The sequence below is a fragment of the Arthrobacter sp. 10T425 genome (assembly GCF_056393985.1).
This window is the reverse complement of sequence record NZ_JBFTGZ010000006.1, coordinates 1-55,474: the sequence shown is the minus strand read 5'-3', so window position 1 is coordinate 55,474 and position 55,474 is coordinate 1. Positions and strand designations below refer to the sequence as shown.

Here is a 55,474-nt window from a genome sequence, read left to right as displayed (position 1 = left end):
CCGGTTCCGGTTCCGGTTCCGGTGGACATGCTGCCGGAGGATCCGGTGCCGGCTCCGGGGCTGCCGGATGGCGCCGGACCGGACGGGGTCGTGCCGGGTGAGGTGGTCAGCGACGTCGGCGCTTGTCCGGGCGCGGAGGGAGCGACGGCGGCGACGTCTGATCCGTTGACCGCCCGCGCGGACACGGCCGCGGTGGTGGCCGCCGGCGACGCACCATGACCAGACCCAAGTCCCTGGGCAGTCTGCGCCGCCGCTGCCGCGCCCGGTGCCGCGGCGGCGGCCGGAGGTGTGGCGCCGGCCTGCACCGGGACTGCCTGCGTTGGCCCGGCAGGTGCAGCAGCCTTAGGTGGGCCACTGAGCACCGGAACGGGACCTGTCGCAGGGGTGGTCCCCGCGGCGCCGGTGGCAGTCGAGGCCAGCGGCGCGGCCGCGACAGTAGCCTGCGCGGTGGCCACGGCGTCGACGGGCGCAGCCGTCGGGGCAGGATCGTTCCCATTGACCGGCCGGTTGACCGGTCCGCCGGCGGCGGCCTTAGGCCCGGCCAGCGGGACCGCGCCCGCCGTCTGCGAGGCCGCAGCGGCGTTCGGCTTACCGTCCGGCATGGTCCCAGCGGGGACTGCGGCCACAGTCTGGCGCCGCGTTGCGGGCAATCCCGGGGTCGCGACGGCCGGGGAATGCGCGGCGGCGGCCGACAACTCGTCGGGAAGGACCGCCGAGGCCGCGGACGCAGTGATGGCCGGTGCGGCAGTACGGGAACCATCGTTGCTGTCCGACGGCGGGGCTACCGCCTGCGCCGACTGTCCGGGCAGCGCAGCCTGACCAGCCTGACCACGTTGTGTATAGGAGACAAACTGGGCCGGCGGGAATTCGGCCGTGCCGTACTGGGCCGGCGGGAATTCGGCCGTGCCGTACTGGGCTGGAACGTGCGGGGCCGGAACGTACGGGGCCGGAACGTACGGGGCCGGCCCGGGGCTGGTGATACCGGACGAAGCAGCGTCGGTCCGCGGCGCGGTCCCGGAAGCAGCGTCGGTCCCCGGCGCGGTCCCGGAAGCAACGTCGGCCCCCGTCACAGTGTTCGCAGCGGTGCCGCTCAGCGAAGCGGGGTCCGTGGCGCCGTCGGGCTGCGGCAGTTCGGCCGCCGTGTCATCGGCCGCCGGTACAGCCTTAGCGGCGCCAGGCTCTGCCGCGGTGCCGTTGCCCGCTGCGCCCTGGACGTCGTTGAGGACTGCGTCGAAGGACGCGGCGGCTGTGTTTCCGTTTTCGCTGCCGGGCCGCGGGTCCGCGCCCTGCCGGGCCGCCCGGACGGTCGCCCCCAGCGCGGCCGCAAGCTCCGTCGATGCCGCCGCCTTCATTATGCAGCCCCTGCGGGAACGATGCGCCGGATGGAGGTCAGGTTGGACTGCTGCTCCCAGGCGTCGCGGATCTGGATGGTCTTGCCCGGCACGGGTGCGTCGATCGCCTTGCCGTTGCCCAGGTAGATGGAAATGTGGTTGCCGCCGAAGCTCACCAGGAGGTCTCCGGGTTTCGCTTCTGCGAGGGACGCCACCGGGGTGCCCTGGCGCATCTGGTCGCTCACCACACGGGGAAGCTCCACGCCGAGGTCCTTGAAGACCCGCTGGGTGAAGCCGGAGCAGTCCATGCCGGAGGCCGGATTGGTGCCGCCCCACACATAGGGAACACCGATGTACTTCTTCGCCACGGCCACCACGTCATTGCCCGTCGCGGCCCCACCGGTATGTACGGTTCCGGCTGCCTGGGCGCCGGTGAGCGCGGCCGTCCCGGCCGCCGCAGCGCTACCTGGTCCGAATGTGCCGCCAATGCCCAGTGACGTGCCCAGTGAGGAGCCCAGGCCCAGGCTGTCCGTGAGGGAGGCGGCATCCGTTGCGCCACTGCCGCCCAGTGCCGCGGCAAGTGCCTGGGTGAACGTGGCGGAGTCGCCGGTGCCGGTTGCCGACGCGAGCGAGGTAGCCGCAGCCTTGGCAGCGGCTGCGCTGGTTTCCGCGGCCGCAGGCCGGCTCAATTCCGCGATCATCGACTGGATGCCCTGCATCCGGCCGATCGCTTCAGTCATGCTCATGGCTTCACCTGCTGCTCATCGCGGTGCCAGAGCGTCGAGGCGATCTCATCGAGGGCCGACTGCTCGGCGCGCAGGTCCGCGGAGTTGACCTCGGCGTCGTGCCGGGCTTGCAGTTTTTCCAGCCCCACGGACCGCGTGCGGGCAGCGATGAACTCGGCCCGGGCGTTGGCTTCGTCGGCCTCGGCCAGGTGGGTGAGGTTTTGCAGGTCCGCGAGCATGCTGTGCGCGGATGACCGGGCGGCCGCCACGGCGCGCAGTGAGGCCGAGCTGGAGATGGGGTCATCCGTGGCGGCAAGTTCGCGGCGGGCGGCGGCTTCGCGGACCCGGACGGAGCTGGAACGTGAGCGGGCGCGCGCCAGCCCGGTTGCCGCCTGGTCCTGCTGGAGCTGGCGGAGGCGCAGGAGGCCGGCCAGTGAGAATTCGCGGTTCATGCTGCTGCTCCCAGGATCGAAGTGAGGTGGCCGAGCCGTTGCCAGGACTCGGGGTGGGCCGTGGATTCGTCCATCGGCTGCTGGAGGAAACCGCTGACGTCGTGCTCGTGGTTCAGCGCAGCGTCCACCAGCGGGTTGGTCCCGGCCTGGTAGGCGCCGACGTCGATCAGGTCCTGTGCCGCCTTGCGGGCCGCGAGGACCCGGCGGAGCGTTGCGGCGGCGTCGAGGTGTGGCCGGGAATTGACCTTGCTGGCCACCCGGGACACGGATCCGAGCACGTCCACGGACGGGAAGTGCCCGGTGACGGCGAGTTTGCGGTCCAGCACCACGTGGCCGTCCAGGATGGAGCGGGCGGCGTCGGCGATGGGCTCGTTATGGTCATCGCCGTCCACGAGCACGGTGTAGATGCCGGTAACGGAGCCGGTCTCGGCCGTGCCGGCGCGCTCCAACAGCCGGGCCAGGATGGAAAAGGTCGACGGCGGGTAGCCGCGGGTGGCAGGGGGCTCGCCGGCCGAGAGGCCAATCTCGCGCTGCGCCATGGCCACCCGGGTCAGGGAGTCCATCATGAGCACCACATCCTGGCCCTGGTCGCGGAAGGACTCGGCGATGCGGGTGGCGGTGAAGGCCGCGCGCATGCGCATCAGGGCGGGTTCGTCGGAGGTGGCGACCACCACCACGGAGCGCGCCAGGCCGGCGGCGCCGAGGTCGTCTTCGAGGAACTCGCGGACTTCGCGGCCGCGTTCGCCAACGAGGGCGATCACCGAGACTTCGGCGTCGGTTCCGCGGGCGATCATCGAGAGCAGGGAGGATTTGCCGACCCCGGAGCCGGCGAACAGGCCCATGCGCTGGCCCTTGCCGAGCGTGGTCATGGTGTCCAGGACGCGCACGCCGGTCTGCAGCGCGGTGTCGATGCGGGCGCGTTTCATGGCGTTCGGTGCCTCGTTGTCGATCGGCACGCGCGGCCCGCTGAGCAGCGGACCCTTGCCGTCGATCGGCCGTCCCAGGCCGTCAAGGACCCGGCCGAACAGGCCCCGCCCGGTGGGAACCAATACCGCGCTGCCTTTGGCGCGCACCGGGTCACCGGCAGCTACGCCGGCGAGCCGGCCCAGCGGCATGCAGCGCACGGAGCCGTCCAGCGCCGCGACGACTTCGGCGTCAAGGCCGGGGTTCCCGCCCACGGTCACGAGGTCACCAAGGGCGCAATCCAGACCCGACACTTCCAGGCCCAGCCCGATGACCGAGGTGACGACGCCGACCCGTTGCGGGGCGGCCGCGGCCAGCGCGGCGGCATAGTCGGCGCCCTTCGGCCGCCACTCGGCGATCATGCCTGGCCCCGGTAGGCGCCGGCACCGAATTCGGCCCGGCCGGATTCTCCCGGCACGGTGTCTCCCGGCACGGTGTCTGCCACCAGTGCATCTCCCAGCGGGCCCTCTGCCGACGCTGCCTCTCCCAGCAGCGCCATGCGGGCACGTCCCAGGGCGGTGCGGAGGCTGGCGTCGAACCAGCCCTGCTGGTATTCGACCTTCGCGTCGCCGCGGCCCAGGGAGGTGTCCGCGATGAGCGGCAGCCCGGCGGGCAGTTCCTGGCCTTCCCGGCTGAGGACGTCGATGTCCGCCGGGTGCAGCCGGATGGCCAGTACCGTGGCGGAGTCATTCCCGGAGAGGGCGCGGGCCAGGGCGGCCCGGGCGGTCCGGGTGCCTTCGGCCAGTTCGTAGCCGAGGATGGCCTCGGCCAGTTCCAGCGCCGTGCGGGCCAGGATTTCCTCGGCGTCCTGCAGCGCCTGCACGTTGCGGTGCGCAAAGTCTGTCCTGGCGACGGCGAGGGCGCGCACGGCACGGTCCAGGTCCTGCTGTCCGGCGGCCAGGGAGGCAGCCTGCTCGGCGGCCATCCGGTCCCGCCAGCGGCGCTGCTCTTTCGCTGCGGCGCGCACACCGGCGGCGTAGCCCGCGGCGTGGCCTTCGGTGTAGCCGGCCTGTTCGGCGGCCGGGCCGTTGGCCCGCAGTGACGGGAAGACGACGCGCGCCGGGGCGTTGGCCGCGCCGTTGTCAGTAGACATAGTCTTCTTCGTCCCCGCGCTGGATGGTGATCTGGCCTTCGGCCTCGAGCTCGCGGATGGACCGGACGACGGCGGCACGGGCCTCTTCGATCTGCGAGGCACGCAGGGGTCCCAGGGCGGCGATCTCGGATTCGAGGATTTCCAGGTTGCGCCCGGAGACGTTGGTGGTGATGGTTTCCAGGACCGGCTCGGAGGCACCCTTCATCGCCATCGCCAGGACGGCCGCGTCGAGTCCGCGCAGCACCAGCTGCACGTCGCGGCGTTCCAGCTTCACGATGTCGTCGAATGTCACCATCTGGGCCCGGATCTCCACCGCGAGGTCGGGATCGAGCAGGTCCAGGCCGTCCAGCACGGACCGTTCCGTGCCGGCGTCGGTCCGGTTGATGATCTCCAGCAGCGGCTGGATGCCGCCCACCACCTTCGAGGCCTGCTGGGACACGGCGGCGCCGCCGCGGAGTTTGAGGGTGTCGGCGACGATCCCGATCGCCTCGGGCGCGCCGGATCCCATGGTGGCGATGCTGAGCGCGACGTCGGCGCGCAGCGAGCCGGGCAGCCCGGACATCACGGCCGAGGCCTTGCGCGGGCTGAGGTGGGCGAGGACCAGGGCGATGGTCTGCGGCAGTTCGCCGTCGATCAGGGCCAGGATCTGCACGGGTTCGATGTCTTCGAGGAACTCGAAGGACTTGCCGGCCATATTGACGGTCAGGCGGTTCATGAGCCCGGCGGCCCGTTCCGAGCCGAAGGAGGCCTCCAGCAGGCCCTCGGCGAGTTCCCGGCCGCCCCGGGCCTGGCGCGTGGTTGTCATCGCGGCCTGGTGGAAGTCCTTCATGATCTGCTCGGTGACGTCAGAGTCCACCTTGCGGAGCTTGACGATCTCCCCGGCAATCTCCTCCGCCTCGGTGTCCGTGAGCTGGGCCATGACCTTGGCGGCGTTCTCGGGGCTCATCTGCATCAGGACGACGGCGGCGCGCTGGGTGCCGGTCAGGGGCGTATCGGTGGGTTTCATGCCGGTTGCCTGTCATCCATGAGGCTGCGCAGGTAATCGGCGGCCCGTTCCGGGTTGGCGGCGACCATGTTGTCGATTTCAAACCGGCGGCGCTCGGATTCCAGCTGTTCGGTGCTCGGGCCCGGAAGCGGGGGCAGGGCGGTGATCGGGATCGCCGACGTCGCCGGCGGAAGGGCCACCACAGGCGGGGCCACCGGCATGATCTCCAGGTCCAGGCGTTCGCCGAGGTCCACGGGCTCGCGCTTCTGGCGGCGCCGCAGGATGATCGTGACCACCAGGGCCAGGATCAGCAGGCCCAGCAGGATGCTGCCTGCGGTGACGAGGGTTCCGAAGAACGCGGCCTGCTTCTCGGCTTCGGCGTTGGCCTGGGCCTCGGCGAGCGCCTTGGCGGCGTCGTCGGCGGCTGCGGTGCTGAACGGCACAACCTCGACCGTGACAATATCGCCGCGCGCGGTGTCGGCCCCGGCTGCGGAGGTGACGAGGTTCTTCAGCGACGCCAGGTTCAGGCCGCCGGCGGCGGCCTGGCTGACGGCGACGGAAATGGTCTGCCGCTTGATGGCACCGGCCGGGATGGTCCGGTCCTCGGTGACCTTGTTGACCGCGTTGTTCTTGGTTTCGGTGGAGGAATCGAAGTTGCCGTTGCCGCTCGTGCCGCCGGGAACAGCGATGTTGTCCGGGCCGAGGACGCCCGCGGCGCCTCCCCCGGTTCCGGTGTATTTCTCGGTCTTGGACGATTCACTCAGCGGCAGGGCGCCCTCGGCATTGGAGAAAGTCTCGCTCTTCTGCTGCGCCGATTCGCCCGTCACGTCGGCGGCGACGGCGACCGTGGAGTTGCCCGGGCCCACCACGCGGTCCATGACCGCGCGGACGGCGTCCGAGGTGCGCTGCTGGTAGTCGCTGGCCTGCTTGGTGGACGATCCTGCGGTCCCGCCGCCGACGGTGGAGAGCACGTTTCCCTGCGAATCGACCACGGAGACGTTGGAGGGCTTGAGGTTTTCGATGGCGGCGGAGGTCAGGTGGACGATCGCCTGCACCTTGTCACCGGTCAGGGCGGCGCCGGCGTCGGTCTCGATGAACACTGAGGCGGTGGTGTCCGGGGCCTTGGACACAAACACTGTTTTCTCGGGGATGGCGAGCCGGACGGCGGCGGTCTTCACGCCGTCCATGGCGGAGATGGTGCTGGCAAGTTCGCCCTCGAGGGCGCGCTTGTACGTGACGGACTGCTGGAATTCCGAGGACGTCACGCCCATCTTGTCCAGCAGGGAGTAGCCGGTGGCGGCGGCAGTCGGCAGGCCCGCGGCCGCTGCCTTGAGGCGCTCGTCGTAGACCTTGTCCTGCGGGACCAGGATGGTGGATCCGCCGTCGCTGAGTTCGTACTGAACGTTGTCCTTGCGGAGCTGTTCGACGATGCCGTTGGCGTCGGTGGTCTGGAGGCCGGAGAACAGCGGGGTGAGCACCGGGCGGGTAAGCCAGGCGGACAGGGCAACAATGCCCACCACCAGCAGGGCAGCGCCGATCACGGCGATGGTGCGCTGGCCGGCGGTGAAGCTCTTCAGGCCCGCGCCGAAGCGCTGGAAGAAAGCGTTTATCTGCGGAGGCATCAGGCCTGCATCCTCATGATCTCGTTGAACGCGTCAACGCCCTTGTTGCGCATGGTGGCCATGAGCTCCAGCGTCACCTGCGCCCGGGTCGCGGCAAGCGTGGCGTTGTGGATGTCATCCAGGTTGCCGGTCACGGCGGACACAGCCAGCTGGTTCGACGTCGACTGCAGCTGCTGGAGGTTATCCACCGCGCCGGTGAGGGAAGTGGCGAAGGCGGAGCCGTCAGTGCCGGCCACGGGTGCCGCTCCGGCGCCCGTCACATAGTTTGTCGGCAGGACGCCCTGGACGGGGGCGATGGGGGCGACAGTCATTAGGAGCGTCCAATCTCAAGGGCGGCCATGTAGGTTTCGCGGGCGCGATCCACCACCTGCGCGTTGGCCTGGTAGCCGCGCTGGGCGATGATGAGCGCACCCATCTGTTCGGCCATGTCAATGTCCGGGTACTTCACGTTGCCGTTGGCGTCCGCCAGCGGGTGATCCGGCTGGTAGACGACCCTGCCCTCGGCGTTGCCGAGCTGGGTGCTCTTGACGTACACGCCCGAGCCCTGCCAGCCCTCCGCGGCCTCGACGTACCGGGCCTGGAAGGCGGGGCCGGACGTGGCGGAGGCGTTGTTCATGTTGGCGAGGTTGTCCGAGACGGCATCGAGCCACTTGCGGTGGACGGTGAGGGCGGAGCCGGCGATGCCGATCATGTCGAAAGTCATCAGCTGGTCCTCAGGGCGGAGCGCACGGCGGTGAACTCGGTGTTGACGGCGCGTGCGGCGAACTGGAAACGCAGCACGGTGTCGATGTTGGACAGGGTTTCGGTGTCCAGGTTGACGTTGTTGCCGTTCAGCTGCGTGGGCTCCAGGGACTCCGCCGTGGTTGCCCGGACGCGGCCGTTCCCGGACTGCACCGACGCTGCGAGGGCGTCCTCGAAGCTGACGCGCTTCGCGTGGTAATTCGGCGTGTTGACGTTCGCGATGTTGTTCGCGATGGTCCGCTGGCGCAGTGCCAGCCCGTCCATGGCGCTGGCCAAGGCGGCGGAAGTCACGGATTCGAGCACAGAGTCCTGCCTGGGAAAGGTGGGGGTGGCCGATCCGTGGCCGGTAATCGAGCGATCCGTGCTCTTATAGTGGTTATCGGCACTGGTCAGCGCCGCGTTAGGCGAAATCAAAAGACTATTTCAGATGTTTTGGAACCCGGGATTCCTAGCCGTTGACATCCAGGTACAGGGCTCCGGCGGACTCCCCCACGCCGGGCACCGACGATACCGCCTGCAGCTGCCGGGCGACTCCCAGCCGCGCCTCTTCCAGCCGGAGGGCAACGCGTTCCTGGGCGGCTGCCAGTGCGACGGCGCGACGCCGCGCGGTCGCCGGCAACGGCCCGTTCATCGATGGCGGAGACCAGCGCTTCTCCGGCCGGGGTTCCGCCACCGAACCCGCGGGAGCGGCGAGCGGGCCCAGCGGATCCTTCAGGGTCCGCTCGGCGGCCTGCACCGCCATTTCAAGCACATCCAGGACGGCCATCCAGGCAGCCAGGGTGGTGTCTTCAGGGATCTTGCCGGGAAGGGACGAATCGGCGTCGTTGGATCCGGTTCCCCCTGGGCCAATATCCAAGTAAGCCTGTTCAGCCAAAGCCGAGACTCCCGCCGCCTGTTCCGGGCCCGGTGTTCCAGGCCCCTGCTGCCGGGAAACCGGCTGGAGCTGCGGAGGGAAACGCCGCGGGGCTTGCGGGCGCTGGTACCGCGGCGGCGGCGGCCTCGTGCCAGGTTTGCCGCAGGGGCTCCAAGAGTTCGATTGCTTCCCGGGTCAGCGCCGCGTCCCGCTGGATGTTCGCGTTGGTCAGTGCGGTGGAGACGTAGTTGTAGACCCCCAGCAGCCCGTTGGCGCCGTCCCACGCGTCGACCTTGAGCGAGGAGGACAGCTCGGACACGATGGCCTGGGCGTGCAGCAGGTTTTCCGATGCGGTGGTCCAGTCGGCAGCGTGCTGCGCCGTTTCCGCCCGGCCCAGGTCCAGCAGGAGGCGGTCGTAGAGCATGGTGAGGAGGCGTGCCGGCGGAGCCGACAGGACCGAGTCGGCCAGGTACTGGTTCCGCTGGCCGGCATTGCCGTAGCCGCCGCCGAAGGAGGTCAGAGTCATGATGAAGAGCTTCCTGAAGAGAGTCCTGCGAGTTGGGAGGACAGCCAGGACGACTGCGCTTTCATGCCGCTGAGAGCAACCTCCAGCGCGGAGTAGGTCCGCTGCAGCGTGGTCCGACGCATTTCCAGGCGGTCATCCCAGTCGGCGATCTGGTCGGTGTAGTCCTTCGCGGTGGACTGCTGTCCCTTGATCTTGGTGCTGAGCAGCCCAGTGGAGGGATCGGAGGCCTGCTTGGCGGCGTCCGCCACGCGGCCCGCGATGGTGGCCACGGCCGCCATTGTTCCGGCCGGGTCCTTCGCCAGGGCGTCGCCGAATTTGGTGGCGTCGAATTCCATCGTCCCGGTCTTGGTCACGCTGATGCCAAGCTCAGACGGCGATTTTCCGTTCAAGGGCTGGGACGCAGCGGCCAGGATCGCGGCGTTGACGTTACGAACGGTGCTGTCTCCGGTGAACACGCCGCCTGAAGTGACCGGGTTGCCGGAGGCGTCGGTGCTGCTGACCACGGCGCTCTTGGTGGCGATCTGCGCCAGGACTCCGTTGACGGAGCTAACCAGGTCAGAGGCGGCCCTGCTGATCTGGGCGTCGTCACGGGCAACGGTGACGCGTGTGGGAGTGGCAGAGACCTCGGAGACGCTGATCGAGACTCCGCTCAGGACATCCGCGAAGGTGTTGGTGGCGGAGCTGAGCGTCGCCTCGGCAGCTGTTCCCGCCCACAGCTTGATCTGCGCGTCCTGCCCAGACTGAACTTTGGTCAGCCCGGCGGTGCCGTCCGGATCGGCGATGCTGAACCCGCCGGCGACGCCGGTCTTGGACGAGGCAAATTGCAGCCGGTACTCGCCGCCGCCCACTGAAACTTTCGATGCGACAATCCCGGCGCCGGAGAGGTTCACGGCGGAAACGACGTCGTCAAGAGATGAAGTGAGCGGGGTGACCGTGATGGCCTGGCCGCCTTCGCCGGTGACCGTCATAGTGGTGTAGGGCCACGCGGCGAGGTTCTTGCTCACGGAGACCTGGGTCTGGGCCAGCTGGGAGACGGTGAAATCAACCGCACCCGGTTTCGCTCCGGCACCGACCACGGTGGTGACCTTGGCGGAACTGCTCGAGGCCGAATACAGTTCCAGGCTTTTGGGGTCGGAGAGCTTGCCGGCCTTGGTTGCGAGGTCCGCGACGGCGGTATTGAGTCCCTGCAGGGCCGAGATGCGGGTTTGGACCGTTGCGGCCTTGTTCTTCATCAGGCTTTGTGGGATTGCTTCCACGGCCATGAGGGAATTGATCAGGGCTGTGGTGTCCAAACCGCTGGAAAGTCCGTCGATAGAAAGTCCCATGCCTGCAACTCCTTAGAACAATGGCTGGCTGAATCAGTAATGGCTGGTGGTACTGCACAGCGCCCGGGGAGAAGAATTCTCTCCCCGGGCGCCACGTGCAATCTGAACTACCTAGCGGAAGTCACCGGAGTGATCGCTTCCCGCTGTGCTTTAGCGCAGGAGCTGCAGTACACCCTGGTTGGACTGGTTTGCCTGGGCCAGCATTGCGGTGCCGGCCTGGGACAGGATGTTGTTGCGGGTGAACTTGACCATTTCCTCAGCCATGTCCGTGTCGCGGATACGGGAGTTGGAAGCCGTCAGGTTTTCCTTGGAGACGTTGATGGTCTGCACTGCGGATTCAAGGCGGTTCTGGGTCGCACCGAGTTCGGCGCGGGCCGTCGAAACGTACTTGATCTGGGTATCAATAGCAGTGATGGAAGCCTGGGCTGCGCTGGTTGAGGAGAAGTCAAGACCCGTCCCGCTGACCACGGTGGCGCCGCCGTTGAACACACCCGAGCCGGACGGATCGGTAAGGTCGATCGTGCCGCCGTCGTTGGACCGGATGATGATGCCGTCGCCGGTGCCGTTTGCGCTCTTCGAGACCGTTGCCGTGAAGCTGGAGTTGAAGTTCTTGTCCGCGTTGAGCTTGGAAACGAAGTCATCAGCCGTAGTGGCTGCGGCGGTGGTGGTAACGGCCACCGTCGTCGTAACGCCACCCTTGACCGACTCAAAGTTGTAGGTACCGGCGGCGAGTCCCTGGGGGGAGCCATCAGTAGCGCTGAACGCAGCAACCTTGAATGTGGTGGAACCTGACGCCGCCGAACCCAGAGCAGTGGCAACCGACCCAACGTTGGCAGAGGACAGGTTGACGTCGATGATGCTGTTGGCGTCCGAGTTGGCGCCGACCTGGAGCGACATCTTCGGCTTTGAGCCGTCCAGCAGCTGTGCACCGTTGAAGTTGGTGGAGCCGGCGATGCGGTCCAGTTCCTTTACGAGGCTGTCAGCTTCGGTCTTGATGGCGCCGCGGGATTCGGCGTTGTTGGTGTCGTTGGCTGCCTGGACGCCCAAGTCGCGCAGACGCTGCAGGATGGAGTGGGCCTGGTTCAGGCCGCCTTCTGCGGTCTGGACTGCGCCGATGCCGTCCTGTGCGTTGCGGGCGGCAACCGTGAGGCCACCGATCTGCGACTTCAGGCCCTCGGAGATAGCCAGGCCGGCCGCGTCGTCGCCGGCGCGGTTGATGCGCAGGCCGCTGGAAAGCTTCTCCAACGACTTGGACAGGTCGTTCTGGGTGTTGCTGAGGCTGCGGTAAGCGTTGTTCGCAGCCATGTTGGTGTTGATCTGCATTCCCATGATGTTTCCTCCATGATTGGGACGATGTGCGACGGCCCATCCGTGGGCCTTCAGAAGTAGTTATCGCCATTTGGCCAGCACACGTAAGGAAGATTCCAAAAAGAGTTTTCAGTTCAACGCCCCATCTGGTCCCGACTGTTATCAGCCTTATTGCCGCTAACGAATCCTGCGCCCCTGCCGATAGTTTCTACGAACCCTGCTGGAGGCCAAATCGTCCGCACGATGAAATCGACGCCCCGGCACCACCGCACCAGTCATTTGCACCATTCACACATGAGGGAGCCGTCCGGACCATGGCCATCCACGAACTTTCAGCCCTGCTGTGGCGGGAGCGTGAACTCCTGGACGTTCTCACCTTCAAGCTGGAGGAAGAGCAACTGCTGCTCACCGCCGGCAAATCCCGCTGGCTTCCCCACGGCACAAAGGAAGTCGAGCAGGTTCTGGAACACCTCTCCAAGGCGAGCCTCGCCCGCACCATCGAAGCCGCCGTCGTGGCCGAAACCTGGGGACTGCCCACTGACGCGTCCCTGGGTGAACTCGCCGCTGCCGCGCCGGAAGGCGCCTGGTCCGAAATCCTCACGGCCCATCTGACGGCCTTGACCCACCAGACGGCCCTGATCAAGGAACTGCGCGACTCGAACGAGCAGTACCTGCGCACCGCCGTCCGTTCCACCCAGGAATCCCTCGCGGATCTGCGGCCCACCGCTGCGGCCGGCACCTATGACGCCCAGGGCAAGACCGGGGAAACTGCAGCCTCGCGTATTTTCGACAAGCAATTCTAAGGAAGCGACCATGAGTACCTTCGGCGCGCTGAACACCGCCTACCGTGGCTTGACCGCCGCCCAGCAGGGCATGAACGTGGCCGGGCAGAACATTGCCAACGCCGCCACCGAGGGTTACACCCGGCAGCGCGTCCAGCAATCGTCAATCGTGGCTCCCGCGCAGGGCCTGTTCGGTTCGGGCCGTCCCGAAGCCGGGAATGGCGTCTCCGTGGACGGCATCGCACGCTTGGGCAGCAGCTTCCTTGATGGAAGCGTCCGCTCGACGGCGGCCCAGTCCGGCTACGCCAGCGCCCGGTCCTCGGCGCTCCAAGGGATCGAAGGCATCCTTCAGGAACCCGGCGAAAACGGCATCTCCACCGCGCTCCAGGGCTTCTGGTCGGCCTGGCAAGGCGCCGCCAACCACCCCAACGACTCCGCCGCCAAGGGACTGGTCCTGCAGGCCGGCAACGACCTCGCCACCAAGGTCTCCTCTTCCTACCGCTCCCTTGAGGGCCAGTGGAGCAGCGTCCGCGGCCAGGCCCAGGGCGCCGTGGACGCCGTCAATGCCGCCGCCACGCAGGTGGCCGCCTTCAACACCAGCATTCGCTCAACCCTCGCCGCGGGAGGATCGGCCAACGAGTTGATCGACGCGCGGGCCAAGCTCACCGAGACCATCTCCCGGCTAACGGGCGGCACCGTCAGGGAACAGGCTGACGGCACCGTGGATGTCCATGTCGGCGGAAACGCCCTCGTGATGGGCAGCTCCGTCCGGGCACTCGCCCTCTCCGGAAGCCAGACTGCGGACAAGCTCGGCACAGCCGTGCAGCTTGAGTGGGCGGACCGGCCGGGTGCGGCAATCGCCGTCGCCGATGGGGAAATCGCCGGCGCGTTGTCCGTCCTGGCTCCTGCCGCGAACGGCGGCGCCATCGATTCGGCCGCACAGTCGCTGAACAAGTTCGCCGGCGACCTGCGGGACGCGGTCAACGCCCTTCACTTCGGCGGACGGACCTCTGACGGCACTTCGTCCGGCAACTTCTTCGACCCGGCCGCCGCGGGCCCTGCCGCGCTCGCTCTCGCTGTTGTGCCCAAGGCCGCCGCAGAGATCGCGGTCGGCGTTGCGGGTGCGGGGAACCTGGACGGCAGCCTCGCCGACAAGATTTCACAGCTTGGCACTGGGCCGGGGTCTCCGGACAGCGCCTGGGCAAACATCGTCACCGGGATCGGTGTGCAGTCACGCGGCGCCCAGCAGCATGAAGCGTTGAGCTCGGCAGCGGAAATCTCCGCGCAGTCCAACCGCTCCTCGCAGGCGTCCGTCAGCCTGGACGAAGAAAACGTCAGCCTGCTCACCAACCAGCACGCTTACCAGGCCGCGGCCCGCGTCATGACGGCTGTGGACGAAGCCCTGGACGTCCTGATCAACCGCACCGGACTGGTAGGAAGGTAGACATGCTGAACCGGGTAACCAACCTGACCATGAGCGCAGCCGCCCAGCGGACCCTGCAGGCCCAGCAGTCCAAGCTGGCCCAGCTGCAGGAAAAGGCCACCACCCTGGACAAGATTTCGCGCCCGTCCGACGATCCTGCCGCCACGGCGCAGGCTCTCGATACGCGCGCGCGGCTCGCCGCCAACGCCCAGTACGGCAGGAACATCGACGACGGCGCCAGCTGGCTCAACGCGGCCGACTCCGCCCTCAGCCAGGCCACCAACGTCATGAACCGCATCCTCGACCTCACGGTCCAGGCCGGCAACGGCGCGCTCAACCAGGCGGGCAAGGACGCGATCGCCGTCGAGCTCGAAGGGCTGAACAAGGATCTGCTCTCAACCGCCAACAGCCAGCACCTTGGCCGGAACATTTTTGCTGGAAGTTCGGACGCGGCCACGGCCTTCAGCCCAGCCATCCCGGCCGACCCGAGCATCCCAGGAGACACCGGAACTCCCCCGGTCTTCAACGGCGTCGCCGGCGGCTCAGTGGAACGGCGCATCAGTGCCGACAGAACCGTCCGGGTCGACGCCGACGGCGCCGCGATCTTCGGCAGCGGCTCCGGCTCCGTCTTCGACGCCGTCACCAAGACCATCGAGTCACTGCGCAAGGGCGAGGATGCCACTGTGAACCTCACCAACCTGCAGGCATCTTTCAAGAACATCGTCAGCGGGCGTGCTGAAATAGGAACACGGCAGGTGCAGCTGGAACGCGCCGGCAACGTCAACACCGAACTGGAGGCCACCTTGGATGCACAGAAGATGGGCATTGAAAAGGCAGATCTCGGCAGCGTCATCATGGACCTGAAGCTTCAGGAAACCAACTACCAGGTGGCCCTCGCGGCGACGGCCCGGGTGCTTCAGCCCACCCTGATGGACTTCCTGCGGTGAGCACCCCGGTCATGGACACTCCGGTCGCCAGCCTGCCCCTCACATTCACCGCACCCATGCCTGGCTTCGAGGAGCTGCACGATTTCGCGCTGCGGAGCGTCGAGGGCGCGGCCGGACTGTACGCCCTGGAGGCCGGTTCCAGCCCGGTGCGGCTATTCCTGGCCGATGCGGCCGTGTTTGCACCGAGCTACTCTCCGCCGATCCCGGCAGCCTCGCTGGAGGCCCTCGAACTCGACGGTTGGGACGCCGCCCAGGTACTGGTCGTGGTGAACCACTCGCCCGGTTCCACGACCGTCAACCTCATGGCCCCGATCGTTCTGAACCGTGCCACCGGGCGCTGCACGCAGCTGGTGCTGGACGGCCGGGACTTCCCGCTCCGGGCCGAGCTCGGCTCGCTCTAGCCGACCCGCCCGGCAAGGCGCGCAGCCCTGCCTTGCGACCGGCTCCACCAACTTCACCAGAAATGGGCCACGTCCACCACGAGCCGGGACCCGGTGCCCGGCCCGGGCAGGGCCAGGACCCGGAACGGCAGCCGGGCGCGGACCCCCAGGCCAATGGTCGAATAGCCCTCGAAGCTGCCCGCCCACGCCACCTGCCGGAAGGTCTGGTAGCCAGCCACGTCAGCCAATTCATTCTTGTTCGGCGGGTTGTAGGTGGGATTGCCGGCGTCGTCATATGCGGGAGCATTGACCGTGAGCTGAATGAAGGCCTGGCCCCGCAACGGGACCGGCAGGCCGGACCCGTCCTGCACCACCGCGGGTACGTAGCGGACACTGTAGCCGGCCACGGGGCCGTTGAGGTCAATGACCAGCCGGTCGAAGCAGTAGTGCTGACCGGTGCGGACGTCGACCACCTTGGCCTGGCTCATGGCCGGATCCAGTTTGCTCAGCGACCCCCAGGCCAGTCCGCAGTACGGGTCTGCGGCGGCCGGCGCCGGCGCAAGAATCCCGAGCGCGGCGGCCATCAGAACAGCCGCGAGCAACGCGTTGACCTTTTTCAACTGGATCTTCTTCAACTGGGTCTTCTTCAAGGCCGCCACCCCCTGGTGCTGCCTGACCCTTGGGCTGGCGGAACAGTCAGCGCAGGTCAGACGCTTTCAGCGTAGGCGGGCCCGGCCCGGCGGGCGAGGTCCTCCACAGTTTCGGCGCCCAACCGTTAGCGTGGCCCGCTGCTGGTCACGGACGGATTGCACGGACCCTGTTCGTGAAGGTCGTTCACGAACAGATAACACCGCCAGCAGCAGGCCTGGCCGGGAACGGCGAAGCGCCGGCACCCTCGCGGGTCCGGCGCTTCGTACGGCCTGTCTGTTGCCGGAAGGTTTTAGCCTTCGCAGTCGCGGCAGTACTTCATGCCGTTCTTCTCAAGGGCCACCTGGGACCTGTGACGGACCAGGAAGCAGGAGGAGCAGGTGAATTCATCGGACTGCTCCGGAACAACAATGACCGTCAGCTCTTCGCCGGACAGATCCGCACCGGGAAGATCAATGCCTTCAGCGGTGTCGTTCTCATCGACGTCGATCACAGCGGTCTGCGCGCCGCCGCCGCGGGACGCCTGAAGGGCCTCCAGCGACTCAGCGGGAGATTCTTCTTCTGTCTTGCGTGGGGCGTCGTAATCGGTAGCCATATCGGGGTTCACTTTCGTTGCTGCGCAGCGCCATTTCAGGCACCTCAGTGAAGCAGTTTAGGACATTATGCATGGAGTAGAGCAATAGTGTGGCCTATCAGACAGAATGAGTCGGACGGGCCCTGGAAACCCGGGCAGCGGCCCCCGGCCGGGGCCCCTCCGCGCGGCGGCCGGGCAGTGCAGGTGCGGCATTTCAGTCGACCGGCCAGACCACGAGCGTCTGCCACTTCGCTGGATCGGGTTCGACGCCGGGATCGGTAAGGTAGTACTCCCACATTGCTGCTCCCGGGCTCGCGCCGTCCTGCCGCATCCGCGCCATGATCGCGCCGTAAGTACGCTGCAGTGATTCGTAGGGACCGATGTGCATCGCCTCGTAGGCCTGGCCTGCGGGGAGGGTGCCGGCGACAACCGCCGTGTCCGCGCCACTGGGGTTCGTGAAAGGCGCGGCGAGGGGGAACCCCGCTTCGACGTCGACGACGTCGGTCGGCATGCCGCGGTACAGCGCGAACGGGGGTCCGGCCAACTGGACATGCTGCTCCTGCACCGCACCCATGACGGCGGCGAAGGCACGGCCGAAAAAATCCCGCAACGCATTCATCGGGACTGTCTCATGCACCACCGCCGTGGGCTGTTCCTTGAGTTGGGCGGCCCTGATGTCCGGGGCCGGCCCCGGGTTCGTTTGAGTCATACCCCAGACTCTGCCGGGACTAATCCACGGTCTAGGGCCTTACGGCCCGCAGGGGAGGTCCGCGCCGTGGTCCAGTAGCGGTCCGGCTGCCGGCCCGGGGACGGCGCGGGTTCCACCCCGAATAAATAAATGAACTTTATTCATATTAGGTCTTGCCCCGTGCGGCCATCACCCTCAAACTAAATGAACAACGTTCATTAATGTGACGCCCGTCTCACTGGAGTAGCCATGATCGAAATCACGTCCCTCGACACCCCGCCCTCCCTCGCCCGCACGCTGCCCTCCAGCCGGCCGGCACTGCGGATCGGCGTCGTGCAGCACCGTTGGCATCCTGACGCCGCGGCCCTGCACGCCGAACTGGACGAAGGCATCGGGCGCGCCGCCCGGCTGGGAGCAGCCGTCGTCTTCCTCCCCGAGCTCACGCTGTCCCGCTACCCCGCGGACACGCTTCCCGAAAATGACGCCGCCCGCGGCGGGACCACGCGCCCGCGGCCCTCGGACATTGCCGAGGACCTGTTCACCGGCCCCACGTTCCGGTTCGCGGCGGACGCGGCCCGGAGGCACGGCATCTGCGTCCACGCTTCGCTGTACCAGAAGGCGGAGAATCCGGACGGCACAGACGACGGCCTGGGCCTGAACACCGCCATCCTGGTGTCCCCCGGGGGCGAACTCCTGGCCCGCACCCACAAGCTCCACATTCCCGTCACGGCAGGCTACTACGAGGACAAATTCTTCCGCCAGGGCCCGGACGGCGACGATGCCTACGAGGTCCACTCCCCCGCCGAACTCGGCGGCGCACGGTTGGGCATGCCCACCTGCTGGGACGAGTGGTTCCCGGAGCTGGCGCGGATCTACTCCCTCGGCGGCGCGGAACTCCTGGTCTACCCCACAGCCATCGGCTCCGAGCCCGACCACCCCGACTTCGACACCCAGCCGTTGTGGCAGCAGGTCATCGTCGGCAACGGCATCGCCAACGGGCTGTTCATGGTGGTCCCCAACCGCTGGGGCAGCGAAGGCACGCTGAACTTCTACGGTTCCTCCTTCATCGCCGATCCCTACGGCCGGATCCTTGCCCAGGCACCGCGGGACGAATCCGCGGTGCTCGTCGCGGACCTCGACCTCGACCAGCGCCGGGACTGGCTCACGCTTTTCCCCTTCCTGGCCACCCGACGCCCGGACACGTACGGGCGGCTGACCGAACCGGTACGCCCCGACGCCCCGCTCGGCGCCGACACCAGCAAGGCCACCGCATGAGCGCGTGGCGGATGCCGTCCGAAACGGCGCCCCAGGACCGTGTCTGGATGGCGTTCCCCACCGGCGGCTACACCCTGGGCGAAACAGCGGCAGAAGCCCACGCCGCCCGCTCCGTCTGGGCCGCCGTCGCGAACGCCGTCGTGGAATTCGAACCGGTCACCATGCTGGTGGCGCCGGCGGATGTGCAGACCGCGGCGGACTACCTCCACCCGGATATCGAGGTGGTCCCCGCCGCGCTGAACGACGCCTGGATGCGGGACATAGGCCCCACGTTCGTCCTCGACGACGGCGGCCGGCTCGGCGCCGTCGACTGGGTCTTCAACGGCTGGGGCGGCCAGGACTGGGCCGCCTGGGACAAGGACGCGCTCGTGGCGTCGGCCGTCGCGGCCCGCTCGGGGGCCAGCCACCTTGTCTCGCCGCTGGTGAACGAGGGCGGCGGCATCCACGTCGACGGCGAAGGCACCGTCCTCGTCACCGAGACGGTCCAGCTCGATCCGGGCCGCAACCCCGGGCTCAGCAAGGCCGACGTCGAAGCCGAGCTGGGCCGGACCCTGGGCGTAAGCCACGTCGTCTGGCTTCCCCGCGGCCTGACCCGGGATTCGGAACGGTTCGGCACGCGCGGCCACGTCGACATCGTTGCGGCCATCCCGTCCCCGGGCACCGTGCTGGTCCATTCCCAACAGAACCCGGCACACCCCGACTTCGAAGTCTGCCGGGCCATCATCAGCCACCTCGCCACCACCCGGGACGCGGCCGGCCGCGAATGGAACATCATCGAGGTCCCCGCCCCGGAAACCCTGACGGATGAGGAGGGGTTTGTCGACTACAGCTACATCAACCACCTGGTGGTCAACGGCGGCGTCATCGCCTGCACCTTCGGCGACCCGATGGACGAAAAAGCCTTGCGCATCCTTGGCGACGCCTACCCCGGCCGCAGGGTAGTCGGCATCGACGCCCGCGAGCTCTTCGCCCGCGGCGGCGGCATCCACTGCATCACCCAACAGCAACCATCCGTCCCCCAGAAAAAAGGTCAGCAATGAGTCAGACTATCGGCCGCGAAGACGGCACCATCACGCACGACGTCGTCGATCCGGCCGGTTCCAAGCACGGCATCTCGGGCAAGGGGCTCAAGGGCGGCCAGCTGGGCCTGCTCGCCGTCGTCGTCCTCGGCATCTCCTCCGTGGCACCCGCCTACAGCCTGACCAGTTCGCTGGGACCCGCCGTCGGCGCCGTGGGCCTGCAGCTGCCGGCGATCTTCATTGTCGCGTTCATCCCGATGATCCTGGTGGCGTTCGCCTACCGTGAGCTCAACGCCGATTCACCGGACAGCGGCACCACCTTCACGTGGGCCACCAAGGCGTTCGGCCCGTTCGTCGGCTGGCTGGGCGGCTGGGGTCTGCTGGCCGCCAACATCATCGTCCTGTCCAACCTGGCCGGCGTCGCGGTGGACTTCTTCTACCTCTTCCTGGCCCAGGTGTTCAACAACCCGGACCTCGCGGACCTGACCTCCAACACGGCCGTAAACATCATGACGTGCCTGGTGTTCGTGGCACTGGCCGTCTGGGTCAGCTACCGCGGCCTGCACGCCACCAAGCTGGTGCAGTACACCATGGTCGGATTCCAGGTCCTCGTCCTGGGCATCTTCGTCGTCATGGCACTCACCCACGCCGCCTCGGGCGACTCGGGCACCGCAATCGCCTTCAGCTGGGACTGGTTCAACCCGATGAAGATCGGCAGCTTCGAGCAGTTCGCCGCCGGCATGTCACTGGCCGTCTTCGTCTACTGGGGCTGGGACGTCTGCCTCACCGTCAACGAGGAAACCAAGGGCGGCAAGGGTACCGCCGGCCGGGCAGGAACCACGACGGCGGTCGCCGTCCTGGCCCTTTACCTCGTCGCGATCGTGGCCACCATGATGGTTGCCGGCACCGGAACCGACGGCATCGGCCTGAACAACCCGGACAACCAGTCGAATATCTTTGCGGCACTGGCTTCCCCCGTCATGGGCCCGCTGGCCATCCTGATGTCTTTGGCCGTACTCTCCGGCACCGCGTCGTCCCTGCAGTCCACCATGGCCTCACCCGCCCGCAGCCTGCTGGCGATGGGCCACTACGGGGCGCTGCCGCCGCGCTTCGCATCCGTCAGCAAGCGGTTCGGGTCCCCCGGTTTCGCAACGGTGATTGCCGGTGTGATCTCCGGCGGCTTCTACGCCGTCATGAAGGTAGTCAGCGAGAACGTCCTCAATGACACCATCATGGCCCTGGGCCTGATGATCTGCTTCTACTACGGCCTCACGGCCTTCGCCTGCACCTGGTACTTCCGGCACAGCCTGTTCTCCAGCGTCCGCAACTTCTTCATGCGGCTGCTGTTCCCGGTCCTGGGCGGCCTGGTCCTCACCGTGGTCTTCTTCCAGACCGCCGTGGACAGCTGGGCACCGGAATTCGGCAGCGGCTCAGAGGTCTTCGGCGTGGGCCTGGTGTTCATTCTGGGGATCGGCATCCTCGCCCTGGGCGTCGTGATCATGCTGGTCGCCGCGAAACTGCATCCGGGCTTCTTCCGGGGCGAGACCATCCGGAAGGACACCCCCGCCCTGGTGGTTCCGGAGTAGCCTCCCAGCGGTAATAAACAGGCGCATGGCTTTGTCCCCTGCTGCAGGGCAAAGCCATGCGTTTGTTGCAAATAGGGCCGAACGATTCTTACTAACGCCGATACAACGGCGTAGCGTGACTCGCGTCAGATCCTGGTCTCGACCCGCTTCGCATCGAGAGAAGGAATACAATGGAACGCCGGACATTTCTCGCATTACCACTGGCCGCCCTGACCCTTCCAGGGGTTCTGTCAGCGGCTCCTGTCCCCGCGGCGGCTGCTCGGCCCCTGGCGCTCAAAGGCGCAGCCTGCGGCGGCACAGACGCACTGGCGCTTCGGCAGATCCGGGCCCTCAACGCCAGCTGGTACTACTCATGGGGATCGACATATACCGTCACCACCAACCCAGGATTCGTCCCGATGGTCTGGAGCGGGAAAGCCCTGATCAAGAATAATTCTATCGGCGACGTGATCCGCCAGCTTCCCGTGACGAGAACCAAGAACCTTCTCGGCTTCAACGAGCCTGACTACTCCAGCCAGGCCAACATGTCCGTTGACGAGGCCATGCGACTTTGGCCCCAGCTCCAGTCCACCGGCCTCAGACTGGGGTCCCCGTGCACCGTCAGCTCGACCAGCCCGTGGTTGGATAAGTTCATGACGAAGGCGGCCAGGGCCAACCTGCGCGTCGACTTCATGACGATGCACAGCTACGGCTGGCCAAATGCTGAGAGCTTCCTTTCGAAGGTCAGGAATCTGCACGACAAGTATGAGAGGCCTGTGTGGGTTACCGAATTTTCCGTCGCGGACTGGTCTGCGACCCCCTCGCGCCCCTCCCGGCACACACGCACAGAAGTACACAGTTTCATGCGGGCTGCTGTCGCCGGGATGCGGGCGATGCCATTCGTCGAACGGTTCGCGTGGTACGCCAGGGAGCCCTCCGATCCGGCCCTGGGCCCTTCGGCCCTCTACCAAACGAACGGCCAACTGACAGCAGCCGGCAGGATCTACGCATCGCTCTAACCCGGACTTGTCGCATCCGCGTCGCCTGAGATCCGTCCCGGGCGGCCAGAACCGCGGAAGGACACCCCCGTCAGTGGGCCTTACTGACGGGGACTACCAGCCAATTTCTTGCTAGGGCGGCGCTCACGACCCGACGTTCAGCAATTCTGGCTCTGGCCCTGGCCCTGCCGCTGCCGCCATGTGGGCGCTATTGCGTCTACGCAGGCGCCTCTCCACCGCAAAACCCGCCAGGCCGAGGAGCACGAAAACTACAATCACTGCGTAGTTTTGGTACCAGGTCGCTTCTGGCTGCCGCGGCCATGCGATATTGATGATCTCAAAAGCCAACCACAACAGCGCGGCCACGTTCACTACTGGGCCAAAATTCAGTAGTCCGGATAGAGCTCCTCGGATGCTGTAACTGGATTGAGGGGCTCGGCAATCAATGCGGGGTCACCGAGTGCCGCTTCCGCGAGCGCTTCGCACGTCGAGAAGCGGACATCGCCTCGTTCCAGCGCAGTTTCGATCACGGTCCGCAGCGCCTCCAGCCGTCCTGCCCGCCCAGTGAGGAACGGGTGGCAAGTGAGCATGAAAAGAGCACCATGACGTCGCATTGCGTCGATCTCATGAATCCACATGTCCGCCACGACAAGTGGCGACTGGATGATTTCACCGATCTTGGGTTCCGGAAGGAAGGCATACTGCTCCCAGTCATCCAGACTCCAATGTGGGGGGAGCTCCGCAACTGTGCCTGCGGGGGTTTCGATGAGATAGGGGACGTCCGCGTCCATCAGGCTGGAATCGTATTTCAGCCCGTATTCAGCCACCAACGACGGTGTCTGCCACGAGGGCTCCCACAGTGCGGCGCGATGCCCCTTTGGAGAAATGCCGAAACGCCCGAGTGCAGCTAGCGCCAGATCGAAGTCGGCGCGTTCGTCGTCGAAACTCATGTTCACCGCGGTGCGGTGAGTGTGTGAGTGGTGCGCGATCTCATGACCCGATTCCAGGACCTGTTCCACCATGCGGGGATACCGCTCCGCGGTTACTCCTGGAATGAAGAATGTCGCCGGCTGCTGCACATCCTTCAACATCTGGAGAATCCGGGGAACACCCACCTTGGGTCCGAACGCCTGGTGGGTCATCGCCATCGCATTGTCGGCGTAGCGCCGGCCGGCGGCCAGGACGGGCGACTCGGCGTCGACGTCGAAGGTCAACGCGGCAACGCAGGCCGCCCCCTGCCTCCAGCCGCTTCTATCGAATGTCATGTTCGTCCCTCTTCGAAGAAATGAGTCAGTTAGAAGAAATGAGTCAGAAGAAAGGGGTCAGAAGTCATGGGTGGAGAGCCAGTCGGCGTAGTCGGCGAGGGCCCGATGCAGCGGCCAGACCGATTCGTAGCCGAGATCCGCGGCTGCGGAAGCGATGCTGAAGTGGCCCTGCAGATCCAAGGTTGGATCCGTCCCGGGCCCGATCTCCACGGAGGCGTCCGGGAATGCGATTCGAACTTCTTTGACGACGTCGCTGAGTGTCCAGTACTCGCTGCCGGAGATGTTGTAGGCCAGGGGCCTGGCCCGGGCCGTTTCTGGTGCCTGGACTGCCGCCAGGACGGCAAGAGCGACGTCGCGGACGTAGACAAGGTTGTAGCGGTGGTCGGCCCCGTGGTCCTGTGAGAATGAACCGTCGCGGACTACGCCGCGCATAATGTCCCGCATGACTTCATCCATGCGGTTTCCGGGTCCGTAAACCTGGCCGATGCGCAGGGAGATGACGTCGATTCCATACCTGTCGCCGTAGACCCGTCCGAGCCATTCCCCGGTAACCTTCGTCACGGCGTAAGGCGTCGTCGGATTTACTGGCTCCGATTCGAGAACCACCGGTGCTGAGGTCTTTCCGTACACGCACTCAGAAGAGAAGTTGATGATCCGTTTGACGCCGTGGAGTCGTGCCGCCTCGAAAACCGCCACCGTTCCCTCGACGTTGGCAGCAAACGTAGCCAGGGGAAAGCTCAGGGAATAGGTCGGGTGGGATATGGCGGCGGTATGGACGATGGTGTCGACGTCGTGCTCCTTGAATACTTCGAGGAGACGGGGGATATCGAACAGTTCGCCCTGGACGGAAACGACGTCGGGGCGTGGCGCCTCGATGAAGTCCCGGTTGTAGCTGACTGTTTGATGGCCGGCGTCGGCGAGTTCGTTGACGATGTGGCGTCCGGTGAATCCGGCACCACCTGTGACCAGAACAGAGCTCATGTGATGTTGCCTTTCACTAGGTGCGTTGGATGTGGGATTCAATGTCCGAGTGGGAACGTCGTGGTCCGACCACCATCGACAACAAGGTTTGTTCCCGTGACATACGAGGATTCAGGACCCAACAGCCACAGCGCCGCGGCTGCAATCTCCTCGGGCAGGGCGAACCGGCCAAGCGGCACGGACACTTCGTCCCGGGCGCGTTCTTCTTCGTTCGCGAACTCGGCCGCAAGCATCGGGGTATCTGTCGTGCCCGGCGACAGTGCGTTGACCCGGACGCCGGCCGGTGCGAGTTCGGCGGCCAGTGACCGCATCATCGACAGCACGCCGCCCTTGGTCGCGGTGTATGCGGTGTAGCCTGCCTGGCCGACGAGTGACAGCTCGCTGGCAGTGCAGACCAGCGATCCACCGCCGTTGGCCGAGAGTGTCCGCGCCGCTGCCCGGGCGAAGTGGAAAGTGCCGGTCAAGTTCACCCGGATCAGTCTCTGCCACAGCTCGTCGGATGTTTCGGCGATGGGCGCAACACTGGAGATTCCTGCGGCGTTGAAGGCCCCGCTGAGGGGCCCGAGTTCTGCTTCCGCCCGGGCGAAGGCGCCATCGACCTGTTGGGACTCAGATACGTCGGCTTCGATGAAGATCACAGCGCCCGAGACTTGGCTTTTTGCGTCTTCAATCAGACGGTCCGGGAGACCGACCGCTGCAACCTTTGCCCCTTGCGCCAGAAGGGCCCGAGTGGTCGCGAGACCGATGCCGGAGCTGGCTCCGGTGACAAGGTAGGCCTTGTCCTGAAAATGGCTCATGTCTCCTCTTCCCCGTTGGATGTGGCAAGGCGGGCAGCATGCCCCCGGTCACGATTCGGGGGCATACGCCGGATTTGCCGGTTTAACCCAGATGGCTGATTTAGCCAACGAGCGCACGAGTGTGGTCGTTAAGGAACATGCCGCGGGGGTCGAACTCCCGGCGTATCTGGATGAAGGTGTCAAGCTCCGGGTAGAGACGCTCCAACCGGCTCCTCGTCATGAAATGGATCTTTCCCCAGTGCGCGCGGGGCTCGAATTCCTGCAGCACCGCATCCGCATCCCGGAAGAAGGGCCAGTAGTCGGTCCCGGGTTCGGTGGTCAGGGTGATGACGGTGGTGTCGCGTCCTTGGAACTGGGACATGTAGCCTTCGTCGGCTTTCACCCAGCGGACCTCAACGGGGTACTTCTGGTCGGAATGCTTGGTGCGGATCAGCTCCTGGACAGCCTGGACGGCCGCCAGGCCGTGTTCGCTGGGAACGAAGTACTCCAGTTCATGGAACGGTGTGGTGAATCCGCCCGGGTAGATGCGGTACGACCGGTCCAGCCGGGCACCTTCCGTGCGGGAGATTTCACGCTCGTCCTGGACCTGGGCGACGTTGTACCGCTTGGTGTAGCTGCGGTTTGCCATGCTCTGGCCCGGCGAACCGGGCAGGTCCAGGAGCTCACAGGAATCGTTGTCCGGGCACCAGAGGAACGAGTAGTGCCGGTTCCCGTCGATGTCGGCCTGCCAGGTTGCCGCGGTCTCCGCCCACGTGGGATAGGTAATCTCCTCCTGCAGGTAATAGCGGTCCTCGACCGCCAGTTCGACCTCCAGGAAGATTCCGAGCGTCCCCAAGGCGACCTGGGCGGCCCTGAGTTCGCGGAGTTGCCCTTCGCCGATTTCGACGATTTCGCCGTAACCGTTGATCAGCCGGACCCAGCGCAGTGCCGATGAGAAGCTGCCCAGGTTCTTTCCGGAGCCGTGGGTGCTGGTCGCGAGTGCCCCGGCGATCTGCTGCTTGTCGATGTCGCCCTGGTTGCCCAGTGCCAGCCCCTGCTCCCACAGCGGATCGCCAAAGGCGTTGATGGTGGTGCCGGCCAGGGCCCTCGCACGGCGCCCCATGAGGTCGGTTCCGGTGATGGCCGAGAGTGCGGACATGTCCATCAGGACTCCGCCCGTCTGGACAAGCGGTGAGGACGAATGCCCTGAGCCGACTGCACGTACGGGGAGGCCTTCGCGGATGGCGAACCGGACGGCGTCGAGCGCCTCCTGTTCGTTCCGCGGCCGGACGGTGAAGGCCGGCGTGGCGCTCTGGTTGCCGCCCCAGTTGGTCCAGGTTACGTCTGTCCCGAACGGAGCGGACGGGGTTGCGGCGCGCTCCGACGACGCGGAGTGGGGATGATTCGTGGTGGTCATTGCTGGGCTCCGATGCTGGTCTAAACGCTCATGCGCCGTGGTTGATCATGACGTGCTTGGTCCGGGAGTAATCGTCCAAGGCGTACAGCGAGAGGTCGCGGCCGTAGCCGGATCCCTTGAATCCGCCCCACGGAACCTCGCAGGCCAACACCAGGTGTGAATTGACCCAGACGGTGCCGAAATCGAGCTGCTTCGGAATGCGGAGCGAGAGGCTCGAATCCCGGGTCCATACCGAGGCGGAAAGCCCGTAGGGACTCTCGTTGGCCCGGGTGATGGCCTCTTCAGTGGAGCTGAAGGACTCGACGGTGACCACTGGGCCAAAGATTTCGTGGGTAGCAATATGCGCCCCGGCCGGGACGTTGCTGATTACGGTGGGTTCAATGAAGTAGCCGGGGCCTTCCAAGGCCGAGCCGCCGATGGCCACCTGAAGGCCCGCAGCTTTTGCCTCGGCAAGCGCTTCCTTCACGCGTTCGAAGTGCGGGCGCGAAATCATGGGACCGATTTCCACGTCTTCCCCTGCGCCCGGAGCGCCGACGACGAGCGTGCTGACTTCGCGTACCAGGTGTTCGGTGAACTCCTCGGCCACGGACTCGTGCACGAGCACACGGCAGGCGGCGCCGCAGTCCTGGCCGGCATTCCAGAAGCCGGCGTTTCGCACGCCGGCGGCGGCCGCGCGGAGGTCGGCGTCGGGGAAGACAACGACCGGGGCCTTGCCGCCGAGTTCCAGATGGACGCGCTTGACGGACCTGGCCGCGGTCTCCGCCACTGCCTGTCCGCTGACGACGCTTCCCGTCAGCGCAACGAGGGCGACATCAGGGTGTTCGGAGAGTCGCTGCCCAACGGTTCGGCCCTTTCCCGTCACGACGTTGAGGATGCCGTCGGGGATGCGTCCGGCGACAAGTTCTGCCAGCTTCAGCGTCGAGAGCGGTGTCTGTTCCGAGGGTTTGAGGACGATGCTGTTTCCGGCGGCGAGGATGGGCGCGATCTTCCAGGCAGCCATCAGCAGCGGGTAGTTCCAAGGGGTGATGACGCCGACGACGCCGACGGGTTCCCTGAGGATGACCGAGGTGTGTCCGGTGGCGTAGTCGCCGCCTGCCATGGAGGTCAGTGTGCGGGAAGCCCCGGCCATGAACCGGAAGGTGTCGATGGTGCTGGAGACATCGTCCTCCGCGACGGTTCGCGGTTTGCCGGTGTTAGCGGACTCGATGATTTCGAAGGCTTCACGGTTGGCTTCAATGATGTTGGCGATCAGGGAGAGCACCTCGGAGCGTTCCTTCGGTGTCGTGGTGCCCCAGGACTTCTGGGCCGCCACGGCTGCTTCAACCGCAACGTCCACATCCGCGGCCGTGCCGGCAGGAACCGATGCGATGACCTGTTCCGTGGTGGGGTCGACGACGTCGATCAGCCGGGTCGCGGAACCGGAAACAAACGTTCCGCCGATGAAGTGCCCCGCCGGAGGCAGGAAGCTGGCGCAGCTTTGCTCCTCTGAGGAACGTCGGACTGTGAACTGCTCGAGGTCAGTGAGTGTCATGATATTTCGCCTTTGTTTTCTGCGCCGATCGCGGCGCCGGGAGTTTGGTGTGGGGGTGGGCGGTCTGTGCCCGGGGTGCGCGGTGTGCCGGAGCGGGCGTTACGCCCGCGGCGCCTCAATCAGGTCACCTGCGAATGCGGGCGACTGAAAGGGGGCGGCTTCCGGCGTTTTCCGGAACATGCGTGCCGCGAAGTAGTACAGGGGTGCAACAACCACCAGGCCGACAATCCAGGAGAGGTCCACGCCGTTCATCGCTGCGGCAGCGGGGCCCGTGAACATCGCTGTCGCCGAGAACGGAACCTGGATCAGTGCGCCGGCAACATAGGCTCCGATCGCCACCCAGTTGAACCTTCCGTACACTCCGCCGTCGCGCTTGAAGAAGTCTTCAACCCGGTAGTCGCCGTGCCGCAGGAGGTAGTAATCGACCAGGTTGATGGCCGTCCAGGGAACCAGGACGTACATCAGGAAGGAGAGGAAGTTCGTGTAGAAGAAGATGAAATTGTCACGGGCGAACAGCGCGATCATCAGGGCGAGGGTGAAGAGGAGGATTGACGCAATGGTCCGGGTCTTGGCGTGGGGCAACCAGGCCGGCCTGAACGTCTGCCCAATGGTGAGGGTGCACAGGACCCCGCAGTAGAGGTTCATGGCGTTCGACGCCGCAACGCCAAGGCAGAAGATTCCGATGATCACCATGGTCCACGGCCCGAGCAGGGCTCCCAGGCTCCCTACTATTTCGACGCTGCTGCCATCGCTGATCAGCGCCAGTGCGAGCGTTCCCACCAGGGCACCCAGGACCATCGGGAAGAGTGTTCCCAAGACGCAGCCTGAATAGGACGCCCAGAACGCCGGGGCCGAGCCGGTGCCCTGAGGCATGTAGCGGGAGTAGTCCGAGACGTAGGGAGCGTAGGCGAGCTGCCAGAGGGCGGAGACGGAGATAGTGGCCATGAAGCCGACCCAGTTGAAGTTTCCCTGGTCCAGGAAGCTGGCCGGCAATCCGTGGACGGCCAGGATCCAGACGAAGGCCAGCACCAGCGCCAGACCGGCCACGATGCTCAAGATGCGTGCATAGGCGTGGATGAGCCGGTAGCCGAAGATGGTGGCCACGACGCTCACGACGCCAATGACAATGATGCCTGCATCGACGCTGATGCCCGGGGTGACTGCGGCCAGCGCTTGGCCGCCAAAGACGAGGTTCGCCGCAAAGAACCCGATGTACATGACCACCACGATGACCACGATCAGCAGTGCCCCGTACGAACCGAACTGGCCGCGGGTCTGAATCATCTGCGCCACGCCCAGCTGCGGGCCCTGGGCCGAATGCAGTGCCATGAAGATGCCACCGACAACGTTCCCAATGATGATTCCGACGATTGCCGGCACAAAGCTGAGCCCGAACACCGTCGTCGCGAGTCCCCCGGTCACGATGGTCATGATCATGATGTTGGAACCGAACCAGATGGTGAAGAGGTCCCGGGCCTTGCCATGGCGTTCGTGGGCCGGGATGGGTTGAATGGTCTTGTCCTCGAGCCGGGGTACTTCGGCTGTGACGGCGTGAGTGGGTCGAGCGTTCATGATGCGTTCCGGGAGTTCATGGGAACCTCTTTGTTCTGTCCCGGCACTTCGTCGAGCACGGGATCTGATGTATCAATCATTCGTGACTTTTGTCACAGTGGTAATCCGGCGATTGAATAGTTGCCGTAGACCTGTTCATACATATGTATAAATCAGGCGCGAGAGCCCAGCAGTTGTGGTCAGACGGTGGCCGCTTGCAGCTCCTCAGTGACGTTGGCGGTGGCCTTGCTGCGGTTCACCATCAGGGCGAGGAGGTCGAAGACCAGCGTCGCCGCGGCGACTGTGGTGATGTCCGCATGGTCGTAGGCCGGAGCGACCTCGACGACGTCGGCGCCCACGATGTTGATGCCGTTCAATCCGCGGAGCAGCGCCAGCAGTTCGCGGGAGTGGAGCCCGCCCATTTCCGGAGTGCCGGTGCCCGGGGCGTAGGCCGGGTCCAGGACGTCGATGTCGATGGAGACATAGACCGGGGTGTCGCCCAGCCGGTCCTTGACGCGCTGGATCGCGGCCGGAACCCCGATGACGTCCAGGTCCGAGCAGCGGATGATCTGAAAGCCGAACTCGTGGTCGCGAAGGAAATCGTTGCGGTCATAAACCGGGCCGCGGATGCCGACGTGCATCGACTTGTCCTCGACCAGAAGGCCTTCCTCGAAGGCCCGGCGGAAGATGGTTCCGTGCGTGACCGGCTGGTCGAAATAGGTGTCCCAGGTATCCAGGTGTGCGTCGAAGTGGAGCAGGGCCACGGGGCCGTGGACCTTGTTCAAGGCCCGCAGCATCGGGAGCGCGATGGTATGGTCGCCGCCGATGGAGATGAGCCTCTTGCCGGAGCCGGCGTCGCCAAGGAGCGGGAGGGCCTGTTCCTCGATCTCGCGGACTGCGCGGGCGATGTCGTAGGGGGTACAGGCGATGTCGCCGGCGTCCACAACCTGGGCTTCGTATACCGGCTCAACGTCGAGCTCAGGGTGGTAGCCGGGGCGCAGGAGCCGCGACGCTTCACGGACAGCGGCCGGACCGAAGCGGGCGCCGGGGCGGTAGGACGTACCGCCGTCGAACGGGACACCGACGATCGCAATGTCGTAGTCCGGGACCCGGTCAATCTGAGGAAGCCGGGCAAAGGTGCCCAGGCCCGCGTAGCGGGGAACTTTTGTTGCGTCAACGGGGCCGATTGGCTTGTGCGTGGTCATGACTGGGGTCCTCCGGTTGCTGTGCTTTCAGTCGGCCTGGCAATTTCTTCCTGCGCCGGTCGAGGTCTATGCCTTAACTATTAGTGATCGGCGTCACGCGGTACATCCGCCGATTGACTACAAAGAGCCGAGAGGCTTATACATATGTATAAGCGGCCTGGGGGCGGCCCCCGGACTCATGAACAGGAACCGCGCATGGCGATCACCGTGGCCGAACTGCTTGCCGAACCCCAGCTGGGACTGAGCCTTCTGGCGGGCTCCGCCGGTCTGGGCAACCGGGTCACCTGGGCCCACACCTCCGACCTGCCGCGCCTGTGGGAATGGGTCACCGGCGGCGAGCTCATGATGACTAACGGGCTCTCCATTCCGGCCGATCCCGAGGGGCAGGTTGAGCTTGCCGAGGCACTGGTGAACGCAGGTGCCAGTGCATTGGCGATCGGCGAACAGATGCATGCCCCTGAACTCTGTCCCGAGTTCCTCGATGCCTGTGACCGCTTGCCGTTGCCGCTCATCAGCATCCCCTACCCGCTTCCGTTCATCGCCATCGCACGTTCGGTCGCTGAGTCTTCGTTGCTCGAAGAGTCCCGCAGGCTGCGCCAGACGGCCCGTATTTATGACCTGCTGCGGCTGGCGGGGCCATCTGAGGGCAACTGGCTGGGACTGATCCTGGGTATCGAAGCCGAACTCGATGCCAGCCTCTTCGTCATTGATCGACGGTGCCTGCACGCCTGGCATCCCGGAGGCCAGCCGCTGCCACCGGGCCTCAAGCAGCAACTTGAACCGCTGACCAGCAAGTCACCGGTGGCCAGCAAGAAGTTCCAGTGGCATCGGTTGGGGGAAGGCCACCTTCTGATGATGGATATTCCGACTCACGCCAACGCGCTTCTGGTGGTGCTGCCGAAATCCGAACCGCTTCCGGACGCGGTAGTGCTGCTCCATGCGGCCACAGTCCTGGGACTCGAGCTGTCGCGGACGGTGCTGTCTCTCGAGAACCAGCGCCGGCTGGGTGCGGAGTTCCTTTTGCAGGCCTTTGACGGGCGCCTGGGCATAGCCGACATTGAAAGCCGACTGCCTGAGTTCGGGATTTCGTCACGGGAATTCCTCATCATCTCTATGTCCAGCGACGACGGTGAGCGCCTGGCAGGGATCCACGTTGATCTCTGGCGACACGGCTACCCGACGGCGTGCCAGCGCAGATTCGACACAATCCATTTGGCTGTCGCAGCAGACTGCACCGATGATCTGCTGCGACACACGGTCCCCCTGGACGTCAGGATCGGGATCAGCCGGCCGTCCGCGGCCGCTGGTGTGCAGAGAGCTCTTCAGGAATCGATGTGGGCACTTGGGACGGCGTCAAGCACGGGCGAGCGGTTGGTCCGCTATGCCGAGGGACCCTCGTGGCTCGGGCTCACCAGCTTTGAGGAAGGCCACGCCCTGGTACAGCGACTCCTCGGACCCATTTTCGAGTACGAACAGCGGGAAAACGGGGACCTCATCGTCACGCTCAAGACGTTCCTCGACACGCAACGGTCCTGGCAGAAAACGGCGGCCGCCCTGTTCGCGCATCGGCAGACCATCATCTATCGAATCCGAAAGATCAGCGAGCTGACGGGCCTCGATATGACCGAAACCTCCACTCTGGCGCAACTGTGGTTTGCCCTGCAGATCCATGAAGCCATGGACCTCCACGACAATCCGCGGCGCCTGCCGTCGGCTGAGGTCAGCACTCCACGACGTTGACGGCGAGGCCGCCCATCGCGGTTTCCTTGTATTTGGAGCTCATGTCCTTGCCGGTTTCGCGCATGGTCACGATGACCTCGTCCAGGGAGACCCGGTGCGTGCCGTCGCCCCAGAGCGCCATCTTGGCGGCGTTGATGGCCTTGGCGGCGGCGATCGCGTTGCGTTCGATGCACGGGACCTGCACGAGCCCGCCGATCGGATCACAGGTCGGGCCCAGGTTGTGCTCCATCGCGATTTCCGCGGCGTTCTCCACCTGCTGGGGCGTGCCGCCCATGACTTCGGCCAGGCCGGCGGCCGCCATCGACGACGCCGAGCCCACCTCGCCCTGGCAGCCGACCTCCGCCCCGGAGATCGAGGCCTGCTCCTTGTACAGCACGCCGATGGCGCCGGCGGTCAGCAGGAACCTGACGATCGTGTCGTCGCGGTCGGCCTGGGTGGCCTGGTCCATGCCGGGGGCGAAGTGCAGCGCGTAGTAGAGCACGGCCGGGATGATGCCGGCGGCGCCGTTCGTGGGGGCGGTGACGACGCGGCCGCCGGAGGCGTTCTCCTCATTCACGGCCAGCGCGATCAGGTTGACCCATTCCTGCCAGTACTTCGGGTCCCGGTAGTCGGGGTCCTGTCCGCGGGTTTCCTTCATGAGGCGTTTGTGCCGGTCCTGGCCGGGGTTGCCGGGGCCGTCCCAAGAACCAGGCTGATTGCACTGGCAACGAAGATCGGCGTCGGAACGTCCCTGCGGTTCCTTAGCCGGAAACGACCGCTCGCCCGCCGCCTCCTGAGCGGCGAACGCTACTCGCCCGGCACTCTCATCAACGAGCTGACCGCCCAGCCTGTCGTCGACGGCATCCATCTCTACAGCTTCAATTGTTTTGACGAGTTACGCGGTACCGTCGCCGCTTCGTCGCCGGAACCCTCCGCCACCACCAGCCAAGGAAACACGCATGTTTGATACCCCGTTCCAGCCCGCAACCGCCAGCACCGTCACGGGCAGCCACAGCGCTTGGGCCGCGGGTGGATGGCGGGTCAGACGCCTATGGGACCCGAGCCACTCCCTACTTCAGGGGCTGGAAAACTTCAGGGCTGGAAACGTTGGCTGGAAACGTGGACTGGAATTGCGTCGCCCGGCTAGTCGCCTGTTTTAGGACATAAGAAAACCCCTCCGTCCCGGCCAAATTCGCCGGAACGGAGGGGTTCGTGGGGCCCCCTGTCGGATTCGAACCGACGACCCCCGCTTATCGCGGCGGGGTATCCCCGGCGGTCCCGCTGGTGCCCTGAACTAGCCTCTAACCAGCAATTTTGCAGCTATTGGTAGCGAAATCATACCCGCGTGGTCCTGGCAGTTCCCGTTCAAAGCGTGTCGTAAACGTGTCGCTGTTCGGATGTACGCATTGCGGCCAGCGCACAGACCGCGGCCCTCGAGCTCCGGAAGGATCGTCCTATGGGTCTTGATTGCCTGGTGGGTTGCACTGCGGCTGCAAGCGCCTCTCCGGCCGACTTCCTTTACTATCGCCGCGTGCTTCCACCTCTACCTTCCTTGTGGGGGATACTGCTGCAAACTTCGCCTGACAGGCTCCTGACATACCGCCGGATCAATCACGGACATTGAGCGGCAGCGCAAGTTCATCCGAAAGGTGATCCAACTCGGCGAGACCAGGCGTGTCAACTCGAAGCGACTCGAGCACCCACGAGGCGAACATCGCCGCCATCGCTGTGAAATGCGCCGTTTGGCGCTCATGAGGGTCAGTTGCCTCGCTCAGGATTATGAACCGCTTTTCATCGTCCAGGTCCAAGAAGGCAGTTACCGTGTCGCCTGTTACATGAATGATCTGCGACTGCTGCATGTACGCGGTGCTGAACGTTGCGTTGAAGTCGATCTGATTAATCATGTCTGTGACGCGCGGCAGCCGTTTTCCCTTGCTCGTCATCGAGTCAAGCGCCGCGTCGATCTCATCCTGTGGTGTGTTGAGGTACTCCGTGACGGCTCGGAAGGCGCGTTGGCGGGAATGGTGGTAGCCATCAATCAATTGTCGGGGGCCGCTTTCATCGAAGTGCGCCCATTGTGCCGTCAAGGCATGCTCAAGGGCCTGCCGAGCGACGGCCACAGCCTCGCGAGAGCGCCCGGCGCGGAACAGAACCACATATGCGCCCGCGTAGCGTATCGCCTGCGCACAGAGGCCGTACACAGTTTGGAACTCCACTTGGTGTTCTACAGCGACCTCGAATGAGTCTGCCTCATGCAGCCGTCGCTCACGCTCTTCAATGAATTCCAACCACGCCTCGATGGTGGGTGGAGTCGAATATGGTGTAGTCACCAGCCAAGTATGCGTGGCTTTTGGGGGTGTCTCAGCGCAGCCAGGTTCCTGAGACTCCTCAGTTGGAGGTTGTGCCACGGTAAGGGACCCTTGCGGGCCGCACGAGGCGCCAAATAGCGCCGAGAAAAAGCCGCCATCTATCTCCAAAAGTCACACCCCAAGACGGCGCCTGAGGTCGAATTCGTTGCGCATCCTATCCCCGCTTTACAGGACACCAGTCTCTACGGTCATGACTCCGGAGGCTCACTAAGTACCATCTTGTTTGCCGCCCATGAGAGGATCCAGCCTGAATACTGAGCAGGACGCAGCCTTGCTGCTCGCCCATCTCGATTCCATCGGCATGAGTGGAGTCGGTGGCAGTGACACGCGGTTGGGCACATACTTCCAGTCGTATGGCGAGCCAGGGCTATGCTGGCTTTTCATACAGCAGCCACGCGGCTGGAGACGCTAGCCTCGATCTCTTGGGTGTGACTCGAAAGGGAGAACATGACTTCGTTTAAAGAACGCATCGCGGCTGCAAAGGATTCGGTTGTCAATGCCTACAAGGAGTCGGCTGCTGACGAGAAGGCCAAACGAGAGGCGAAGGCTGCCGAGGAGAAAGCCAAGCGAGAGGCGAAGGCTGCCGAGGAGAAAGCCAAGCGAGCGACACTCATTTTGCAGTTGACCAGCGTCAAGGGCTTCTTGCGGCTGTACCCTGACTTCATAGAATGGAAGTTAGGGATCGGAGTTGCTGACGACGTCCAACGGATTCTGTACAGCGAAGTTAGCTCTGTAAGCATGGCGGGCTCCATCGCGCCACCGGGCGGCCTTACAGCAACTTTCTTGTCCGGTGGGATGAACGTTGCCATGGCGCCGAAGAAGAAGGCGATCATTCTGAATGTCGCCGGAGCCGCTCACACGTTTGAGTTCAGCGTAGAGAGCACCGAGAAGGTGCGCGAAGCGGTCGACCTCATCAGCCGGAAATCCTTTGAGGCGAAGACGAAGCTTACGCAGGCTCCTGCAACGAACGCATCGAGCTCCGCCGACGAGATCGCGAAGTTGGCTGCGCTGCATCGAGACGGCGTAATCACCGACGAAGAGTTCACCAAAGCGAAGGCCAGGCTTTTCGGCGGCGATTAGTCGCCGCCCCTCCAGTGGCCCAAAAGTCGCCCTTGGAGCGGTCGTGCGGAAGGCAGAGCCGCTCACTTCTTCTCGGCGACGACGTTCAGCGAGGGGTTCGCCGTTACTCGTCCGGCACGTTGCTGGTGCTCTTTCATGGACGCCAGCAGGGCTGTCTCTGCGTTGCCCTTGGTCGACCCGAACTTGCTGTAAGTCCGCGTGACACCGTCCCAGCCGCGGAACCGACAGCTAGCCCGCCATTTTCCCGATACCTCGTCCTTCTTGGCGCTGACCGTTCCCCAGGCGCCAACCGGCAGGCTCGAGCGCCCCATCAGGCCGCAGCCTTCGAAGTCTTACCGGTCCAGGCCTCAACAGCGGCGCGATCGTAGCGGACGACGCTATGGAGCTTCAGGGCCGTCGGCCCGATACCGGCGGAGCGCCAGTTCCGGAGTGTCTTGGGAGCCACCTGCAGCCAGTCGGCCACTTCCTCCGTGGTCAGGAGTTGCACCGCGTTGCCCTGGTCCGTTGCCGGTCCCAAGGTCTTTCTGCTTGTCTGCATGTGGTCTTCTATGCGCCGCACGCCGCGACGGGGCGTCATGGGTTTCCCCAAAGCGTGTCGTAAGCGTGTAGCGGCCACTTTTCGGGCATGAAAAACCCCTCCGTCCCGGCCAAATTCGCCGGAGCGGAGGGGTTCGTGGGGCCCCCTGTCGGATTCGAACCGACGACCCCCGCTTTACAAGAGCGGTGCTCTGGCCAACTGAGCTAAGGAGGCATTCCTGCTTCCTGACACAACTCCGGGCCACAAAATGGCGCGGATGCCAGGACGCTAGACAAGATTAGCCCACCGACGCCCGGTGAGAAAAACCCAGAGAAAAACGCTCAACGCCCCTCCCGCCCAGCGAAGGCCACGGCGAAGGCCGCAGCGAAGGCCTGAAGCCAAGACTAAAAGCAATGGCCCGGCCCCGGAACGATCCGGGGCCGGGCCATCAACTTGTGGCCTTCAACTGCGCGCCTTCAACGGCATGTGCCCTTGTGCGGTTACTTCTTGGCGTCGACCGCGGCCTGCAGGTACTGGTCGAACGGGGTCTGGGCGCTGTCGCCGACGCCCCACTGCTTGCCTTCAACGAACACGGTGGGCGTGCCGGTGATGCCGATTACCGTGGCCTCCTGGGTGGTGTGCTTCACCCACGGACGGTAGGTCTTGCCATCCACGCACGTCTCGATGCTCTTGGCCCCGGCGTCGGTGGCCAGCGTCTTCAGCTCGTTGTCGGAGAGTCCGGCGCTGCCTTCGGCCGGCTGCTTGGCGAACAGCAGGTCGACGAAGTCCGAGTACTTCTCCGGGGATTCGTTGACCACGCAGGCTGCGGCGTTGGCCGCGCGCGAGGAGTAGTTCGTGGTGGACCGGCTGTCAAGGAATCCGAGCGGGCGGTACTCCACGGTGATCTTGCCCTCGTTGCGCAGCTTGGTGAGCGTCTCGTTGTACTGCGCCTCGAAGTTCTTGCAGACGGGGCAGATGAAGTCGATGTAGAGGACCACCTTGACCGGCTTGCCGGCCTCAGCCTCGGCGCCCGGGGCCGTGACCGGAGACGGCGGCGTGGCCGGAGCGGACGGGAGGTCGGACAGCTTCACGGTTGCGGGATCGGTCTTCGCCACCTCGGTGTTCGCCAGCAGGGTGACACCGCCGTGGATGTTGCCATTGGCCGGCGTGGGTCCCTCGTCGGCAACCGGGGCGTTGTTCTTGATGTTGGAGGTAACAACCAGCGCGACGATCACGATGATGGCGACGACGGCGGCAACGATGCCCCAGCCGATCAGCAGCTTGTTGCGCTTCTCCTTCTTCAGCTGCGCATCGCGGATCTCGCGGGCTTTCTCGCGCGCCGCGGCAGTGCGCTCTGCCTTAGACAGTCGGGGTTCGTTTGCGGGGCTCATTGGTTCCTCGGGTCGTTCGGCCAGGGACGGTCCACTCAGTGGCAACGTCATCATTTTAGGGGAGAAACCCGAGAACTTGCGCTTTCAAGTTTCCCTTCCGCCTGCCCAACGGACGAATAGCCCGGAAGATTCCGGGCGGCTAGGGTTGATGAAGAGCCACGAGCGGACCCCAGGGGGCACCAATGGAAGCAACGGACAGCGCCGGCCACGGCACACAGAGCACCACTGACGCGGCGCAGACCGCCACAGACGGCGCCGCCACGGGTGCCGCGGCAGGGGATCAGTTCGACTTCATGGTGGTGTCCAACCGGCTGCCCGTCGATCGCTGTTCTGACGACGAGGCCGGCTGCGAGGATGGCTGGCGCCGCTCCCCCGGCGGACTCGTGACAGCCCTGGCCCCGATGATGACCAAGACCGACGGCGCGTGGGTGGGCTGGCACGGGGCCCCCGATGAGACGGTCAAGCCTTTCAGCCACGGCGGCATCGACCTGATCCCCGTCCAGCTGAGCACCGAGGACATCGAGCTTTTCTACGAGGGCTTTTCGAACGCCACGTTGTGGCCGCTTTACCACGACGTGATCGCCCCGCCGGAGTTCCACCGCACGTGGTGGGATTCGTACCGGAAGGTCAACCGGAGGTTCGCCGACGCCGTCATCCGCCATGCGGCCGAGGGTGCCACCGTCTGGGTGCAGGACTACCAGCTCCAACTGGTTCCCAAGCTGCTCCGGGAGGCCCGGCCGGATCTGAAGATCGGGTTCTTCAACCACATCCCCTTCCCGCCGCCGGAGATCTTTGCCCAGCTCCCGTGGCGCCGTGCGATCATCGACGGCCTGCTGGGCGCGGACCTGGTGGGCTTCCAGCGCAGCAGCGATGCCGGAAACTTCATGCGCTCCGCACGGCGCTTCCTTGGCGCGAGCGTCAAGCAGCAGCAGGTCCATGTCCGGGGCGCCGATGGCGAGACCACCCACATCGCGAGGGCCCAGGCGTTCCCGATCTCCATTGACGTCAAGCAGATCAGCGAGCTGGCGAAAAAGCCGGAGGTAATCGAGCGGGCGCAGCAGATCCGCCGGGACCTCGGCAACCCCAAGACCATCCTGCTCGGCGTCGACCGGCTCGACTACACCAAGGGCATCCGGCACCGGCTCAAGGCGTACGAGGAACTGCTGCAGGACGCCAAGGTTACCGTCGAGGACGCGACCCTGATCCAGGTGGCCAGCCCCAGCCGTGAGCGTGTGGAGCAGTACCGCCTGCTCCGCGAGGAGGTCGAGGGCACAGTGGGCCACATCAACGGCACCTTCGACACCATGGAGAGCACGGCCGTCCGCTACCTGCACCACAGCTACCCCATCGAAGAGATGGTGTCCCTGTACCTGGCCGCGGACGTCATGCTGGTCACCGCCCTGCGCGACGGCATGAACCTCGTCGCCAAGGAATACGTCACGGCCCGGACAAACAACGACGGAGCGCTGGTACTGAGTGAGTTCGCCGGCGCCGCCGACCAGCTCAAGCAGGCCCTGCTGATGAACCCGCACGACATTGACGGCCTCAAGGACACGATCATGAGGGCAGTCAACATGCAGCCGGCCGAAGCATCACGCCGCATGCGGGCCATGCGCAAGCAGATTCTGGACCACGACGTCGACCTCTGGTCCTCCGACTTCCTGAAAGCCCTCGCCGAAAAGGTTGTACGCGATGACTCCTGACGCCGCCGGAACCCACGACTCAGAGACCAACACTCCAAACCCGGCCCCACTCTCGCTCTCCCCTGAGCTGCTGGCAGCCGTGCGCCGCGTCGCCGGCACCGGGCACCTGCTCGTGGCGATGGACTTCGACGGCACCATGTCACCGCTCGTGGATCATGCGGCCGACGCCCGTGCGCTCCCGCGCTCCGCCGCCGCCTTCGCGGCGCTGGCGGAACTTCCCCGGACGACGACGGCGCTCATCTCCGGCCGGGCGCTGGACAGCCTGCGGGCCGTAGCCTCCCCGCCGGAGGAGACGCTGCTGATCGGCAGCCACGGCGCAGAGGTCTGGATGGGGCCCGGCTCCTCGGAGCTCATGCTCGACGACGCCCAACGCGAACTCCTGGCCGAAGTCCGCCAGGAGCTTGAGGGAATCGTGGAACAGGCCCCGGGGACCCTTTTGGAAGACAAGCCGGCCGGCGTCGTCCTGCACACGCGGCTCGCGGCGGACGACGTCGCCGAGGACGCCGTCGCCGCGGCGCGGGCGGTCCTGCAGGACCGCAGCGGCGTCTTCCTCAAGTCGGGCAACCGCGTCCTGGAGACCTCCGTCGTGAACGCCTCAAAGGGCGAGGGCATTGCCTTCCTGCGGCAGGCTGCCGGAGCCACGGCTGTGGCTTTCGCCGGAGACGACACCACCGACGAGGACGCCCTGGCCAGCCTCGTCCCGGGCGATCTCGGGGTAAAGGTGGGGCTCGATTTCACCCAGGCCGAGTTCCGGGTGGAGGCGCCGGTGCACATCTGCGAACTGCTGGAGGACCTCCTGCGGGAGCGGAAGAAGGCCCTCGACTCCGGGAGCTAACCCGGGCCTACGGAGCGGTCAACCGGGCGTCGGTCACGACTCAGGTTCGTAGCCGATCAACCAGTGCAGTCCGTGACGGTCGAGGACCTGGCCATCTGTTGCGCCCCAGGGCTTCGGGGCAAGGGGGTCGATCACCCGGCCGTCAACGGCGAGCCTGTCGAACCACTCGTGGAGAACTGCCGGTTCGGCGGTCCCCAGCAGCGAGAGCATGAGGCCTTCGAACCGGACGCTTTTCTCCCCCGGGGCCGCATCCGACCCCGCCAAAGCGACTGCGCCGTTCAGCTGTCCGTGGGCAATGGCATCCGGCGGGCCATCGCTGCGGTTGAACTCCTCGTAGGTGAACAAGGCAAGCTCTCCGCCGAAGACGTCGGCGTAGAAGCCAAGTGCTTCACGCGCCGTGCCGGGGAAACTGACATAGATCTGCAGTGCCGTCATGCGCACAGCATACATACCCACTTCTGGCGCCATGTGTCTGACCCCACGTGTGACATCCGTAACTTTTTAACCCATTTGGCATATATCTGACATACTCTGTTTGTGATGTGGCGCACAACTACCGTGCGGCGTCACTGGGTACTCCTCGGCTTCGGCCGAGGAGTATGCGTGTGAAATCCCACAATTGAATTAACAACTGCATAAAACGACCATTCACTACGGATCGTCCGGCACGTACCTGCCGGTGAAGGGATTGATAACTGTGGCTACAGTTACTTTTGATAACGCAACACGTCTGTACCCGGGCACCGAGAAGCCCGCTGTTGACAAGCTCAACATTGATATCGCCGATGGCGAATTCCTGGTCCTCGTTGGACCCTCCGGCTGCGGAAAGTCGACCTCCCTGCGCATGCTTGCAGGTCTCGAGGACGTCAACTCCGGCCGCATCCTCATCGGCGACCGCGACGTCACGGACGTCCCGCCGAAGGATCGCGACATCGCCATGGTGTTCCAGAACTATGCCCTGTACCCGCACATGACTGTGGCGGACAACATGGGCTTCGCACTGAAGATCGCCGGCGTCAGCAAGGAAGAGCGCGCCGAGCGCGTCCGTGAGGCCGCCAAGCTGCTCGACCTCGAACCGTACCTGGACCGCAAGCCGAAGGCCCTCTCCGGCGGCCAGCGTCAGCGCGTTGCCATGGGCCGCGCCATTGTGCGTAACCCGCAGGTATTCCTCATGGATGAGCCGCTGTCCAACCTGGATGCCAAGCTGCGCGTGCAGACCCGCACCCAGATCGCGTCCCTGACCCGCCGCCTCGGCGTCACCACGGTCTACGTGACCCACGACCAGGTCGAGGCCATGACCATGGGTGACCGCGTCGCCGTGCTGAAGGACGGCCTCCTGATGCAGGTCGACACCCCGCGCAACCTGTACGACAAGCCCAAGAACGTCTTCGTGGCCGGCTTCATCGGCTCCCCCGCCATGAACCTGCTCGAACTCCCCGTTGTCGACGGCGGCGTGCAGTTTGGCGGAACCGTTTACCCGGTTCCGCGCGACGTCCTCGAGGAAGCCCACGGCCAGACCGTGACCCTCGGTTCCCGCCCGGAAGACCTTGAGACTGTTGCCCAGGGTGAAGGTCTCCAGGTCGAGGTCGACGTCGTCGAAGAACTCGGCGCCGACGCTTACGTCTACGGCCACACCACGCTCGATGGCCAGAGCCACGACATCGTGGCCCGCGTCGACGGCCGCCGCCCCCCGATGAAGGGTGAGTCCATCTGGGTCCGCCCCCAGTCGGGCCACGTACACCTGTTCGACACCAAGACCGGCCTGCGTCTCGGCGACTAGTCCCCACCGGCTCCCTAACCTCGCTTCGCGTCGGTCGGGGAACCCTGCCGGCGTGGGCCCATCCACCGGCTCCCTAACCTCGCTTCGCGTCGGTCAGGGAACCCTGCCGGCGTGGGCCCACCCACCGGCTCAGCAGACGGCGGCCCTCCCCAGCGGAGGGCCGCCGTCGGGCGTTAACAGCCCTGCTTTAGGTGCGGCCCGCCAAATACGGAAGAATTGATTCATGACCGAGGAAACCCCATGACCGAGGAAAACAGTGCCCAGTGGCACGACGAGCCCACCGACTACGGTCAGATCGGGAAACTGCCCCGGTTCGAGGCCGCCAGCGCCAATGACGACAAGGCCGCGATGGTGTCCAGCTCGCTGAGCATCACGGCCGCCGCCACCGAGCCCGAGCTGCTGGACCTGCCCTGGCACATTGCCCTCGAGGACTGGCCGGCCGAATATCTGGCAGCCCTCCCCCGCGGCATCTCCCGGCACATCGTGCGCTTCGCCCACCTCGGCGGCTCGGTGATCGCCATCAAGGAAACCTCGGAACACGTGGCCCGCCACGAATACCACATGCTGCGCAAGCTCGCCCGGCTGGACGTTCCCGGCGTGGAGCCGGTGGCCGTCATCACCGGACGCACCACCCCGGAGGGCCGGCCCCTGAACCCCGTGCTGGTCACCCGGCACCTGAAGTTCTCCATGCCCTACCGTGCGCTCTTCTCCCAGATGCTGCGCAAGGACACCCTGACCCGCCTCATCGACGCCCAGGCCCTGCTGCTGGTCCGGCTGCACCTGATCGGCTTCTACTGGGGCGACGTCTCGCTCTCCAACACCTTGTTCCGCCGCGACGCCGGCGCGTTCGCCGCCTACCTGGTCGATGCCGAGACCGGCGAACTGTACCCGGATTTGTCCACCGGCCAGCGCGAGTACGACCTCGAAATCGCCCGCGTCAACATCGCCGGGGAACTCATGGACCTCCTCGACGGCGGCCTGATCGAGGAGAAGGTGGACCCCGTGGCCACCAGCGAGCTGATCATGGACAGCTACCGGCGGTTGTGGACCGAGCTGACGGCAAAGGAATCGTTTGAGATCGGGGAACGCTGGCGCGTGGCCGCCCGGATCCGGCGGCTCAACGAGCTGGGGTTCGACGTCGAGGAATACGCGATCAAGACCACGCAGAACGGCTCGACCATCCAGCTCCAGCCGAAGGTCGTCGACGCCGGGCATCACCAGCGCCGGCTGCTGCGCCTGACCGGCCTGGACGCCCAGGAAAACCAGGCCCGCCGGCTCCTGAACGACATGGACTCGTTCCGGGCGGACAACAACCCGGGCATGGACGAGGAATACAGCGCGCACCTGTGGGTCAGCCAGATCTTCGAACCGATCGTCCGGGCCATCCCCCGCGACCTCTCCGGCAAGCTCGAGCCGGCCGAGGCGGTGCACGAGGTCCTGGAGCACCGCTGGTACATGTCCGAGAAGGAGAACCGGCACATCCCCCTGGCGGAGGCCGTCCAGTCCTACATCGACAACGAACTCCGCCACCGCCGGGACGAGGCAGCGATCATGCTCAACCCGGACACGGGGTTGCTCAAGATCCTTGAGGTGGAGACCGAGGAATCACGCTACGGCGCCGACGACTCAGAGGACGAATACCCCGACTCCGACGACTAAGCCGCGCGCCGGGCATGTTGTGGCACGGCCGGGCTAAATCGCCTTGAGCTAAATCGCCTTGCCGGGGTTCAGGATTCCGGCCGGATCGAAGAGTTCCTTGATCCGGCGCTGCAGCTCACGCACGGGTTCCTTCTGCTCCAGGCCAAGCCAGCGCAGCTTGTACTGCCCGATCCCGTGTTCGCCGGTGATCGTGCCGCCCATGGCCAGGGCCACGGCGATCGACCGGTCCAGGGCGGCGCCCAGGCGGCCCATGGCATCGGGGTCCACGGCATTGTCCACCCGGTCGACCCAGAAGGTGGGGTGCAGGTTGCCGTCACCGGCGTGTGCCACGACTTTGAGCTGCACCCGGTGCTCCGCCGCCATGGACTCAAGTTCGGCGACGTAATCCACCAGCCGCGAACGCGGCACGGCCACGTCCTCGCCCACCCGGTATTCGTCGTCCACCTCGGTCCCTCGGCTGTTGCGGCGCAGTTCGACAAGCTCCTCTGCCTCCGCGTTGGCCTCCATGGTCACCACCGCTCCTCCCGCCACCAGGACCGGGCGGATGGCCGCGGCTTCCGCCGCCGCGCCGAAGCCGTCGGTCTGGATCAGCAGCAGGGATGCCCCGCGTGCGGCCAGGTCCGAGCCGTGGATCTCGTCGAGTTGGGCGAGCGAGCCGCCGTCGAGCAGTTCCATGATGGCCGGCTGTACGCGGGCCCTGCCCACGGCGAGGACCCCGGCCGCGGCGCTGCGGAAGTCCGGGTAGAAGGCGGCGATGGTGTGAACGTCGCGCGGCAGGTACTTCAGCCGTACGGTGACACCGACCACGATCCCCAGGGTCCCCTCCGAGCCGACGAACAGCCCGGTGAGGTCATAGCCGGCGACGCCCTTGAAGGTCTGGTGGCCGGTATGGATGAGGGAGCCGTCCGCGAGGACGACGTCGAGCGCCAGGACAGAGTCGCGGGTCACCCCGTACTTCGCGCAGCGCAGCCCGCCGGCGTTGGTGGCCACGTTGCCGCCGATGGTGGACATCTTGAAACTTGCAGGATCCGGGGCATACATGAGCCCGTGCACGGCGGCGGCCGCATTCAGGTCGGCGTTAATGACGCCGGGTTCCACGACGGCGGTCTCGTCGTCCGGGTTGAGGTCCAGGATGCGGTTCATCCCCTCGAGCGTGAGCACCACGCAGCCCGCGCTCGCGTGGGCGCCCCCGGAGACCCCCGTACCGGTCCCGCGCGCCACAAGCGCGACGCCAAGGTCGGCGCAGGCACGCACAGTAGCCTGCACGTCGGCCACCGATTCGGCGCGGACCACCGCTTGCGGGAGCTGATAATCCAGGACGGGAGCCTGGTCCACGGCATAGGCGGCCAGGGTGGTCGCGTCCACGGCAATTTTCGCCGCGCCCAGGGCGGTGGTCAGCTCGTCGATGATGCTGCGCATGCGGTCTCCAGTTCGGTCGAATCCGGTTCCCAGTCTAAGACTGCGGGAGCGGCAGCCGGGTCCCGGGCAGCACCCATGCGGCAGCGGCCGGACCCCGGGTGCGGATCAGGGCGGATCGGGCGGCCTCATCCGCCCTGATCTTCCCGGCAGACGCGTCCGGCGATGGCTCCGGCGCCCCGCCCGGTTCCCCGCGCGGCTCCCGCCGCAGTTCCACCATGACCTCGCCCGCCGCGTAGGCAGGCCGCCCGGCGAGGGCCGCGAACTGGCCCCCTGAGAGTGTTCCGGGAGCCAGTTCCGCCTCCGCCCCGGCCCGGGCCACCACCACGAGCACGGCGCTCTTCCCTGTTTCACGCACGAACGCCAGGACGTCCCCGCGTGCGTACAGCCAGCGCACGCCGCCGCCCGTCAGTGCGGGCTGGTCCCGGCGCAGCGCGGTGAGGGCTGCGTAGTCCGCCGTCAGGTCGGTGAGGATGCGGTTGGGGTCGTCCCAGGGCATGGGCGTCCGGGAGGACTCCCCGTTGTCGCCTTTGAGTCCGAACTCGTCGCCGGCGAACACCACGGGAACGCCCGGCAGGGTGAACATCAGCAGCGCGCCGAGCCGCTGGCCGCCGTCGATCATCACGGTGGCCGCCCGCGCGGTGTCGTGGCTGTTCAGGGCGTTCATGTTCTGCTGACGGACATCCCAGCTGAACGCGGAAGCGAGGTCCAGGTGCGTGGCCAGGAAGTCCTCCGCGGCGGTCCGGTTGGGGCCGGGCAGCGGGGTTCCAAAGAAATTGACGTGTCCCGCGTCCCCTGCGAGCCAGGACCACAGCGGGCGGGTGAAGTTGGAGTAGGTCATGGCACCGTGCCAGTGCTCGCCGCTGAAGTCGGGTGCCGCGTCATTCGTGGCCTCGGCGAGCAGAGCCGCCTCGGGGTTGATCGAACGGACGCGGTCCGCGATCAGCCGGGCGACGTCGTAGTTCAGATCGGTGCCGCCGAGCCTGCCGGTCATGTTGCCGACGTCGATCCGCCAGCCGTCCAGGTTGAACGGCGGCCGGAGCCAGAGCGCCACCGGGGAATCGTCGTCCAGGACGAATTTCTCGCGCAGGCCCGGGGAGGCCCAGTTGAGCTTGGGCAGCGACCTGACGCCGTACCAGGACTCGTACGCCGTGTGGTCGGCATTGAAGTAGTAGTACCCGGCTTCCTCGGAGGCCGGGTCGGCCAGGGCGCGCTGGAACCATTCGTGGGCGTCGCCGGAATGATTGGCCGTGAGGTCGCCCATCACCCGCAGGCCGCGGGCGTGGGCGGCCTGGACGAGTTCCACCAAGGCCTCGTCCCCGCCCAGCAGCGGGTCCACCATGGAAAAGGTGGCGGCGTCGTAGCGGTGGTTGGAGCGGGCCGGGAAGAACGGCGTCAGGTAGATGACGTCGGCCCCGAGCGCCTGGATGTGGTCCAGCCGCTCGGTGATGCCCCGGAGGTCTCCGCCGTAATACTGGTACGGGGTCTGCGGACCGAAGCCCTCGACCTCGGTGGTGTCCCACCCGCACGGCACGGCCCAGTCCGGGAACGCCTCGTCCGGGGAAGTCTTTTCCGGCGCCGGCTGCGACGGCGTGGAGCGGGCGAAGCGGTCCGGGAAGATCTGGTACATCGTTCCCCTGCGCAGCCATTCGGGGGCGGGCCGGAACGTGGTGAGGCGGAAGTCGGCGTAGTCGGAGACGTCCCGGCTGAATAGGCCCTGCGCGTTCAGGGTCCAATACCGCGGGCCGACCTCGATCAGGAACCGGTAGCGGGCCACCGGGTTGGTCACCACCATCGCAGCCTCCCACCAGGCCCACCCGTCGACGTCGCCAAGGTTCCTGGCCGGATCGTAGCGGGGTTCGCCGTCGTGGATGGACCGGAGCCACACCCGGGCGGCGCGCCCCCAGACGGCCGGCACGCGGAGCCGCAGCCGGACGTCCGCCCCCGGTTCCACGTGCCGGGGCGCGTGGAGTGCCGAGCCGTCGTGGTGCGGCAGCGGGCCGGCGCTGCCTGGCAGCTTCATGCCTAGCCCTTCACCGAGCCCGCGGTTAGCCCGCTGACGATGTAGCGCTGCAGGAACAGGAACAGGGCCATCACCGGGATGGCGCTGAGCACGGCGCCGGCGGCGAAGACTCCCCAGTTCTCCGAGCGCTGCTGCGCCACGAAGGAGTACAGACCGACGGCGAGGGTCTGGCTGTCCGGGTCCGTGAGCACCACGGAGGCGATCACGAACTCGCCGGAGATGCCGATGAACGTCAGGAGGCCCACCACCGCCAGGATCGGCGTGACGAGCCGCATGATGATGCCGAAGAAGATCTGCGCGTGGCTGGCGCCGTCGATCTTCGCCGCCTCGTCCAGGGACTGCGGCACGGTGTTGAAGAAGCCGTACATGAGGTAGGTGTTCACGCCCAGCGCGCCGCCCAGGTACACCATGATCAGGCCCAGCTGGCTGCCCAGGCCGAGGGCCGGGATGACCTCGGAGATGCCGCTCAGGAGCAGGAAGATGGCGACGACTGCCAGCAGTTGCGGGAACATCTGGAGCAGCAGCAGGCTCAGCAGGCCGATCCGGCGGCCCTTGAAGCGCATCCGGGAGAAGGCGTACGCCGCCATGGCACCGAGGAACACGGTGGCCGCGGAGGTCACGCCGCCCACCACCATGGTGTTGCCGAACCAGCGGGCAAAGGGCCGCGAGGGCATGTCGAACAGGGCGGTGAAGTTGCCGAAGTCGATCCTGCTGAACAGCGCGTTGGAACCCACCAGGGTGCCGGTGGAGTTGAGCGCTGCGGACAGCACGTAGAGCAGCGGGAAGACCGCGAAGACCGTCACGATGCACCCCACCAGGTGGCGCCATCCTTTGTCCTTGAACCAGGCGCCGAACGGGCGCCGGCGCTGCAGCGACTTGAGGTATTCGACGTCGGTCGCGCCGGTGGTGATGGTGCCGGGGCCGGTCCCTCCACCCTGCCGGGTTTCCTCTGCCGGAGCGGCGGTGCGCGATGCTGACCCGTTCATGCGTTCACGTCCTCGAGTGCCTTGGTCTGCTTGAAACTGATGGCCGAGACAGTGGCCACGATGATGAAGATGATGATCGCCAGTGCGCTGGCGAGGCCGTAGTCACGGCCAGTGCCCTGCCCGAATGCCACCTTGTACACCAGTGTGATCAGGATGTCGGTGGCTCCGATGTCCCGGTTGGTGTCCTCGAAGCGGGGTCCGCCGCCGGTGAGCATGAAGATCACGTTGAAGTTGTTGAAGTTGAAGGCGAAGGAGGAGATCAGCAACGGCGCGATCGAGACCAGCAGCAGCGGGAGCTTGATGGAGCGGAACACCCGCCACGGGCCGGCACCGTCCATCCGGGCGGCCTCGTCCAGCTCGCTGGGCAGCGACTGCAGCGCGCCGGTGCAGACCAGGAACATGTAGGGGAACCCCAGCCAGAGGTTGACCACCAGCACGCTGATCTTGGCCAGGAACGGGTCGGTGAGCCAGCCGATGGATGCCCCTCCGAACAAGTTCTGGTTGAGCCACCCGAATTCCGGGTTGAGGATGCCGGACCAGACCAGGCCGGTGAGGAAGGCGGGGAAGGCGTACGGCAGGATCATCAGGATCCGGTAGACCTTCTTGCCCCTGAGGTCCTCGCGGTTGAAGGTGATGGCCAGGAACAGCCCCAGCGCAAAGGTCAGAGCGACGGAAGCCAGGGCGAAGGTGAAGGTCCAGAGGATAACGCCGAGCAGCGGGCCGCGCAGGCTGGGGTCGGTGAAGGCGCGGGCGAAGTTTTCCATCCCGACGTCGATCTTCCAGCCGGTGGAGAGCGTCTCGCCGTTGCCTGCCGCGAAGGCGCCCTTGCCGTTGTCGCGGTAGACGGCACCGGAGGCGGTGTCCGTGAAGGTGTCGGCAGCGGCGTCGTACTTCAGCGACGGCTTGAACTGGTAGGCGTTGCTGCCGTCCGCGGTGCGCAGGGTGCCGTCGGCCGGGTTGGCGGAGACCGGGACGGTGATGTCCAGGATGCTCTGCTGGTTGGCAACGATCTCCTGGAAGTTCAGGGTTCGGTAGCCGGCCAGGGCGTTGGCCTTCCCGGTCGAGTCCTTGCCGGCGCCGGGGGCCTCCGCGAGCGGCGCCTCGGTGTTACCGAGCGAGACCTTGCCCTGCGGGTCGGTGAAGAGAAGGTAGAAGGAGTTGTCCTTGGTGAGCACGGCGGCCTTGTAGGCCGGCGACTCGGGCACCCGCTTCTGCGCGGTGAGCTGGATGGCGGCGATCGCGTCACCCTTGGTGCTGTTGTGGCCGTCGCCGTAGTTGGTGAACGCGATGTAACCGCTGAACATGACCACGAAGACCTGGAATACGAGCAGGAAGAGCACGCCCGGGGCCAGGTACTTGGCGGGCAGGCCGCCCTTGCGCAGGTAGATCCAGTTGATCACCAGCACGACGGCGGCGGAGACTCCCAACGCCAGCCAGGACTGGCTCAGGAAAAGCATCATCAGGATGTAGACAGCGAGGGCGTCCACGAGGCCCAGCAGCACGATCTTGGCGATGGTTCCCTTCACCCCCTCGGGGCCGCTCCGGCGTGGGTGGGCGCTGCCAGCCCGCCGGGCTGAGGTTGTGGGGGCGGCGTCCGGGGCGGACGACAGTGCGGGGTCTATGTCCTCGCGGAGTTCGGTATCTGACATGGCTGTCTACAGTCCTTGGGAGAAGCTGGGGTGATGCAGGAACGGGCCGGGTGGCCTCACGGCCGCCCGGCCCGGTGCCGCCGGTTACTGGCGCTTGGGGAAGCGTCAGGAACCGGCGCGGGGACTAACCCTTGATCTTGCTCTTGATGCTGGCGGCCATCTTGGCCCAGTCAGCGGCGGGATCGCCCTGGCCCTTGATGAGGGCGAGCTCGGTGGCTCCCCAGTCGGCCCAGACGGCACTCATTTCCGGGATGGCCGGCATCGGGACGCCGTTGGCGCCGATCTTGCCGAAGGCGGCGACAACCGGGTCGCTTGCTGCCTTCTCGAAGGAGGCCTTCAGTGCCGGCGGGCGGCCGCCGGCCTTGTACATGGAGTCCTGGGCGGCCCCGGAGGTCAGGTAGTTGGTGACGAACTCGTTGGTGGCCAGGGCGTTGGCGCTCTTGGCGCTGATGAAGAAGCCGTTGACGCCGATGAACGGCTGGGCCGGCTGGTCGCCGGTGGTCGGCAGCTCGTCGACAGCGAACTTGATGCCCTTCTTCTGCACGTCCGGCACGTTCCACGGGCCGGTCAGGTAGTACGGGGACTCTCCGGCCAGGAACTTCTCCTTGGCGATGTCACCGGTGATGTTGGAGTTGATGATCTTTTCGCCCTTGTCGCCCCAGGCGGCCAGCTTCTTGGCGAACTCGACGCCGGAGGCGTCGCCGATCAGGAGCTGCTTCGGGTCGTAGCCGCCGTCGGCTGCCTTGCCGAAGACCTGCGAGCCCATGGAAGCCTGCAGCGGGTAGAGGTGGTACGGATCGCCCTGCTTCGGGTCCATGCCCACGAGGAACGGGAACTTCGCCTTGCCGTCGGCCACGGCCTTCTTGCCGTTGGCGACGACCTCGTCCAGGGTCTTGGCGCTCTGGGCAACGAGGTCCGTGTTGCGGAGCAGGGCGATGTTCTCGATCGCGTACGGGACGCCGTAGACGGAGCCGTTGTAGGTCATGGCCTTGATGGAGGAGTCCTGGAACTCGGACTTCTTGTCCCCGAGCTCCACCGGAGCGATCACGCCGTTCTGGACGAACTTGCCGACCCAGTCGTGCGGGCCAACGATCAGGTCCGGGCCCTTGCCGGTCGGGACCTGGGTGATGAAGTCGTCGCGGACAGCGGCGAAGTCCTTGACGACGAGCTTGACCGCGATGCCGGTATCGGTCTGGAACTTGGCCGTGATGTCCTTCAGCGCGGGCGCGCGCTCGGCATCGACCCACATGGTGATCGTGCTGGCGCCGGAGGCCTTCAGGTCAGGCTTGGCCGTCGCGGTCGCCGGTGCGGTGGCTGCGGCGCCGCCGCACGCGCTGAGGGCCAGCGCGGCCACTACGGAAATAGCGCCCGCGGTGAATACGCGGCGGCTCGTTCCGTTCGTGAGGGTGTTCTGCACCTTCATTGGTGTCCCTTTCATAAATCCCTGCATCCACGCGTAAGGCCCTGGAAGTCCATTCCAGAGCCCCGTGGCATCGTCGGTGATGTGGCTCACAACTGCAAGCGCTTCCAAAGTACACGCTAGGTGCCACTTTGAAAAGTCACCGCACCGGCCCGGGGCGAGGGGCTCCGCTGGCTGGCCGGACGCCGGGCCGGGGACAGTCCAACGACTGGCCGAAACTGCCCGATTCGAATGTGACTGGAAGCGTTTTCATTTTCCCGGTGTGGGACTTACGATTACCGTCATGTCCGTTGATTCAGTTCTCCTCTCCCCCGCCGCGCAGGCCGGCCCCCTGACGGGCCCGCTGACCCCGGTGCACGCCGCAGACCACATCCCGGGATGGTGGCGGTCCGCCGTCATCTACCAGGTCTACCCTCGCTCGTTCCGGGACCTGAACGGCGACGGCATCGGCGACCTCGCCGGAATCACCGCCGAGCTTCCCCGGCTCGCCGACCTGGACATCGACGCCGTCTGGCTTTCGCCGTTCTACCGGTCTCCGCAGCGCGACGCCGGCTACGACGTGAGCGATTACTGCGACGTCGACCCCCTGTTCGGCACGCTGAACGACTTCGACGCCATGATTGCCGAGGCCGCGCGGTTGGGACTGCGGATGATCGTTGACCTCGTGCCCAACCACTGCTCGGACCAGCACGCGGCCTTCCAGGCCGCCCTGGCCGCTCCCGCCGGCAGCCCGGAGCGGGACATGTTCATCTTCCGCGACGGCAAGGGAACCTTCGGCGAAGAACCGCCGAACAACTGGCAGTCCCACTTCGGCGGGTCAGCGTGGACCCGGATCACCGAACCCGACGGGACCCCGGGCCAGTGGTACCTGCACCTCTTCGACTCCTCCCAGCCGGACTTCAACTGGGACAACCGCGCCGTCCACGTGGAATTCGAGCGGGTCCTGCGCTTCTGGCTGGACCGCGGCGTCTCCGGTTTCCGGGTGGACGTGGCGCACGCCCTCGTGAAGGCCACCGGCCTGCCGGAGTGGGGCGGCCGCGCCGACGGCAGCAGCTCTGACGGCTTCCCCGGACGCGACGCTCCGATGTTCGGCCAGCCTGCCCTCCACGACATCTACCGCCAGTGGCGGCTGATTCTCGCCGAGTACGGCCCCGACCGGATCCTCTGCGCCGAGGCAAACGTTGACCCGCTCCCCCGGCTCGCCGACTGGGTGCGCCCGGACGAAATGCATCAGGCCTTCAACTTCCCCTACCTCCATGCCGGCCTGGACGTGCATCGCATGCGCCACGTCATCACCGAGTCACTGACGTCGCTGGACGCCGTCGCCGCCCCCAGCACGTGGGTGCTCTCCAACCACGACGTCGTCCGCCACGCCACCCGCTTCGGATACAATGGGCAGGCGCCGCGCGACGGTGACGGAATCGGCACCTGGGATCCGCAGCCGGACGAGGACCTCGGACGCTCCCGCGCGGCAGCGGCGTCCCTGTTCATGCTCGGGCTGCCCGGCGGGGCTTACCTCTACCAGGGCGAAGAACTCGGCCTCCCGGACGGGATCGACATCCCGGACACCCGGCGCCAGGACCCCACCTTCGCCCGCACCGGCGGCGCACGGCTGGGCCGCGACGGCTGCCGCGTCCCGCTGCCCTGGCGGGCCGGAGAACTCCACGCAGGATTCGGCCACGGGCAGGACCCCTGGCTGCCGCAGCCGGAAAGCTTCGCCCGGCTGGCGCGGGATGTGCAGGCCGCTTCGCCGGCGTCGCACCTAAGCCTCTACAAGCGCATGCTGGAGCTCCGCCGCCGGCTGGACCTGGGCCGCGGCTCACTGTCCTGGTACGAGGACCTGTGCACGGACACGAGCCTTGCCTTCCTCAACGGCTCCACGCTGGTGCTGCTGAATGTGGGGTCCGAGCCCTTGGAACTGCCCACCGGGCGGGTGCTGCTGCGCAGCTCAACGTCACCGGAGGCCGGCTACGACGTTGGGGGCATGGACAGCGCCGGCGATCCGTTAAGCTCAGGTGAAACTGTTTGGCTGGAAATCTACATCGAGGACACGGAGGGCTAGGCATGCCCGGCATCAAGGACGTCGCGGAACGGGCCGGCCTCTCCATCGCCACCGTTTCGCGCGCCTTGAGCGGCAAAGGCAACGTTTCCCCGCGAAGCCGGGAACGCGCCCAGACCGCCGCCGCTGAGCTTGGCTTCGTCCTGTCCTACCACGCCTCCAGCCTGGCCTCCGGGCGCAATCACAATGTCGGCCTTGTTGTCCCCTCGGTCCACCGGTGGTTTTTTTCCTCGGTGGTCGAAGGTGTCTCTGCCACCCTGCTGGACGCCGGCTACGACCTCACGCTGTACAACGTCAGCGAGGGCCGGGAGCGCCGCCACAGTGTTCTGAACGACTTCCTGCTGCGCAAACGCGTGGATGCTGTGATCGCAGTGTCCTTGGAGCTCTCCGAGGCCGAGATCGACCAACTGCTGGCCATCCACCGTCCGATCGTCGGGATCGGCGGCCCGTTGCCTGGCGCGTCGACCATCCGCATCGATGATTCCGGCATCGCGGAAGCCGCAGCCCGCCACCTGATCCAGCTCGGCCACAGCAAAATCGCCCATATGACCGGCGATGCCGCCTACGACCAGGATTTCCGCCTTCCCGGGACACGCCAGGCGGGCTTCAAGAAAGCCATGCGCGACGCCGGGCTGACGGTCCGTCCGGAGTGGCAGATCTCCGCCGATTTCACGATCCAGGGCGCCTATGCCAACGCCCGTACGCTGCTCGGCACCTCACCGGAGCGCCCCACGGCCGTCTTTGCCGCCTCCGATGAGATGGCGATTGGGACGATCCTCGCTGCCCGGGATTTCGGCCTGCGGGTGCCGCAGGACCTCTCCGTCATCGGCATCGACGGCCATGAACTTGGTGAGGTCTTCGGGCTGACCACGTTCGATCAAGACGCGCGGGGCCAGGGCGCGCTGGCCGTGCGGCGCTTGTTGGCCAGGCTCGACGGCGCCGGAGACGCGGCGGCCCCGCACACCGAATACCCTACGCGCTTTGTCATCCGGTCCAGCACCGCCGTTCCGCCCCTTGACCAAGGACCGATCCGCTAGTCTCCGGCTATTTTCTCCGTGGCGGCGTTCCTGCCCAGTTCCTCGTTCCATTGCCTGGCCGTCTGCCCAGAACGGCCCGGAAGGCCGGGGAGGCCCCACGGGTTCTCCGCCCCGGTCCACCGAGCAACTGGGAAGCAACGCCTCGATCCGGCCCACAGGCCAAGCAAGCTCAGGCGCCGGCGCCGCCCATGAAGCGAACAAAACGGTCCAGGACGCCGGGCCAGCCGGCCGCGTAGTCTGCCCGGGCGGCCGCGGGATCCTCGGCGCCTTCCCAACCGCTGTGAACCAGGCGGAGCTCTGTTCCCTCGCCGACCGCCTTGAAGGCCACCCGGAGCTCAGTGGACCATATGGCAGTGGTCCCAGGGTGCCAGCTGGCATGGAAGGACAACGGCGGCTGCCAGTCGTCAATGGATCCCCACACGGCTGTCCGGCCATCATCAGCGGTCTCCATGATGAGGCTCTCCTCGAACTCCACGTAGGAGCCGGCGCCATAGACGCTGTGGTCCTCCAGCGGCCACCAGAGGTGCGTATGTTCGGTGAATCCCACAAAGGCCCGGGCGACGGCGCCGGGTACCACCACCGTGTAGACAACCGGCTCCAGGCCGTCTGCTACCTCCGGCTCGGGGCCATCAGAAGGGTCAACGGGAGCATGGCTGAAGAGGTTATCCATGGGCACCAACTCTACCCGCGCCGCCCAACCGGACCCGCATGGGGTTTCGGCTTGAGTATTTCGTATGGGTCGTTAAATGCGGGAGGACCCCCACGTGTGGTGGGGGTCCTCGACCGTTAATGGTGTTCCGGCGGTGACCTACTCTCCCACACCCTCCCGGGTGCAGTACCATCGGCGCTGTGGGTCTTAGCTTCCGGGTTCGGGATGGGACC

Annotated in this window: 52 protein-coding genes, 1 tRNA gene, 1 rRNA gene and 1 pseudogene (1 of these 55 cut by a window edge); 17 read left to right on the top strand and 38 right to left on the bottom strand. The window is 66.1% G+C overall.

Annotated features, from left to right (window positions below; genetic code table 11):
- From AC1DDH_RS09040 to AC1DDH_RS08975, 14 genes are all read right to left on the bottom strand, one after another.
- Nucleotides 1-1,352 carry the 5' portion of a flagellar hook-length control protein FliK gene (locus AC1DDH_RS09040; RefSeq protein WP_476955277.1) on the bottom strand. The gene continues 790 nt to the left of window position 1, outside the view, so the window shows 1,352 of its 2,142 coding nt (coding positions 1-1,352); it begins with the start codon at nucleotides 1,350-1,352; its stop codon lies off the left edge, out of view.
- Nucleotides 1,352-2,077, bottom strand: coding sequence for a C40 family peptidase (locus tag AC1DDH_RS09035; RefSeq protein ID WP_476955276.1), 726 nt, complete (start codon nucleotides 2,075-2,077; stop codon nucleotides 1,352-1,354). The genes AC1DDH_RS09040 and AC1DDH_RS09035 overlap by 1 nt, the downstream gene beginning before the upstream one ends.
- Nucleotides 2,074-2,508, bottom strand: a complete 435-nt coding sequence (locus AC1DDH_RS09030; protein ID WP_026538968.1) for a flagellar FliJ family protein — start codon at nucleotides 2,506-2,508, stop codon at nucleotides 2,074-2,076. The genes AC1DDH_RS09035 and AC1DDH_RS09030 overlap by 4 nt, the downstream gene beginning before the upstream one ends.
- Nucleotides 2,505-3,833 (bottom strand): FliI/YscN family ATPase, encoded by a 1,329-nt coding sequence (locus AC1DDH_RS09025; protein WP_223914323.1) that lies wholly within the window; start codon nucleotides 3,831-3,833, stop codon nucleotides 2,505-2,507. Before AC1DDH_RS09025 ends, AC1DDH_RS09030 begins: the two co-directional genes overlap by 4 nt.
- Entirely contained in the window at nucleotides 3,830-4,564 is a 735-nt protein-coding gene (locus AC1DDH_RS09020; protein WP_476955275.1) for a FliH/SctL family protein, read from the bottom strand. Before AC1DDH_RS09020 ends, AC1DDH_RS09025 begins: the two co-directional genes overlap by 4 nt.
- On the bottom strand, nucleotides 4,554-5,570 hold the full coding sequence (gene fliG, locus AC1DDH_RS09015) for a flagellar motor switch protein FliG (protein ID WP_476851547.1): 1,017 nt from the start codon (nucleotides 5,568-5,570) through the stop codon (nucleotides 4,554-4,556). The genes AC1DDH_RS09020 and fliG overlap by 11 nt, the downstream gene beginning before the upstream one ends.
- Nucleotides 5,567-7,171, bottom strand: a complete 1,605-nt coding sequence (gene fliF / locus AC1DDH_RS09010; protein ID WP_028277074.1) for a flagellar basal-body MS-ring/collar protein FliF — start codon at nucleotides 7,169-7,171, stop codon at nucleotides 5,567-5,569. The genes fliG and fliF overlap by 4 nt, the downstream gene beginning before the upstream one ends.
- Entirely contained in the window at nucleotides 7,171-7,482 is a 312-nt protein-coding gene (gene fliE / locus AC1DDH_RS09005; RefSeq protein WP_028277073.1) for a flagellar hook-basal body complex protein FliE, read from the bottom strand. The genes fliF and fliE overlap by 1 nt, the downstream gene beginning before the upstream one ends.
- On the bottom strand, nucleotides 7,482-7,874 hold the full coding sequence (locus AC1DDH_RS09000; RefSeq protein WP_476955274.1) for a flagellar basal body rod protein FlgC: 393 nt from the start codon (nucleotides 7,872-7,874) through the stop codon (nucleotides 7,482-7,484). The genes fliE and AC1DDH_RS09000 overlap by 1 nt, the downstream gene beginning before the upstream one ends.
- Nucleotides 7,874-8,215 carry a flagellar basal body rod protein FlgB gene (locus AC1DDH_RS08995; protein ID WP_476955273.1) on the bottom strand — a complete coding sequence of 114 codons (342 nt, stop codon included), beginning with the start codon at nucleotides 8,213-8,215 and terminating at the stop codon, nucleotides 7,874-7,876. The genes AC1DDH_RS09000 and AC1DDH_RS08995 overlap by 1 nt, the downstream gene beginning before the upstream one ends.
- Nucleotides 8,216-8,360: 145 nt before the next feature.
- Nucleotides 8,361-8,786 carry a hypothetical protein gene (locus AC1DDH_RS08990; RefSeq protein ID WP_476860122.1) on the bottom strand — a complete coding sequence of 142 codons (426 nt, stop codon included), beginning with the start codon at nucleotides 8,784-8,786 and terminating at the stop codon, nucleotides 8,361-8,363.
- On the bottom strand, nucleotides 8,779-9,291 hold the full coding sequence (locus AC1DDH_RS08985; protein WP_028277070.1) for a flagellar export chaperone FliS: 513 nt from the start codon (nucleotides 9,289-9,291) through the stop codon (nucleotides 8,779-8,781). The genes AC1DDH_RS08990 and AC1DDH_RS08985 overlap by 8 nt, the downstream gene beginning before the upstream one ends.
- Nucleotides 9,288-10,616, bottom strand: coding sequence for a flagellar filament capping protein FliD (fliD, locus tag AC1DDH_RS08980; RefSeq protein WP_476955272.1), 1,329 nt, complete (start codon nucleotides 10,614-10,616; stop codon nucleotides 9,288-9,290). Before fliD ends, AC1DDH_RS08985 begins: the two co-directional genes overlap by 4 nt.
- Before the next feature lie 150 nt (nucleotides 10,617-10,766).
- Nucleotides 10,767-11,945, bottom strand: coding sequence for a flagellin N-terminal helical domain-containing protein (locus AC1DDH_RS08975; protein ID WP_223914330.1), 1,179 nt, complete (start codon nucleotides 11,943-11,945; stop codon nucleotides 10,767-10,769).
- A 293-nt stretch (nucleotides 11,946-12,238) separates the two neighbouring features.
- On the opposite strand from AC1DDH_RS08975, the gene AC1DDH_RS08970 reads away from it, so the two are divergent.
- Genes AC1DDH_RS08970 through fliW form a run of 4 tightly spaced genes read left to right on the top strand, consistent with a single transcriptional unit; the run spans nucleotide 12,239 to nucleotide 15,477 of the window.
- Nucleotides 12,239-12,727: a flagellar protein FlgN gene (locus AC1DDH_RS08970; RefSeq protein WP_476857557.1), complete on the top strand. Its 489-nt coding sequence runs from the start codon at nucleotides 12,239-12,241 to the stop codon at nucleotides 12,725-12,727.
- A gap of 10 nt (nucleotides 12,728-12,737) precedes the next feature.
- Complete coding sequence (gene flgK, locus AC1DDH_RS08965; protein ID WP_476955271.1) at nucleotides 12,738-14,150, top strand: flagellar hook-associated protein FlgK; 1,413 nt, start codon at nucleotides 12,738-12,740, stop codon at nucleotides 14,148-14,150.
- 2 nt (nucleotides 14,151-14,152) lie between these two features.
- Complete coding sequence (flgL, locus tag AC1DDH_RS08960) at nucleotides 14,153-15,076, top strand: flagellar hook-associated protein FlgL (RefSeq protein WP_476955270.1); 924 nt, start codon at nucleotides 14,153-14,155, stop codon at nucleotides 15,074-15,076.
- Complete coding sequence (gene fliW / locus AC1DDH_RS08955; protein WP_476955269.1) at nucleotides 15,073-15,477, top strand: flagellar assembly protein FliW; 405 nt, start codon at nucleotides 15,073-15,075, stop codon at nucleotides 15,475-15,477. Before flgL ends, fliW begins: the two co-directional genes overlap by 4 nt.
- Nucleotides 15,478-15,530: 53 nt before the next feature.
- Here the strand turns inward: fliW and AC1DDH_RS08950 are convergent, their stop codons facing one another.
- The 3 genes from AC1DDH_RS08950 to AC1DDH_RS08940 form a co-directional block, all read right to left on the bottom strand.
- On the bottom strand, nucleotides 15,531-16,076 hold the full coding sequence (locus AC1DDH_RS08950) for an AMIN-like domain-containing (lipo)protein (protein WP_476948445.1): 546 nt from the start codon (nucleotides 16,074-16,076) through the stop codon (nucleotides 15,531-15,533).
- 320 nt (nucleotides 16,077-16,396) lie between these two features.
- Complete coding sequence (locus AC1DDH_RS08945) at nucleotides 16,397-16,699, bottom strand: DUF4193 domain-containing protein (RefSeq protein ID WP_018775830.1); 303 nt, start codon at nucleotides 16,697-16,699, stop codon at nucleotides 16,397-16,399.
- Nucleotides 16,700-16,892: 193 nt separating this feature from the next.
- Complete coding sequence (locus tag AC1DDH_RS08940; RefSeq protein ID WP_290370286.1) at nucleotides 16,893-17,387, bottom strand: GyrI-like domain-containing protein; 495 nt, start codon at nucleotides 17,385-17,387, stop codon at nucleotides 16,893-16,895.
- 228 nt (nucleotides 17,388-17,615) lie between these two features.
- Between AC1DDH_RS08940 and AC1DDH_RS08935 the strand changes: the two genes are divergently transcribed.
- From AC1DDH_RS08935 to AC1DDH_RS08920, 4 genes are all read left to right on the top strand, one after another.
- On the top strand, nucleotides 17,616-18,641 hold the full coding sequence (locus AC1DDH_RS08935) for a nitrilase-related carbon-nitrogen hydrolase (RefSeq protein WP_476955268.1): 1,026 nt from the start codon (nucleotides 17,616-17,618) through the stop codon (nucleotides 18,639-18,641).
- Nucleotides 18,638-19,681 (top strand): agmatine deiminase family protein, encoded by a 1,044-nt coding sequence (locus tag AC1DDH_RS08930; RefSeq protein ID WP_476860117.1) that lies wholly within the window; start codon nucleotides 18,638-18,640, stop codon nucleotides 19,679-19,681. The genes AC1DDH_RS08935 and AC1DDH_RS08930 overlap by 4 nt, the downstream gene beginning before the upstream one ends.
- Nucleotides 19,678-21,246 (top strand): APC family permease, encoded by a 1,569-nt coding sequence (locus AC1DDH_RS08925; RefSeq protein ID WP_476851555.1) that lies wholly within the window; start codon nucleotides 19,678-19,680, stop codon nucleotides 21,244-21,246. Before AC1DDH_RS08930 ends, AC1DDH_RS08925 begins: the two co-directional genes overlap by 4 nt.
- A gap of 170 nt (nucleotides 21,247-21,416) precedes the next feature.
- Nucleotides 21,417-22,244: a glycosyl hydrolase gene (locus AC1DDH_RS08920; RefSeq protein ID WP_476955267.1), complete on the top strand. Its 828-nt coding sequence runs from the start codon at nucleotides 21,417-21,419 to the stop codon at nucleotides 22,242-22,244.
- A 365-nt stretch (nucleotides 22,245-22,609) separates the two neighbouring features.
- Here AC1DDH_RS08920 and AC1DDH_RS08915 read toward each other — a convergent pair whose 3' ends face one another.
- The 7 genes from AC1DDH_RS08915 to speB form a co-directional block, all read right to left on the bottom strand.
- A complete protein-coding gene (locus AC1DDH_RS08915; protein ID WP_476860114.1) occupies nucleotides 22,610-23,488 on the bottom strand; it encodes a polysaccharide deacetylase family protein in 879 nt (292 codons plus the stop codon).
- Nucleotides 23,489-23,545: 57 nt separating this feature from the next.
- Entirely contained in the window at nucleotides 23,546-24,469 is a 924-nt protein-coding gene (locus AC1DDH_RS08910) for an NAD-dependent epimerase/dehydratase family protein (protein WP_476955266.1), read from the bottom strand.
- A gap of 38 nt (nucleotides 24,470-24,507) precedes the next feature.
- Entirely contained in the window at nucleotides 24,508-25,266 is a 759-nt protein-coding gene (locus AC1DDH_RS08905; protein ID WP_476955265.1) for an SDR family NAD(P)-dependent oxidoreductase, read from the bottom strand.
- Between the two features lie 100 nt (nucleotides 25,267-25,366).
- Nucleotides 25,367-26,662 carry a D-arabinono-1,4-lactone oxidase gene (locus AC1DDH_RS08900; RefSeq protein ID WP_476955264.1) on the bottom strand — a complete coding sequence of 432 codons (1,296 nt, stop codon included), beginning with the start codon at nucleotides 26,660-26,662 and terminating at the stop codon, nucleotides 25,367-25,369.
- Nucleotides 26,663-26,690: 28 nt separating this feature from the next.
- Nucleotides 26,691-28,193 carry an aminobutyraldehyde dehydrogenase gene (locus tag AC1DDH_RS08895; RefSeq protein ID WP_476851561.1) on the bottom strand — a complete coding sequence of 501 codons (1,503 nt, stop codon included), beginning with the start codon at nucleotides 28,191-28,193 and terminating at the stop codon, nucleotides 26,691-26,693.
- Nucleotides 28,194-28,292: 99 nt separating this feature from the next.
- Complete coding sequence (locus AC1DDH_RS08890) at nucleotides 28,293-29,765, bottom strand: purine-cytosine permease family protein (RefSeq protein ID WP_476851562.1); 1,473 nt, start codon at nucleotides 29,763-29,765, stop codon at nucleotides 28,293-28,295.
- Between the two features lie 179 nt (nucleotides 29,766-29,944).
- Nucleotides 29,945-30,949, bottom strand: coding sequence for an agmatinase (gene speB, locus AC1DDH_RS08885; protein WP_223914344.1), 1,005 nt, complete (start codon nucleotides 30,947-30,949; stop codon nucleotides 29,945-29,947).
- A 195-nt stretch (nucleotides 30,950-31,144) separates the two neighbouring features.
- Between speB and AC1DDH_RS08880 the strand changes: the two genes are divergently transcribed.
- A complete protein-coding gene (locus AC1DDH_RS08880; protein ID WP_476955263.1) occupies nucleotides 31,145-32,689 on the top strand; it encodes a PucR family transcriptional regulator in 1,545 nt (514 codons plus the stop codon).
- On the opposite strand, the pseudogene AC1DDH_RS08875 reads toward AC1DDH_RS08880, so the two are convergent.
- Nucleotides 32,670-33,344, bottom strand: a pseudogene (locus tag AC1DDH_RS08875) (L-serine ammonia-lyase); the annotation flags it as partial. The gene AC1DDH_RS08880 and the pseudogene AC1DDH_RS08875 sit on opposite strands and share 20 nt — an antisense overlap.
- Here AC1DDH_RS08875 and AC1DDH_RS08870 point away from each other — a divergent pair.
- Nucleotides 33,336-33,635 (top strand): hypothetical protein, encoded by a 300-nt coding sequence (locus tag AC1DDH_RS08870; protein ID WP_476955337.1) that lies wholly within the window; start codon nucleotides 33,336-33,338, stop codon nucleotides 33,633-33,635. The pseudogene AC1DDH_RS08875 and the gene AC1DDH_RS08870 sit on opposite strands and share 9 nt — an antisense overlap.
- 640 nt (nucleotides 33,636-34,275) lie before the next feature.
- Here AC1DDH_RS08870 and AC1DDH_RS08865 read toward each other — a convergent pair.
- On the bottom strand, nucleotides 34,276-34,998 hold the full coding sequence (locus tag AC1DDH_RS08865; protein ID WP_476952264.1) for a DUF5677 domain-containing protein: 723 nt from the start codon (nucleotides 34,996-34,998) through the stop codon (nucleotides 34,276-34,278).
- Nucleotides 34,999-35,484: 486 nt separating this feature from the next.
- Here AC1DDH_RS08865 and AC1DDH_RS08860 point away from each other — a divergent pair, with 486 nt between their 5' ends.
- Nucleotides 35,485-36,117, top strand: coding sequence for an SHOCT domain-containing protein (locus AC1DDH_RS08860; protein WP_476955262.1), 633 nt, complete (start codon nucleotides 35,485-35,487; stop codon nucleotides 36,115-36,117).
- A gap of 62 nt (nucleotides 36,118-36,179) precedes the next feature.
- Here the strand turns inward: AC1DDH_RS08860 and AC1DDH_RS08855 are convergent, their stop codons facing one another.
- The 4 genes from AC1DDH_RS08855 to AC1DDH_RS08840 form a co-directional block, all read right to left on the bottom strand.
- Complete coding sequence (locus tag AC1DDH_RS08855; protein WP_476955261.1) at nucleotides 36,180-36,428, bottom strand: hypothetical protein; 249 nt, start codon at nucleotides 36,426-36,428, stop codon at nucleotides 36,180-36,182.
- Nucleotides 36,428-36,655, bottom strand: coding sequence for a helix-turn-helix transcriptional regulator (locus AC1DDH_RS08850; RefSeq protein ID WP_476955260.1), 228 nt, complete (start codon nucleotides 36,653-36,655; stop codon nucleotides 36,428-36,430). The genes AC1DDH_RS08855 and AC1DDH_RS08850 overlap by 1 nt, the downstream gene beginning before the upstream one ends.
- A gap of 136 nt (nucleotides 36,656-36,791) precedes the next feature.
- A tRNA-Thr gene (locus tag AC1DDH_RS08845) sits at nucleotides 36,792-36,868 on the bottom strand.
- Between the two features lie 266 nt (nucleotides 36,869-37,134).
- A complete protein-coding gene (locus tag AC1DDH_RS08840; protein ID WP_476851840.1) occupies nucleotides 37,135-38,025 on the bottom strand; it encodes a DsbA family protein in 891 nt (296 codons plus the stop codon).
- Between the two features lie 182 nt (nucleotides 38,026-38,207).
- On the opposite strand from AC1DDH_RS08840, the gene AC1DDH_RS08835 reads away from it, so the two are divergent.
- Together AC1DDH_RS08835 and otsB are read left to right on the top strand one after the other, a co-directional pair.
- On the top strand, nucleotides 38,208-39,728 hold the full coding sequence (locus tag AC1DDH_RS08835; protein ID WP_476955259.1) for an alpha,alpha-trehalose-phosphate synthase (UDP-forming): 1,521 nt from the start codon (nucleotides 38,208-38,210) through the stop codon (nucleotides 39,726-39,728).
- Nucleotides 39,718-40,563, top strand: a complete 846-nt coding sequence (gene otsB / locus AC1DDH_RS08830) for a trehalose-phosphatase (RefSeq protein WP_476955258.1) — start codon at nucleotides 39,718-39,720, stop codon at nucleotides 40,561-40,563. The genes AC1DDH_RS08835 and otsB overlap by 11 nt, the downstream gene beginning before the upstream one ends.
- Nucleotides 40,564-40,596: 33 nt before the next feature.
- Here the strand turns inward: otsB and AC1DDH_RS08825 are convergent, their stop codons facing one another.
- Nucleotides 40,597-40,998: a VOC family protein gene (locus AC1DDH_RS08825; RefSeq protein ID WP_476887921.1), complete on the bottom strand. Its 402-nt coding sequence runs from the start codon at nucleotides 40,996-40,998 to the stop codon at nucleotides 40,597-40,599.
- Nucleotides 40,999-41,260: 262 nt separating this feature from the next.
- Here AC1DDH_RS08825 and AC1DDH_RS08820 point away from each other — a divergent pair, with 262 nt between their 5' ends.
- The gene (locus AC1DDH_RS08820) at nucleotides 41,261-42,343 is read left to right on the top strand and encodes an ABC transporter ATP-binding protein (RefSeq protein ID WP_018775851.1); all 1,083 of its coding nucleotides are present in this window, start codon (nucleotides 41,261-41,263) and stop codon (nucleotides 42,341-42,343) included.
- A gap of 240 nt (nucleotides 42,344-42,583) precedes the next feature.
- Nucleotides 42,584-44,002 carry a DUF4032 domain-containing protein gene (locus tag AC1DDH_RS08815; RefSeq protein WP_476857573.1) on the top strand — a complete coding sequence of 473 codons (1,419 nt, stop codon included), beginning with the start codon at nucleotides 42,584-42,586 and terminating at the stop codon, nucleotides 44,000-44,002.
- A gap of 48 nt (nucleotides 44,003-44,050) precedes the next feature.
- Here the strand turns inward: AC1DDH_RS08815 and AC1DDH_RS08810 are convergent, their stop codons facing one another.
- The 5 genes from AC1DDH_RS08810 to AC1DDH_RS08790 all read right to left on the bottom strand — a co-directional run bounded on the left by AC1DDH_RS08810 (nucleotide 44,051) and on the right by AC1DDH_RS08790 (nucleotide 51,499).
- Nucleotides 44,051-45,421, bottom strand: a complete 1,371-nt coding sequence (locus AC1DDH_RS08810) for an FAD-binding oxidoreductase (RefSeq protein WP_476955257.1) — start codon at nucleotides 45,419-45,421, stop codon at nucleotides 44,051-44,053.
- Between the two features lie 34 nt (nucleotides 45,422-45,455).
- Nucleotides 45,456-47,441 carry a glycoside hydrolase family 13 protein gene (locus tag AC1DDH_RS08805; protein WP_476955256.1) on the bottom strand — a complete coding sequence of 662 codons (1,986 nt, stop codon included), beginning with the start codon at nucleotides 47,439-47,441 and terminating at the stop codon, nucleotides 45,456-45,458.
- Nucleotides 47,442-47,443: 2 nt separating this feature from the next.
- Nucleotides 47,444-48,427 (bottom strand): sugar ABC transporter permease, encoded by a 984-nt coding sequence (locus AC1DDH_RS08800; protein ID WP_476955255.1) that lies wholly within the window; start codon nucleotides 48,425-48,427, stop codon nucleotides 47,444-47,446.
- A complete protein-coding gene (locus AC1DDH_RS08795; RefSeq protein ID WP_476873979.1) occupies nucleotides 48,424-50,076 on the bottom strand; it encodes an ABC transporter permease subunit in 1,653 nt (550 codons plus the stop codon). The genes AC1DDH_RS08800 and AC1DDH_RS08795 overlap by 4 nt, the downstream gene beginning before the upstream one ends.
- A 124-nt stretch (nucleotides 50,077-50,200) precedes the next feature.
- Nucleotides 50,201-51,499 carry a sugar ABC transporter substrate-binding protein gene (locus AC1DDH_RS08790; protein WP_476872196.1) on the bottom strand — a complete coding sequence of 433 codons (1,299 nt, stop codon included), beginning with the start codon at nucleotides 51,497-51,499 and terminating at the stop codon, nucleotides 50,201-50,203.
- A gap of 280 nt (nucleotides 51,500-51,779) precedes the next feature.
- Between AC1DDH_RS08790 and AC1DDH_RS08785 the strand changes: the two genes are divergently transcribed.
- Both AC1DDH_RS08785 and AC1DDH_RS08780 read left to right on the top strand, forming a co-directional pair.
- Nucleotides 51,780-53,558 (top strand): glycoside hydrolase family 13 protein, encoded by a 1,779-nt coding sequence (locus AC1DDH_RS08785; protein ID WP_476955254.1) that lies wholly within the window; start codon nucleotides 51,780-51,782, stop codon nucleotides 53,556-53,558.
- A gap of 2 nt (nucleotides 53,559-53,560) precedes the next feature.
- The gene (locus tag AC1DDH_RS08780) at nucleotides 53,561-54,592 is read left to right on the top strand and encodes a LacI family DNA-binding transcriptional regulator (protein ID WP_476851831.1); all 1,032 of its coding nucleotides are present in this window, start codon (nucleotides 53,561-53,563) and stop codon (nucleotides 54,590-54,592) included.
- 169 nt (nucleotides 54,593-54,761) lie between these two features.
- On the opposite strand, the gene AC1DDH_RS08775 is transcribed toward AC1DDH_RS08780, so the two are convergent.
- Nucleotides 54,762-55,262 (bottom strand): SRPBCC domain-containing protein, encoded by a 501-nt coding sequence (locus AC1DDH_RS08775; RefSeq protein WP_230007238.1) that lies wholly within the window; start codon nucleotides 55,260-55,262, stop codon nucleotides 54,762-54,764.
- 125 nt (nucleotides 55,263-55,387) lie between these two features.
- Nucleotides 55,388-55,474, bottom strand: a 5S ribosomal RNA gene (rrf, locus tag AC1DDH_RS08770); the annotation flags it as partial.

Coding starts and splice junctions, on each gene's coding strand:
- AC1DDH_RS08880 (WP_476955263.1), top strand. CDS start 31,145: ATGGCGATCACCGTGGCCGAACTGCTTGCCGAACCCCAGCTGGGACTG.
- flgK (WP_476955271.1), top strand. CDS start 12,738: ATGAGTACCTTCGGCGCGCTGAACACCGCCTACCGTGGCTTGACCGCC.
- AC1DDH_RS08780 (WP_476851831.1), top strand. CDS start 53,561: ATGCCCGGCATCAAGGACGTCGCGGAACGGGCCGGCCTCTCCATCGCC.
- AC1DDH_RS08925 (WP_476851555.1), top strand. CDS start 19,678: ATGAGTCAGACTATCGGCCGCGAAGACGGCACCATCACGCACGACGTC.
- AC1DDH_RS09020 (WP_476955275.1), bottom strand. CDS start 4,564: ATGTCTACTGACAACGGCGCGGCCAACGCCCCGGCGCGCGTCGTCTTC.
- AC1DDH_RS08815 (WP_476857573.1), top strand. CDS start 42,584: ATGACCGAGGAAAACAGTGCCCAGTGGCACGACGAGCCCACCGACTAC.
- AC1DDH_RS08985 (WP_028277070.1), bottom strand. CDS start 9,291: ATGACTCTGACCTCCTTCGGCGGCGGCTACGGCAATGCCGGCCAGCGG.
- flgL (WP_476955270.1), top strand. CDS start 14,153: ATGCTGAACCGGGTAACCAACCTGACCATGAGCGCAGCCGCCCAGCGG.
- fliE (WP_028277073.1), bottom strand. CDS start 7,482: ATGACTGTCGCCCCCATCGCCCCCGTCCAGGGCGTCCTGCCGACAAAC.
- AC1DDH_RS08775 (WP_230007238.1), bottom strand. CDS start 55,262: ATGGATAACCTCTTCAGCCATGCTCCCGTTGACCCTTCTGATGGCCCC.
- fliF (WP_028277074.1), bottom strand. CDS start 7,171: ATGCCTCCGCAGATAAACGCTTTCTTCCAGCGCTTCGGCGCGGGCCTG.
- AC1DDH_RS08835 (WP_476955259.1), top strand. CDS start 38,208: ATGGAAGCAACGGACAGCGCCGGCCACGGCACACAGAGCACCACTGAC.
- AC1DDH_RS08850 (WP_476955260.1), bottom strand. CDS start 36,655: ATGCAGACAAGCAGAAAGACCTTGGGACCGGCAACGGACCAGGGCAAC.
- speB (WP_223914344.1), bottom strand. CDS start 30,949: ATGACCACGCACAAGCCAATCGGCCCCGTTGACGCAACAAAAGTTCCC.
- AC1DDH_RS08785 (WP_476955254.1), top strand. CDS start 51,780: ATGTCCGTTGATTCAGTTCTCCTCTCCCCCGCCGCGCAGGCCGGCCCC.
- AC1DDH_RS08910 (WP_476955266.1), bottom strand. CDS start 24,469: ATGAGCTCTGTTCTGGTCACAGGTGGTGCCGGATTCACCGGACGCCAC.
- AC1DDH_RS08810 (WP_476955257.1), bottom strand. CDS start 45,421: ATGCGCAGCATCATCGACGAGCTGACCACCGCCCTGGGCGCGGCGAAA.
- AC1DDH_RS08840 (WP_476851840.1), bottom strand. CDS start 38,025: ATGAGCCCCGCAAACGAACCCCGACTGTCTAAGGCAGAGCGCACTGCC.
- AC1DDH_RS08890 (WP_476851562.1), bottom strand. CDS start 29,765: ATGAACGCTCGACCCACTCACGCCGTCACAGCCGAAGTACCCCGGCTC.
- AC1DDH_RS08930 (WP_476860117.1), top strand. CDS start 18,638: ATGAGCGCGTGGCGGATGCCGTCCGAAACGGCGCCCCAGGACCGTGTC.
- AC1DDH_RS08920 (WP_476955267.1), top strand. CDS start 21,417: ATGGAACGCCGGACATTTCTCGCATTACCACTGGCCGCCCTGACCCTT.
- fliG (WP_476851547.1), bottom strand. CDS start 5,570: ATGAAACCCACCGATACGCCCCTGACCGGCACCCAGCGCGCCGCCGTC.
- AC1DDH_RS09030 (WP_026538968.1), bottom strand. CDS start 2,508: ATGAACCGCGAATTCTCACTGGCCGGCCTCCTGCGCCTCCGCCAGCTC.
- fliD (WP_476955272.1), bottom strand. CDS start 10,616: ATGGGACTTTCTATCGACGGACTTTCCAGCGGTTTGGACACCACAGCC.
- AC1DDH_RS08970 (WP_476857557.1), top strand. CDS start 12,239: ATGGCCATCCACGAACTTTCAGCCCTGCTGTGGCGGGAGCGTGAACTC.
- AC1DDH_RS08895 (WP_476851561.1), bottom strand. CDS start 28,193: ATGACACTCACTGACCTCGAGCAGTTCACAGTCCGACGTTCCTCAGAG.
- AC1DDH_RS09000 (WP_476955274.1), bottom strand. CDS start 7,874: ATGACTTTCGACATGATCGGCATCGCCGGCTCCGCCCTCACCGTCCAC.
- AC1DDH_RS08805 (WP_476955256.1), bottom strand. CDS start 47,441: ATGAAGCTGCCAGGCAGCGCCGGCCCGCTGCCGCACCACGACGGCTCG.
- AC1DDH_RS08975 (WP_223914330.1), bottom strand. CDS start 11,945: ATGGGAATGCAGATCAACACCAACATGGCTGCGAACAACGCTTACCGC.
- AC1DDH_RS08825 (WP_476887921.1), bottom strand. CDS start 40,998: ATGACGGCACTGCAGATCTATGTCAGTTTCCCCGGCACGGCGCGTGAA.
- AC1DDH_RS08790 (WP_476872196.1), bottom strand. CDS start 51,499: ATGAAGGTGCAGAACACCCTCACGAACGGAACGAGCCGCCGCGTATTC.
- AC1DDH_RS08915 (WP_476860114.1), bottom strand. CDS start 23,488: ATGACATTCGATAGAAGCGGCTGGAGGCAGGGGGCGGCCTGCGTTGCC.
- AC1DDH_RS08855 (WP_476955261.1), bottom strand. CDS start 36,428: ATGGGGCGCTCGAGCCTGCCGGTTGGCGCCTGGGGAACGGTCAGCGCC.
- AC1DDH_RS08935 (WP_476955268.1), top strand. CDS start 17,616: ATGATCGAAATCACGTCCCTCGACACCCCGCCCTCCCTCGCCCGCACG.
- AC1DDH_RS08945 (WP_018775830.1), bottom strand. CDS start 16,699: ATGGCTACCGATTACGACGCCCCACGCAAGACAGAAGAAGAATCTCCC.
- otsB (WP_476955258.1), top strand. CDS start 39,718: ATGACTCCTGACGCCGCCGGAACCCACGACTCAGAGACCAACACTCCA.
- AC1DDH_RS08905 (WP_476955265.1), bottom strand. CDS start 25,266: ATGAGCCATTTTCAGGACAAGGCCTACCTTGTCACCGGAGCCAGCTCC.
- AC1DDH_RS08860 (WP_476955262.1), top strand. CDS start 35,485: ATGACTTCGTTTAAAGAACGCATCGCGGCTGCAAAGGATTCGGTTGTC.
- AC1DDH_RS09025 (WP_223914323.1), bottom strand. CDS start 3,833: ATGATCGCCGAGTGGCGGCCGAAGGGCGCCGACTATGCCGCCGCGCTG.
- AC1DDH_RS08900 (WP_476955264.1), bottom strand. CDS start 26,662: ATGACCACCACGAATCATCCCCACTCCGCGTCGTCGGAGCGCGCCGCA.
- AC1DDH_RS09035 (WP_476955276.1), bottom strand. CDS start 2,077: ATGAGCATGACTGAAGCGATCGGCCGGATGCAGGGCATCCAGTCGATG.
- AC1DDH_RS08795 (WP_476873979.1), bottom strand. CDS start 50,076: ATGTCAGATACCGAACTCCGCGAGGACATAGACCCCGCACTGTCGTCC.
- AC1DDH_RS08800 (WP_476955255.1), bottom strand. CDS start 48,427: ATGAACGGGTCAGCATCGCGCACCGCCGCTCCGGCAGAGGAAACCCGG.
- AC1DDH_RS08940 (WP_290370286.1), bottom strand. CDS start 17,387: ATGACTCAAACGAACCCGGGGCCGGCCCCGGACATCAGGGCCGCCCAA.